Genomic DNA, 57671 nt, shown 5'->3' with positions numbered 1-57671 from the left:
GGCTCGCCTGCTGCCTGCGGCGCATGCGCCGGGCCCATGCGGGCTCGGCGGGCGGAGGGCTGGAATCGCCAGCATCCGATACCGAAGCCGCGGCAGCCGGCGCAGCGGCCTCGGAGACGAAGTCCGCCACGCGCTCCTTCATGGCCTTGGCACCGGACGAGACCCGCTGGCCTATGGCGTTTGCTCCGGTCTTGGCGACATTGGCCACGCCCGCACTGGCCGCGCGAAGTCCGCTGGCGCCCGATGCGGCGGCACCCGCCTGGTAGGCCGACTTCGCGCCGCTGGCGACGGCGCTGGCCGAACGTGCGGCGCCGGCACCACCGCCGATGGCAGCACGCGCCGCACCGGGCGCCATGCGCGCACCCGCGGCCACCGCGGAACCCGCGCCCGCCACGGCCGCGCCACCGGCAACGGCCAGGCCCGCGGCGCCCAGCGCCGTGCCCGCGGCCGCACCCGCTCCCAACTGCGGCGCCCCCGACACCAACCCGGTCGCGATACCCGGCCCGAAGATCCCCAGGCCCAGCATCGCGAGCGCCGCGAGCATGACCACCAGCGCATGGTCGATGCTCGGATCGGCACCCGGCGGCGTGCGGAACTCGGTGAACAACCCCGAGCCGATCCCCACGATCACGGCCAGCACCAGCACCTTGATGCCCGAGGACACCACATTGCCCAGCACCTTCTCGGCGAGGAACGACGTCTTGTTCCACAAGGCGAAGGGCACCAGCACAAAGCCCGCGAGCGTGGTCAGCTTGAACTCCAGCAGCGTCACGAACAGCTGCACCGCGAGCACGAAGAAAGCCACGATCAGCACCAGCCACGCGAGGAACAGCACGGCGATGGTGTCGAGGTTGGCGAACACGTCCGGGAAACCCACCAGCTCGCTGATCTGCGCCATGATCGGCCGCCCGGCCTCGATGCCTACCTGCGCGAGCCGGCCCGGCTGCAGCAGCTGGCCTTGCGAAAGGGCCGAGCCCGAGGCCGTCAACCCCAGTCCGGCAAAGGAGTTGAAGACGATCCCCGCCAGCCGGTTGAAGTTGCCCAGGATGTAGGCGAAGGCGCCCACGTAGAGCACCTTCTTGATGAGCTTGGCCATGACATCGTCGCCCTGCCCCGACGCATGGCTCATGGCCCAGAACAGGCCGGCCAAGGTCATGTCGATCACGACCAGCGTGGCCGTGAGGAAGCGCACCTCGCCCCCGAGCAGCCCGAAGCCCGAGTCGATGTAGCGCGAGAACACATCGAGGAAGCGGTCGATGACCGCCACGTCGTTCATGGCGGCCCGTCCTTCGCCGCTGGTGTCGACGCGGGCGGCGGCGGGGGACGCACGGGATCGTTCGCATACGGCGAAGGCGCAGCACGCATGAAGCGCTGGCGCGTGGCCTCGGCCACCGCGTTGCACTGCGCGTCGCCGACCTTGGCGTGGTCAGCCTTGCACTGCGCGCGCAGCTCCTTGAGCCGGTCCGGGTTCGCCACCAGCGATTCAACCGTTTCGACGGGCTGGGCGGGTTCCAGCTTGCCGCAGGCGGCCAGCACCAGTGCGGAACCCATGGCCAAGGCAAAGAGGATCCTGTTCATGGCGGCCTCACGGATTGCCGTAGAAGTTCACGGTGGCGGGCGTGTACGGCGTGCCGCTGCCCATGAAGCGCCGGCGCACCTCGCGGGCCCGCTCCTGCACCGCCACCTGGCGCGCCTGCTCCAGCGCCACGGCCCGGTCCTGGGTGATCTGCAGCTGCTGCGCCTGCATCGCCTGGCGCGACTGCAGGGCCAGCAACTGGTTCGTGGCCTGCATGGCCTGCAGGGCGCCCACGGCCGACTGGCTGCGGTTCACGAGGTCGGTCAACGTGCGCTCGTCGGCCGCGAAGTTCTGCACCGCCTGCGACTGCACCTGGGTCGCGGTGCGCAGTGCCTCCAGCGACTGCTTCCATCGCGCACGGGCGTCGGTCGCCATCTGCGTGCCCGAGATCGCAGCGGTATACGACTCGGGATAGAGGCGTTTGAACTCGCCTTCCATCCGCTGCACGTTGAAGGCCAGTCCCTGCGCCTGCTGGATCAGCTGGTTCGTGGCCGACAGCGCCGCCTTCAGTTCCGACAGCGCGCTGAAATCCAGCCCCGCCAGGTTCCTCGCCTGGTTCCTGAGCATCTGCGCCTCGTTCTGGAGCTGCTGGATCTGGTTGTTGATCTGCTCCAGCGTGTTGGCGGCCGTCATGATGTTCTGCGCGAGATTCGATGGATCGAACACGATGTCGCCGATGCCGAAGAGCGCATGCGCGGGCGGCGCGACACCGCACGCGATCGCGCCAGCGGCGACCAGCGCGGCCAGCCTGGGCTTGAACAATGAAGACTTGGGGTTCATGGCAGTGCTCCTTCAGGTGGTGGATGGAAACGGAGGAAACGAAGGGATGAGATCGGCCGCCCAATCCAGGCCACGGTGGCCCAGCCAGACGGCCGCGAAGTCGGAAGCTGGAACGGAAGCCAAGACCGCATCCATGGCCCGCTGGTCCTCGGGCGACGAAGCGCCCGCAAAGGCCAGCGCCACAGGCCCCAGCCCCAGGTCAAAGACCCGGTTGCCCAGCCGCGACTGGTAGTAGTAGTCACGCTTCGGCGTGGCCTGCGCGACGATCTCGATCTGCCGCCCGTTGAGCCCGAAGCCTTCGTAGATCACGCGGATCTGCGGCTCGGTCGCCTGCGGGTTGGGCAGGAAAATGCGGCTCGCACAGCTCTCCACGATGGCCGGCGCGATGGTCGAGTCCTGAATGTCCGCGAGTGACTGCGTGGCGAAGATCACCGAGACGTTCTTCTTGCGCAGCGTCTTGAGCCACTGGCGGATGCGCGCCGCGAACACCGGGTCATCCAGGAACAGCCACGCCTCGTCGAGGATCAACAGGGTCGGCGCGCCATCGAAGCGCTCGTCGAAGCGCGCGAACAGGTAAGACAGCACGGCCTGCGTCGCGGCCTTGCTGTGCATCAGCTCCTCCATCTCGAAACCCTGCACGTCGGCCGATCCCAGCCGGTCGCGGTCCGCATCGAGCAGGCGGCCGTGAGGACCGCCCAGCACGTAGGGCAGCAACGCCTGGCGCAGCGCATTGCTCTGCAGCAGCACCGACAGGCCCGTCATCGTGCGCTGCTCCACGGGGGCACTGGCCAGGCTGTTGAGCGCGGACCACACGGCATCCTTCTCGGGAGGACCAACGGCCACGCCTTCGTGCCGGAGCCGGCCTTCGATCCACTCGGACGCCCAGGCGCGGTAACCCTCCTGGTCGATCCAGGCGAGTGGCTGGAAAGCGATCTCCCCGCCCTCCTCCGCGCCCTTGCCCAGGTCGTAGTGTTCGCCACCCAGTCCGAAGATGGTGGCGCGGATCGAGCGCCCCATGTCGAACGCCAGGATGCGCGAACCGGCATACCGCCGGAACTGCATGGCCAAGGTGGCCAGCAGCACGGACTTGCCCATGCCGATCGGTCCAACCACCAGCGTGTTGCCCACGTCGCCGATGTGCGTGACCAACCGGAACGGCGTGGCGCCGTCGGTGCGCGTCACGATCATGGGCGGGCCGTCCAGGTGCACATTGCGCTCCTGCCCCGCCCAGACGGCCGACACCGGCATCATGTGGGCCAGGTTCAAGGTCGAGACGATGGGCTGGCGCACATTGGCATAGGCGTGGCCCGGGATCGACGACAGCCAGGCCTCGACGGCGTTCAGGGTCTCGGGGATGGTCACGAAGCCTCTTCCCTGAATGGTCCGCTCCACCGCCCGCAGCTTCTCGTCGGCCGCGGTCGCATCGGCATCGAGCACGGCCACCGTGGCGGTGACGTAACCGAACGCCACCTGGTCGCTGCCCAGTTCCTGCAAGGCGGCGTCGGCATCCGCCGCCTTGTTGGACGCATCCGAGTCCACCAGCGGGCTCTCGTGCTGGAAGATGGTCTCGCGCAGCAGCGCCACGATGTTCTTGCGCTTGGCAAACCACTGGCGGCGCAGGCGAATGAGTTCCTTCTCCGCCTCGGCCTTGTCCAGGCACAGGAAGCGCGTGCTCCAGCGGTAGGCAAAGCCCAGGCTGTTCAGGTCATCCAGAATTCCCGGCCAGGTCGAGGTCGGGAAACCGCGCACCGTGAGCACGCGCAGGTACCGCGTCCCGAGCATCGGCGCCAGCCCGCCCGTCAGCGGCTCGTCGGCCAGGAGGGCATCCAGGTGCATCGGCACCTCGGGCACGGCCACCGGATGCGGGCGCGTGGACACACAGGCATGCAGATAGGTCAGCGTCTGGCCATCGTCGAGCCAACCGACCTCTGGCATCACGCCTTCGAGCAGCCCGAGGAAGCGTTCCGACTCGGCCACGAAGGCGTCCAGTCGTTCGCGCCAGTCCACGCCGTCGGTGTCGCGGTTCTCGTACAGCAACCGGGAGGCCTGCGCCCGGGTCTCCTCCGGCGGCAGGTAGAGCAAGGTCAGGTGGTAGCTGCTCTCGAAGTGGCTGGCGTCCTCTTCGAACGCGGCACGGCGCTCCTCGTCGACCAGCCAGGACAGTGGTTCCGGAAACACCGACTCCGGATAGTCCGCAGCCCCGCGCCGCTCGGCCTCCACGAACAGTGCCCAGCCCGAACCCAGGCGCCGCAGCGCGTTGTTGAGCCGGGCCGACGTGGCGACCAACTCACCCTGGGCGGCACTGTCGAGGTCCGGCCCCCGGAACCGCGCCGTGCGCTGGAACGAACCATCCTTGTTCAGCACCACGCCCGGCGCGACCAACCCGGCCCACGGAAGCCAGTCGGCCAGCAAGGCCGGGCGCTGGCGGTATTCAGTGAGGGACATCATGGTGCGGTCCTCACACGTCCAGCAGCTGCCGCTGCTTGATGTGCCGCGCGAAGACCTGCATGAACTGCGCATCCATGCGCGCGCCCCAGACCGCGAGCGAGTGCCCAACGACCCACAGCACCAGGCCCGGAATCCACAGCTGCAGTCCGAGCCCGACCGCGGCGGCCAGCGTGCCATTGGCGATCGCCACGCTGCGCGGCGCGCCGCCCAGCAGGATGGGCTCCGTCAGCGACCGGTGCAGCGGCACCTCGAAACCTGGCATGGAGGACATCGCGGCCGTCATGCCAGCACCGCCCCGCCCGAGAACGAGAAGAACGACAGGAAGAAGCTCGACGCCGCGAACGCGATCGACAGCCCGAAGACGATCTGCACCAGCTTGCGGAACCCGCCCGAGGTGTCGCCGAACGCCAGCGTCAGGCCCGTGGCGATGATGATGATCACCGCGACGATGCGCGCGACCGGCCCCTGGATGGATTCGAGGATGGACTGCAGCGGCGCTTCCCACGGCATGTTGGAGCCGGCGGCCTGCGCGGGCATGGCGATGGCCACAAGCAGCGCCGCCACAGCAGCGGCGTGCAAGTACGGTTTTACGGAAAGACGGGGATGCGTCATGGCGGTTCTCCTGAGGTGGATGAAGGTGAAGGCGTTGGGGAAATCAACGGGAATGCAGGCCCGAGCGAGGTATCGAGCTGGTAGCCCTGGCCGTCGCAGCCGATGACGCGCGCGATCTCACGCACACGCCGAGCGCGACCCCGGCCGGCGATGAAGACGATGACGTGGACCGCTTCCGCGATCAGCGCGCGCGGCACGGTCACGGAGACTTCCTGCACCAGCTGTTCCAGGCGCGTGAGCGCGCCCGCGGCCGAACCCGCGTGCACGGTGGCGATGCCACCCGGGTGGCCCGTGCCCCAGGCCTTGAGCAGATCCAGCGCCTCCGCGCCGCGCACCTCGCCCACCACGATGCGGTCCGGCCGCAGGCGCAGGGTGGCGCGCACCAGGTCGGCCATGGTGGTGACGCCCGGTTCGCTGCGCATGCCCACGTGGTCGTCGCCGCGGCACTGCAGCTCCACGGTGTCTTCGAGGATCAGGACTCGGTCGCCGGTGTCCGCGATCTCGTCGAGCAGCGCATTGGCGAGCGTGGTCTTGCCGGTGCTGGTGCCGCCCGCCACCACGATGTTCAGGCGCTCGCGCACGGCGCGACGCAGGAACGCCGCCTGCGCCTCGGACATCACGCCATCTGCCACATAGTCAGCTAGCGTCAGGATGCGCAGCGCCCGCTTGCGGATCGCGAACGTGGGGGCACGCACCACGGGCGGCAGCACGCCCAGGAAGCGCTCGCCCGTCTCGGGCAGCTCGGCCGAAAGGATCGGCAGGCCCGCATGCACCTCGGCGCGCACATGGGCCGCCACCAGCCGGATGATGCGTTCGGCCACGGGCGCGGGCAGATAGTGGCCCGTGGGCGAGCGGCCCGCGCCGAGCCGGTCGACCCACAGCGAGCCGTCCGGATTGAGCAGCACCTCGACCACCTCGGGGTCTTCGAGCGCGGCCGCGATCTCCGGCCCCATGGCCGTGCGCAGCATGCGGATGCGCCGCGCCAGCGATGTATCCGCGGAACCGGGTTCAGGCTTTGGTCTCAAGGTCGGCCTCCTCGGGTTCGGCGACAGGCGCTGTGGAGTCGGTGGAGGCCTCGGGTGCAAGGTCGTCATGGACTTCGCGCACCAGGCTGCGCCCGCGCTGCAGATGGCGACCCAGCTGCTCAATGAACTGCGCATAGCGCGCCCGGCCCTGCGCGCGGGCCGCGTCCTGCTGCCCCTCGGGCACCGGGATCGAGACCGTGAGGAAATAACGGACGTAGAGCGCCACCGTCTCGATCAGCACGTTCTGGTCGCGCTCCAGCCGATCGAACTGGCGCGAGAGCCGGTCCAGCCGCTTGGCCATCGCCGCCTCGCGCTGGTCGCCTCCATCGGGCGACAGGAACGAGGCCAGCGCCGCCGCGATCACGGCCGACTTGGAGACCCCCTTGTGCACCGCCAATTGGTCCAACCGCTTGGCATGCTCCGGCTCGATGAAGATGTTCAACCGTGCCCGGCTCATAGCGCGATCCCATCATCAGGATCCAGCGCGGCCAGCCGCGCGGTGCGCATCAGTTGCCGGTCCACATCCTGCGGCCGCAGCGGTGCGTCGTCCTCGTCGTCCAGCACCAGCATGTCGCCCGCCTCCGAAGCTTCCAACTGCATCGGTGTGATCTCCAGTTCGGGCTTGAGCTGGTGCCCGCCCTCATCGGCAAAGCCGCCTGCATCGCCTGCTGCCTTGGCATCAGGAGCCGCCAAGGGCGCCAGCCCACTCCAATCGTCCGGCCGCGCTGCGGGCCGGTCGGCATACGCCCTGGCTCCCAGCACCGGCGCCTTCAGCACCCTGCCCGTGAAATTTCGGTCCTGGTAGTAGCGCAGCTTCTTGGCTCGTATCGGAGGATGCCCCGAGACCATCACCACCGCCTCCTGCGGCGGCAGTTGCATGACCTCGCCCGGCGTGAGCAGCGGCCGCGCCGTCTCCTGGCGCGAGACCATCAGGTGGCCGAGCCACGGTGACAGGCGATGGCCCGCGTAGTTGCGCTGCGCGCGCAGCTCGGTGGCCGTGCCCAGGGCCTCGGAAATCCGCTTGGCCGTGCGCTCGTCGTTGGTCGCGAAGGCGATGCGCACATGGCAGTTGTCGAGGATCGAGTGGTTGAGGCCGTAGGCCTTGTCGATCTGGTTGAGCGACTGCGCGATCAGGAAGGCGCGCAGCCCGTAGCCCGCCATGAAGGCCAGGGCCGATTCGAAGAAGTCCAGCCGGCCCAGGGCCGGGAACTCGTCGAGCATCAGCAGCAACTGGTGCCGGCGCGCAATGCCATCCGAGCCATCAAGCGATTCGGTGAGGCGCCGCCCGATCTGGTTGAGGATCAGGCGGATCAGCGGCTTGGTGCGGCTGATGTCCGAGGGCGGCACCACCAGGTACAGCGACACCGGGTGTTCCGCCGAAATGAGATCGGCAATGCGCCAGTCGCAGCGCGAGGTGACCTGGGCCACCGTGGGGTCGCGGTACAGACCCAGGAAGCTCATGGCCGTGGACAGCACGCCCGAGCGTTCGTTCTCGCTCTTGTTGAGCACCTCGCGCGCGGCCGATGCGACCACCGGGTGCGGTGCCCCGCTCTGCTCGCCAGTCAGGTGCCGCGTGGTCATCATGCGGTGCAGCGTGAGCTCGAACGGACAGGCCGGGTCCGAGAGGAAGTTGGCGACGCCGCGCAGGGTCTTGTCTTCGCCCGCATAGAGCACATGCAGGATGGCCCCGACCAGCAGCGCGTGGGAGGTCTTCTCCCAGTGATTGCGGCGCTCGAGCGCGCCCTCGGGGTCGACCAGGATGTCTGCGATGTTCTGCACGTCGCGCACCTCGTGAGCGCCTCGGCGCACTTCGAGCAGCGGGTTGTAGGCGGCCGAGCGCGCGTCCGTGGGATTGAACAGCAGGCAGTGACTGAAGCGGCTGCGCCAGCCGGCCGTGAGGCTCCAGTTTTCGCCCTTGATGTCGTGGACCACGGCGGAGCCGGGCCAGGACAGCAGCGTGGGTACGACCAAACCGACGCCCTTGCCCGAGCGGGTTGGCGCAAAGGCCATCACGTGCTCCGGGCCGTCATGGCGCAGGTAGGCGCTGTCCTTGTTGGAGGTCTTGCCGAGGAACACGCCTACCGGCGTCGTCAGCCCGGCCTTCGCGATCTCCGCGGGCTCGGCCCAGCGGGCGGAGCCATAGGTCGTGACGCGCTTGGCCAGGCGCGCGCGCCAGACCGCCATGGCGATGGCCGCACCCGTCGCCAGCATCCCGCTCGATGCGGCGATGATCCCTCCGTGCTCGAAGACTCGAGGCGCATACGCCTCGTAGAAGTACCACCACTCGAACAGCTTCCATGGCTCATAGACCGGCATGCCGGAGAGGTCGAACCAGGCAGGGCCGAGCCTGGGCTGGTAGCCCAGCGCACGTGCCGTCCACTGCGTGGCCGCCCACACGCCGCCCAAGGCGACGCCGAGCACAACAAAGATCTGTCCGAACAGGATGCCGGTCGCTGCCGTCGGCATAAGGGCCACCTCCTTGGCGTATGGGTTCCAGCGCGCAGGTGCCACTACGGCACGCAGGCATCGAGTCTGGAATCGAATCGCGGCGGGGCACACCCGTTGGGGCGTGGCGCGGCGTACGCTGGCGGGGTTGGCTGGCTCGCGACTCCTTATTTGCTTCTGAAGGCGCAAGCCTTCAGGCTGTCACGGCGGGGAGCATCGCGGACGGTGCTTTGCCGGTCCATGGCCGTTGACGCGACACGGCACGCGCTACAAACCGGGCACGTAACGTTCAGTGCGAAGCTGTGGCGTGGGTAAGAAACCGTTGCAGCGATGCCGGCAGGCCGTTGGGCTGGTGCTTGTGCAGCACGTAGGTTGTAAAGTGCACCGGCTCGGCGAGCCGCACGACCACAACGTCCGTGCGCTGCAGTGCTCGCATGTGATCGGCATCGGCCACGCCGACGCCCAGGCCGGCGGCCACGCGGGTGAGGTAGCCGGTCAATGAGCGCGCCTCGCCGGCAATCGTCGGATGCAATGCATAGCGCTCCAGTATCTCTTCCATCTGCCGGTACAAGCCGGGGTGGTAGGCCGCGTCGCAAGCGATGGCGGGGAAAGACAAAAGCTCGGCCAGCGAAATCATCTCGCGCCGGGCAAGCTCATGCGCCAGCGGTAGCAGCGCCACGATGGGGCTCGCCCAGGCCGGCTGCTGGGCAATGGCTTCGTCGTCCGGTAGGCCGAAGGAGAAGCCGACGTCTACCTCCTCGCTGCGCAGGGCGGCAAGCAATTCCGTCGTGCGCATTTCCGTGAGTTCCACCGGGATGTCGGGTGCAACCTCTTGCCATTGGGCTAGGCATTCGGCCAGCTTCGGCTGTGCGGTGCTGTCGTCCACACCAACGCGCAGTGGCTCACGGTGGCGGGCGTCGGTTTCACGCACGAGGCGCTTGGTGCGCTCCAGGCGGATGAAGAGTCTGCGCGCTTGTTCGAGCAGCTTGCCGCCGGCGGGGGTGAGTTGCAGCCTGCGCGGCATCCGCACAAAGAGCGTCACGCCCAAACGCTCCTCCAAGTCCCGAATGGTGCGCGACAGCGGGGTTTGGTCTATGTGGACACGCTCAGCAGCTCGGCGGAAGTTGAGTTCCTCGGCTACGGCAATGAAGTAGCGGAGGTGGCGCAGTTCGATCACAATTCACACAAGCGTCAAGCGATCAACGGCTGCACTCGCATGTGCACTCAAAATGCGGACACATTCCATTCGTAGTCGATGGCTACCTCGCCGAGCAATCTCAATCGCTTCTCCGGATTGGTCGCAAGCGCTTCGACGATCTCCGCGTTGAGTTTCACCAAGGTTGCCTTGGCGGCGTCTGCGAATTCGGTCGTAACTCCTTGGTCCTCATACATGCGAACAAAGGACTGTGCCGCAATACCGACGACGAAATACAGTCCCGCATTCTCGGGATCGATCTTCATCAGTTGAAAGGCATCCCGGTAAAAGACTTTGAACGCGTCGGACCCAGAACTCGCGTCGGCAAACTTGCTGCAAATTTCATGGAAGTTCATGCTTTTGCTCTCCTATGCACCAGCGCTGCCGTTGACCACCGGGCCAAGTCCGCCGTGAGTCTGAGACCAGGCGATGGGTGCTTCAAGAAACGCCTGGAATTCTTCAATGGCTGACTCAGAGAAGTCCCCCCGCTCGCGCGCAACGACCAGCACGTCCTGCCAAGTCGCCAGCGCATGCACCCTAACATTCGACGACTCCAATTCGGCTACCGCAGGGAAAGTTTCGTAGCGGAAAACAACCAAGACGTCCCGAACCTCGACTCCCGCCTCGTCTAGCGCCTTGCAGAAGCGCGCCTTTGACTGCCCTACCGCCATGACGTCATCGACCAAAATCACCTTGTCGGCGACTCCGATGACGCCTTCGACATGCCGATCACCGGCAGGCCGCTTGCGAACGTACTGCATGGGGAGATCAAGTGCATGCGCTAGCCAGGCCGCAAATGCAATGCCGCTCGACTCTCCGCCTGCCACACCAGCCAGCCCTGGCAGACAGCCGCTTTCCTGCAGCATGCCGATGGCCTGCGAAAGGACCTCGCGTCGTGCTGCGGGAAAGGAGATCAGGCGTCGGCAGTTCATGTACACCGGACTTGCCCAGCCGGAGGGAAGGCGAAACGGCTCATCCTTTCTGACCGAGACACATCCACTGTCAATCAGCGCAGCAGCGATCGAACGGCGCGAAGGGGATGCAGGATAGAGCGAGTTCAATGAAACCTCTGTATTCAGTGAATGCGGTCCAACAGCTTGCGAAGACTCTGCGCGCCGGTCTTGCCCTTGTAGGCGCCCCTCCAAAGCCGGGCGACCATGTCTTCATACATCCTCACGGCCTCCGGCGAAGCAGTGACGGTTGCAATCCCATTGCGGACGTTGGGCAGTTCGCCGAGCCGGAAGGGGCTGACGGCGAGCACAGAATGCTTCGGCCCCGAGAAGACCTGGAAGGTGGAAGCGGGCATGGCATCGTCAATTAGGCCGATCTGCACATGAATCGGCTCACTTTCCATCAAATCGGCAATCCGGGCCACTTCGCGCCGTGCTGCCTGAACGCGCTCCAGTCGGACTTTGTCGGGGAGGTCGACGCGTCCCACCAGGCCCGTGTGTACGAAACGCTCCAGTTCGCGAAGTCCAATCAAGCTCACGATGTGTGGCCTGCGCTTCTCGAAGAAGGCCTTGCGCTCGATCATGATTTTCAGCATCTTGTCGACGTCGGAAGCCTTGGGCCCCTTTCCGGCTCCGCGGGGCGATGCCTCGAGCAGCATCTCTCGAAGGTACGGAAGATAGTCGTCTGACGTCAGTAGCAGCGATATGGGCTCGAAATGCGCAAGAATCCGATCGGAAGACTCTTCCAATTGCCTCATGCGCTCGAACAAACCGAGCGCACTGGAGTAGTACTCCACCTCGACGCCAAGCAGCGATGCCACCGAAGTACCCAACAGGTGCGCCAGCCGCTCCAGAGTTTCAATCTTGACGATCTCGCCTTTTTCCAGGCGATAGACCACAGCACGTGAGATGCCCAGTTGCTCGGCGACGTCTTCGGCGAGTAGTGATGCGCCAATCCGATAGGCGCGAAGCCGGTCGCCAAGCGCGGCGTAGTCGATCGACGACCTGAATTCCTTGCTACTCGCATTCATCTCATTTTTCGCCATAAAAATCGAAAATGAGAATATAGGCGATGAAATGAATCCGATCATCGGCGCGGCCTCACGCATTGCGCAGGGCCGTTTCGTAAGTGCGCGGTTTCGAAACCACGATGTAGTTCGTCCGCAGGCGTCGCATCGCAGAGGCAAGCGGTCATCAATGGTTTGAACCGTACGCCGGGGTCGTCGCAACATGAATCCGACGCGGTACGCGCGTGCCGACATGACCGTCATCATGGGCGACTTCAGGCTGGGCATGACCAGGCGGCCGCGAACTGGTTCGTCGTATGACGCAACACGGTCTCCAGCAATTCACCATCGCGCAAGTACAAGTGCCGGTCGTCGGGGCGGCGCAGCGTGTTGGTCAGGCTCATGGCTTAGTCCAATCGGTCAAAAGCATCGCTCATCGCCTGCACACCGAGCATGAAATCGTCGATCTCCATGGCTTCGTGCGGATTGTGAGATCCGTTCTGATTGCGCACGAAGAGCATTCCGGTGGGGATCCCCGCATTCGCGAACAGCGAGGCGTCGTGCCCGGCACCGCTGGGAATGACCTCGAAGGCTGTTCCCAGATCTCTGCAGGCGCTTGAAAGGACATTGCAGATGCGCGTATCCATCGTGGCAGGGGCGCTCAACAGTCGGCGATCGAACTCAAAGCGCACACCTCGTTCTCGCTCGATGGCATTGCATTCGGCTCGCATCAGTTGGTAGAAGGTTTCCAGCGTGTCATCACTCTTGCTGCGTGCCTCAAAGCTGAAGTTCACATTGCCGGGGATCCGTGACACGGAATGTTCCGCAGGGTCGGTCGTGACAATGCCGGTGGTTACGACCAGGTCCGTGCCGCGCTCAAGCAGCACGCGCCAATGTTCGTCGATACGCATGATCAGGTCGGCCACCGCGAACATCGCGTCGTGGCGTAGCCAGCGCGGCACCACCCCCGAGTGCTGAGCATCGCCATGGCAAACAATGCGGTTGTGCCGCACATTGCCGCGAATTCCGGAAACCACAGCGAGCGGCAACTGACGAGCGACCATCACCGGTCCCTGCTCGATGTGCAATTCCAGGTAGGCCTTCACGCGCGATTTGTCGAAGAGCTGCTGCTGCATGCGGATCGCCTCGACATCAGCACCCGCCTTGCGCATGCACTCGGCCATGGTCTCGCCGGTGCAGCGCTGCTTCAGTTCGAGGTCGGCGTCGCTCACTTTGCCAAACAGTGCGCCGGACCCCATGTAGGCTTTTCCGAACCAGGCGCTTTCCTCACCGCGAAAGGCCAGGACTTCGAGCGGCAACTTGGCACGAAGCCCTTCACGCTGACGCCCCACTAGGCACAATAGGCCTGCGATCACACCGGCGAGACCGTCGAAGTTTCCACCTTGCGGGACGGAGTCGATGTGGCTTCCGGTCCAGACTACAGCTGTGTCCAGTGGGATCTCCGTTTGGCGAAACACGATGTTGGCCGCGCTGTCGGCCTCCACCGTCAGCCCTTCGGTTTGTGCGAACGTCCGCAGGTAATCGCCCGCAGCCGATTCGCCGTTGCCGTAGCCTTCACGCGTGACGCCGACGCCGTCAAAGGAAAGTTCGCGAACATCGGCGAAGAGCTTTTCTGCTACCGGGCGGAGCGCGGAGAGATTCATGATGAGCGTTCCGAAGAAGCAATAAACATGGACGATCGGCCGTTGTCAGTTCATTCCTTGATATCGGCCTCGGTCACGATCTTCCGGTAAGACTCTGTCTCCTTGGCGATGAACGCGGTGAACGCGGGTCCGTCTTTGGCATCGATGTCGACGCCCGAGTCGGTGAGCTTGCTCTTCACTTCGGGGGCGGCGATCGCGCGCGCCAGCGCTACGGACAATGTGTTGGCCACGTCCTTTGGGATGTCCTTCGGCGCGAACACGCCAAACCAGAGACGCATATCGATGCCTGCAAAAACCTTGTTCTCAGCCAGAGCAGGAATGTCAGGCGCAGCCTGCGAACGGGTGGCCGACGTCAAGCCAATCGCCTCCAATTTTCCAGAGCTGATGAACGGCATCGCCGTAGACAGGACCAGCACGCTCAGTTCGATCTGGTTGGCGACCAAGTCCGCAATCGCCGGTGCACCGCCCCTGTAAGGAACATGCGTCATGTTGATCTTGCCGGCACGACGGATGAGTTCACCCGACAGGTGAAGCGGCGTACCGATACCCGAGGTACCGTAGTTCGCGGCCTTCTTGCTCGAGGCCAGCGCCAGAAAACCCTCGATGCCCCTTATGCCGGATTGCGGACCTGTCACAAGAACCATGGGCTGCGCGCCGATCATGCGAAGGGGCACCAGATCGCGTTGGCCGTCGTACCGGATCGCCGGGTTGGTGAGCTTGGCGATCGAGATCTCGCTGTTGGAGCCGAGCAGCAGCGTGTAGCCGTCAGGCTTGGCATTGACGGTCTTCGCCGCACCGATGGTGCCGCTCGCGCCGGCCGCGTTTTCAACCACCACCGACACGCCCAGTTCCTTGCTGAGGCGTTGGCTGACGACACGCGCCACGAGATCATTGCTGCCGCCAGCGGCGTAGGGAACCACAATTGTGATGGGACGTTCCGGATAGCCCGCCGCAACGGCGGGCATCGCGACCATCGCGGAAGCGCAGAGTGTGACGGCAGCCGATAATGCTGTGGAAAATGACTTTCTCATTGGTTTTCCTGCTTGGTTAATTGGGAGTCATGGTGTATTGACGGACTGCTGCGCAAAGCGCAACCAACAATCCGACGGTTGGCGATCGAGATTGACTTGGGCCGTCGGGTCGCGAATGCTCTCCACGCCTATCTCCCAGCAGTAGGCATCGAGCCCGCAAACGATCTTCTGCATCACCGCTGATTCAAGAAGCGAAGCAGTGGCGAGCTGCACGGCAACTCGCCAAGCCAGCATGAATTCCACCGCGTCGTCGACACTGCCGATTCCGCCGCAACCAATGAACGGGATGCAGATGCTGCGAAAGCACTGGTGCACCATGCACAGCGCGATCCGTCAATAGCCGGAACCGAGAACCCCCCATCACATTGCCGATCAGCGGCTTTCGGGCAGACGCCATGCCAGCAAGGGCTTTCCACTCATGGCTTGTCTCCATGTCCTTCACGGCGAAGCTGTCCGTTGCACGAGTCACCGAGTTCACTCTTACATCCACGTGGCCTCCTTACGCTGCACACCTCAACAACGTTCGCATGAAACCGATGAGCCTTGGTAGGTTCGTCTGAAAATCATGTTTCGATACTAGTATCGTTTTTGATACCAGTCAAGACAGTCCTCAATCGGGAGAACCCTCAGATAGATCCGCAGTCCTGCACAACGAGTCCGTGCCCCCTCGCGGCAAACCGTATGCATGGCCTCATGTTTTCAATTACCCACAGCTTTCTTGGCAATCGCGGCACCCGCAGACGATCTCACCAGAAGCAGCCAAGGTGCGGATGGACGCATCGGCTTGTGCGAGGAATCACAAGGGATGGTCGTGGACGACGAGCCCAAGATGGCGCCGAGGGCAAGTCCACCCAGTCCACCCGACCATTCGTCGCGACAGCTTCCGTAGTCCCTCCTAGACCGACACGCCTTGCTGTCGACCCAAGCCCCACGTGACAGACGCCCCACGCACGATGGCTGATACATGCTGCCCCAATCGCTGCTCTATCACCGGCCGCCAGGGCACCAAGCTGAACCCCGTACCTTCGTCAAGCATGGCGAAGCGACCGCTGGCGAGTTGGATGGAACGACGGTAGACGCCGCTGGCGCGCCCGCCATCCTGCAGCGGCCGGTAGGTCTGGCCGGTCCGGTCTTGTAGAGATTTCCCGACAGTCGCCAGTTCGCGGTCACGCAAAGTGGACAGCAGGTTGCGCGCGAGCACCAGGCGCACACCCGGTCGCTCAGCCAAGCCCTGCTCCACCAGGAAGTCTGCGCGGTCGCACATCGCATCGCGTACCTGCGCGCCAAAGCCTTGCGCTGCCAGCCTGCTGCCCTCCCCGATCAATTGCCTGTCCAGCCAGGTCGCGCCGATGGCGCGCACCTGCCGGTCGATAGGAAGGTGCGAGCGCAATTCGACGGCCGGACCCGTGCCCTTCTGTGCTTCATGCTGCAGGGCCTTCTCCACCAGATCCGGCGGCACCTGCCAGATGCCTTCGGCCACGCGCGACACGACACCGCTGCGGCGCAGCGCCTCGAGCCGGCGCACATGGACATCGACCGTGGCCTGCGGATCGCGGTCTGCTGCCTGCTCCAGTCGGGCCAGATGATCGGCGGTCTTGTAGATGCCGTCCTGGGCGACAGCCGCGATGGTGTGGTCCACGGTGCGCTCGCGCCCCGGCGGCTTCGCCTCCACGATGCCGTCCACCGGTAGCACCGACAGATCTGCACCGACCGGCAGTCTCAGGTAGTGCGCCCGGCCATCAATGCCATCGACCACAAGGTAGCCCCGATCGTGGAGCTCGTCGGCCAAGCCCTTGCCCACGATGCGGCCGATGACAGGTGTGGTCGACGCGCCATCCAGCACGCATTCGCGCTGCTGGCCCTTCAGCGCCCGACGCATGGTTTCCAGGGTATCCTCGCGCTCGCCCATCGCGGTCAATGTGCTCGCCATGTCCGGCGCCAGCCGCCAACGGTTGGCAGCGACCCGCTCGGCCAGCGTCATGGCCTCAAGTCGCTGCAGCCGCGCCCGCAACACGTTCTGGCGTTGCTGGTCTTCGGTCCGGCCGGTCAGGTCCACGGTATTCACCACAGCTTGGCGCAACAATGCCCGGTCCAGGCCGCTGAGCCGCTGCAGCGCGACCTCGCGCTGCAGGCTCTTGCGGATCTCGGTCTCGGTGCGCGGGCCCAGCCATTCGGTGGCGATCTCGCTGGCGCGCAGGCGCATGCCCTGGGCGATGTAGTCCGGCGCGATGATGAGGTCTTCCTGGCCGGCGGTCCGGCCGTTCAGCACGACGTGGGTATGCGGGTTGTCAGTGTCCCAGTGATCGACGGCCACCCAGTCCAATGGCGTTTCCAGATCGACCGCCATGCGCTGCATCAGTTGCCGGGTGAAGCCGCGCAGATCGTCCAGGTCGAGCGCATCCTCGGCCGAGACGATGAAGCGGAACTGGTGGCGATCGCCACGGCCGCGTTCTTCAAAGGCCTTGAGGTCGGCGGTATCGGTTTCGGGCCCATAGGCCTGGCCTCGCTGCCCGTCGCGCTTCACCCCGTCGCGCTCGATGTAGCGCAGGTGGGTGGACACCGAGTTCGCACCGGCTTTCCTGAGCACCACGAAGCGGGCCTTGATGACCACACGCCGGGCGTTCGCGCCCAGGCGGCCGCCGGCCATGCCAGCCGCGACGCGGCCCCGGCCAAAGGTCGATGCGGGGCGCCCTGCCCGCTTGCCGGACGCCTTGGCGCCGGCCTTCGAGACTTCCTTGAGAACCTGGGACACGAAGCGCTCCGGGCGCGGTCCCGCGCGGGACCTCGGGGCCGCGGGCCGAACACGGAAGCAGTCGCCATCCGATTCCTTACGCGTGGCCATGGAGAACCCTCCAGCGCAATGGAGCGCAAAGGATCGAAAGCGGCACGCGCGAAATGCCCCAGTGATGCGGCATTGCGCACTGGCGCGGCACGGGCAGCCACAGGTGCCGTGCCGCGCCCACCCCACGTGCAGACGGGCTTTGCGGGTGGCGGCGTGCCGCCCCCTTTATCTGGCCCTCCGTCTTCGCCTTCCGCATCCGCTCCCGGCTTCGACCTGCCGCCAGCCGCGCACGGGGTGCGCAACGCTGCCCGCGAGGCAGCGGCGGCGCAGCGCGCGCTGCACGCTGGCGGTGGACTCTCTGCACGATGGGATGCAGCGCGGACGCAGGTCCGGCTGCGGTTCGGCCGCATGCCCGGCGACAGAATGATGAGAAGTTCATGGCGCGCTCCATGTCCACAAGGGCAGCGCGACGCCGAGCACGGCCGACACGGCAATGGGCCCGAAGTAGCGGCTGTCGAACGACGCTGGATTCGTGTCGCTGAGCAGGAACAGTTCGCCCACCGCGAGGGTGCGGCATTGCGACCAGGCGTGCAGCGGGCGCTGCACACCGTCGTGCGTGCGCGCGTTCGCCACCACGACGCCATCGATGCGCACCACCTGCTCCCGAACACACACCGATTGCGGCGCGAGCGCGCCGATGCGCTTGAGGATCGGCACGCCGTTCGGCAGGTAGCCGCGCTGCCCCGCGAACGCAGCCACGTCAGCAGGAAGCCGGGCCAGCACGATGCTGCCGACGTACAGCGAGGCTGCGCCCTCGATGCGATCGATGCGGTACCAACCGCGCGGCACGCTGTCGCTCGGGTTGTAGACCACGAGCACGCGGTCGCGCGCACCTCCCTGCATGACGGCCGGTGCGCACAGCGCCGCCAGGCCGACACCCATGCAGGCAAAAAGCAGGCGGCGGGTCATTGCAGCGCCTCGCGGGCAAGGTGCGCTGCATGCCGCTCGCCCGTGTACGCCGGCAGCGACTGGCGTGCGGCAAGCCGGTTGCCGACCGTGCGCCAGTACGTGACGGCCACCGCGCACGGATCGATGCCCAAGACTTCGATGGCGTCGATCACCGCAAGCACGGCCTTGACCTGCGGCTCGCCATCGGCGCGCAGCAGGATGCGCGCGCCCGGCAGCACGCCGGCCACGCGCTGAGCGTCGTCACATGGCGTCGGCGCCTGCAGCACCATGAGCTGCCAAAGCGCCGCACCGTAGTCATTGCCGATCCACTTCACGCGGCAGCAGACGGCGCCTGGTGCGAACACCGCGACACGCCGCCAGCGGTCCAGTACGGATTCGCGAACCGGTTGCCCGAACCGCAGGTACACGTTCACCCGATGCTCGACGAAGGCGAGCGAGACCCGCATGGGCGTGGGCCGCGGCGGCGGCATAGCCTGCAGCGAAGTCTTCAGGACGGCTGGCGCCAGATGCGAAGCCGGCGCTGTCATGCCGCGTCCTCCGGGTACTCGCGCTCCAGCAGCTCGCGCAGCATGTCCGCCGCCGTGAGGCCGCGCCGAAACGCGATGACCTTGATGCGCCCGCGCTGCGCGGGCGTCACGTCGATGGTCAGGCGCGCGGTGTAGACGGATACCTTGGCCGGCGTCTCGGGCGTGTCCGCCCGCCGCACCCAGGTCGATGCCGGATCGGCACCGGGCCTGCGGCCGATCGGTGCCCGGCGCGGCTTTGCCGGTGGCTGGGGTCTTGTCATCGCAGCATCTCCCGCACCGCCCGTGAGAATGCGGCGATCTCGCGCGCGGCCGCGCACTGCGGGGCCACTTCGCACGCGAGCCGCCCCGCGGCCACGCTGTCAGCAAACACGATGCGCTGCGAGACCTCGGCATGCAGCGCGGCGAACGGCTGATCGGCGAGCGCCGCGCGCGCCTCGCGCCCGATCACGGTGCCGACCACGCGCCGGTTGATCACGAAGGCCGCGCGCAGTTGCGGCCGAAACACCTTCGCTTCGGCAATGAGCTGCACCATCTCATGGCTGGCCCACACGTCGTAGGCGCTGGGCTGCACCGGGATCAGCACCAGGTCGGCGGCCAGCAGCGCGGAGCGCGCGAGGGCCGCGACTCGCGGCGGCCCGTCGATCACCACGAAATCCGCCTGCAAGGCGATCTGGGGCGCCTCCTGGTGCAGCGAGTCCCTAGCCAACCCGAGGACCCCGTAAAGCCTCCCCTGGCCGCTCTGGAGCCGCCGCTGCGCCCAGTCAAGGGCCGAGCCCTGGGGGTCGGCATCGAGCAGCGTGACGCGGCCTCCCTGCAGGGCCAGTTCGCCGGCCAGGTGCGTAGCGAGCGTGGTCTTGCCGGCACCGCCCTTCTGGTTGAGCAGCGCGATCACCTTGCCGGGCCGTTGGCCTGCCCTTCCTGACGAACTGGTTTCCGATGCTGGACCTGCCTGATTTGCAGTCGCTGAACCATTGCCCATTTTTTGAGCAGCATCTGCTCGCGCGCGCGTGAGTTCCATTTATGTATTCCTTTAGATGTTTAGGGCACCTCGAAACCGTTGCTGGGCGCGGTCTCCCGGCCGATCGGTGCGGGCAATCCACCGATACTTCTGCGGGTGATCCACCGAGGGTCGTGCGGGTGATCCACCGAGTCCATCCCCACGTCATCCACAACTTCTTCAACAGAAGATGTGGATAAGTCACCTGGAGAGCGATTGGTCGGATCGGGCCAGAAGGCCAGCCACTCGATGCCGCCGCTTCGCTCCACGGACAGTCGGTAGCCGGGCAGCGCCTGGCGCCGCGCGAGCTGGCGCACCTGGATCGCGAAGTCGGAGGGGCGCTGCAGGCTGCCGGACTTCAGGTACAGGTGGCGCATGTCGAAGCGCCAGCCAGCGGGCTGCCGTCCACCGTGCTTGCGCACCAGCCGGTACAGCCAGCGCTCGATGCCGCCGGAAAGCCGGAAATACGTCGGATCGAGCGTGAGCACCAGGGCCTCGTCCATCACCCCCGAGAAGAACCAGTCGGCCAGGATCAGTTCGATGCCGTCGGAGCGGCCATCGGGCCGGATGTACTCCTTCCACTCGTTGATCCAGGAGAAGCGGTGCGTGCGCTTTGCGCCGTTCGGGCGCTCCCGCTGGCGCAAGGTCGTGGCGACGGTGGTGGCCTGCAGACGGTCCAGCGCGGCGCGCAGCGCCAGGTAGTCGCTGCGGCCTGTGCCTCGTTGCGCGAAGCGCAGGATCTCGTAGGGCGTGGCCACCATCAGGCGCGAAGGGACGATGCCCTCCTTCTTGGCCTGGACGATCTGGCTCGCGGCCCAGATCAGCACGTCGGCATCCCAGATCGTGGCGATGCCGTGCTCGGGCACGCCCTCGACGGTGAGCGAGACGCCGCCGGCCTCGAAGCGGATCGGCACGGTGCGCGGCGACTTGGCCAGCGAGAAGAAGGGGTAGGCCATCAGGTCCTGCGCATCGCGCAGCGCCATGTCGCCGCCCGGCAGCGCGCGGAACAGCGACAGCTGTTCGCGTTCGCTTGGGCGCTTCGACATGGATGGAGCCTTCCTGCCCTGCATCCATCAGCGGACGGAGTCGCGCTGCACGTAGCCGGGATCGGAGGTCATGCTGTAGGCACGGCTGTCAGCCCAGGCGCGCAGGTCCTCGATCGCATAGACCACGCGCGCGCCGAACTTGCGGAACCGCGGCCCGCCGCCCAGCACGCGCTGCTTCTCCAGCGTGCGCGGGGACAGGCGCAGGAAGGCGCCGGCCTCGTCGGTGGTCAGGAACTCGGGGTTGGCCGGCGCGGCGGGTACCGCAAGGGGCTGCAGCGCAAGCGCCCGTGCGCGGCTGGGGTACAGGGAACTGGCACTTGCCATGACGGCCTCCATCGTTGTCGAAGGGCCGCGAACCATTCGCAGCCCGATGGAGGCAGTCTCGGGAGTAAGGGCCTTCTTGCGCAGGGAGAGATTCAGCGCATCGGTTCGTCTCCGGGGGACTGCGATGCGGTACGCAAGACACCCGCCAGGACCAGATAGCCGCCCTTCATGTACGCCTCGGCACGCCGCAGCAGGTGCCGGACCTGGGCGCGCAGTTCGCTGTCGTCGTGCCAGCGCAGCGCCACGGCTTCGAGACCGAACAGGGCCTGGGCGATGTCGCGATGCGAGGCGCCGGCCTGCGCGCCATCGAGCGCCTGCAGGGCGCGAAGGTGCAGCAGCGCGCCGCGCGTAGCGGCATGCGCGGGCGCCGTGGCCGGCGCATGCCCCTCAAGAATCTGTGCGTGCGTGGTGAATGCATCGAGTTGGCCGCGCAGGCCGGGGCCGAGCGGCACAGTACAGGTGTAGGTCGCACCGTCTGCGAGATCGTCGGCCAGTGTCACGCGCAAGCGCTGCGCGGACACGTCTGCCCGCAGCGTCAGGCCTGCGCCACCGAGCGCCAGGCGCTTGCGGCCCGGCACGCGCCAGAGGTCGAAGGTTGGCCCAGTCGACGCACTGTGCGCCTGCGAGGCGCGCACGTGCAGCAGTTCATCAGTGGTGGCAATCCAGAGCGGATGCGCGTCGCGCGCATCGAGACGCGGGTCCTCGGCGCTGTCGCAACCCCACCGCTCGAACGATGCGCCGCGCCGCTGCGCCCAGTCCGCGCAGTACTGCGGATGGCGGCGCAGGTACTCCCACGCGAGCGCGGGACCGTCCAGGTCCAGCGTGTAGAGGTAGGCGGCCGACAAGCCCCAGGGTGCGCTTGGCAAGTCCTCGACATTGCAGTCGGTCATGGCGAAACCCCTTCTTGTTGGTTGGGAGAACGCTGCCACAGAGAAGGCCGGCCTGGCTAGCTTTTGGCGCGAGGGTGCGGCGTGCCAGGAGCGAGGCAACACCGTGATCCGATGCACCGCGGTTTGCTAAGATATCCGTGTGCCGCCTAACGTCGGCCCGCCCGCCCACGCTGGCGAAGCTGGTTCAGCAACGTGGTCCGCAAGTCATTGCGGACGAGAGGCCGACTTTCATGAGTCTGCCGCAGGACTCGATGTGTGGGCGCATCGAATGTCCGCGGCACAACTTATGGAATGCACATGCCTGAAAACTATTCCGCAGCTCAAATCGAGCACTTCAAGCGCGAGGCCAAACGGCTGGGCCGCGCGTCAGCAATCCCTCACAGCCAAGCGCTTGACCAAGTGGCGGCCGCGAACGGCCATCGCAACTGGTCGCTCCTGATGAAGAATGCGGCCGAATCGCCGGCCGGGCCTCCGCCCTATCGCTTCTCGCGAACAAGCGACGAAATGCGTCTGGCGCTGCACAAGGTGCAACTTCCCGCCTACAGCCGAACACCAAGGGTTGACGCGGCGCGCCAGATGGTCGAAGACCTGTCCCACAAGTTCATCTCTGCGCAGAACGCGGTCGATTTCGCGATCGACTACATGCGCTGCCTGCTCACCGTGCCGCGCTTCAAGGTCTACGCGGCCACCCGGGTGAACTGGGAACTGCGCTGCTGGTTGCCGTATGCGGCCAAGCCGCTCGGCGACGACACTGCAATCCTGGTCAATCGACGATACAAGCCGGTTGGGCAGAGCACCGACGAATGGGCAGCCTACGAGACGTTCTCGCACCTGCTCCTGCGACTCGACGGTGAACGCCTGCAGGCGTTCTCGCACCGCCCCGAAAGCGAAGGCTATCTGTACAACGACGGCTGCATGCCATGGACTTCGCGCAAGGACGCCGAAGCCTACCTGGAGCGACTGCTTCGGCTCAAGGCGGTCACGCGCGGCTGACGGGGAGCAGCGTCAGTCACTGACCGAGCCATCGCGCTGCGCATCAGCGAGGTAGCCCGACAGCGGCTGGCGCGCCCTGAAATGCGGATCGGCCACGATGCGCATGCCCCTGGGACCGCGCACACCGTCGAGCGCCGACAGGCTCACATGCCCGAGTTCGGGGAAGCCCGTACCGGCATCGGTCAACCCATAGGCGCGATCACCATCGGCTTCGAGCTCGGTCAACAGCCAGCAGGCCGGCGCGTCCAGCGTGTACAGCTTGACGACGGGATAGGGGTCAATGGCCTGACCCGTGGCGCGGGCCGCGCCATTGGCCAGCATATGGGTGCGCTGCTGCTCGGTGAGGAAGGTCATGGAGTCCTCGGAAGAGGTGATGGAATGCTAGTGCCGCGGGGACGATTGCGGAAGGGGATCAACACGCTCCCCAGATATCGAAATGGAATACTTGAGTTAAAGATAACGTGGTTTAAATTGTGCTGAACCGGGACGCTTCTGTCCATGCAGAAGCGAACCATTCAGCGCGGACGGCCGACCGGCGCGACGACCTTCGAGGTCGCGCCCGCGCTGGCGTTCGGCGCGGCGGTGCGCGCACTGCGCACCGAGGATGGCATCGCCCAGGAAACGCTGGCACACCTGGCCGGCATCGAGCGCTCCCACATGGGCAAGATCGAGCGCGGCGAGCACATGCCCACGCTGGTCCTGATTCTGAAGATCGCCCGGGCGCTGGACCGCAGCGCCGGCGAACTGCTGCTGGAAACGGAAGCCAGGCTTCCGAAGGAATGGCACCGGCCGCCAGCCGGACAAGCCAGCGACTGATGCCTGCGGCTCCTACGCCACGATGCGCCCCGCCAGCCGGGCTTCGCGCGCGTAGGCGCTGATGGGCTTGTCACCCCGGAAGTACAGGTCCCGTTCGATGGGCAGACCCCAACGCCCCCGCAAGCTTTCCAGCTCCTGCAGGCTCACATAGCCCAACTCGGGAAAGCCTTGACCCAGATCGCACAGCCCGAAAGCGCGGTCCATGTCATCCGAGTCGATTTCGGTGAGCAGCCAGGTCGCGCCCGCGTTGGGCGTGAACAGCTTGACGACCGGTGGAGGATCGAAATCCTCGCTCGCCTGGGACATCCGGCCGTTGGCCAGCAGTTGCGCGCGTTGTTCGTCGGTGATGAGCTTCGTCATGGTCTTTCTCCTTGGAAGGATTCCGGGCGGAATTGCCCGAGACCAGACGCAGCACGGCGCAGCGCAGCCGTCACAGGTTCGAAGACGGCCGACAGGACGCCAGCGTGCCAGGCACGCGCAGACCTTGACGGCAAGACCGGCGTGCAACGATGAAGGGAACAGCAAGACAGCCCCAACCACTACACACGCACCCGCACCGCAAGCGCAGCGCGCAGCACCACAGGTGCGAAGGCGTCAGCGATGGAAGCCCGAGAGGGGCGAGACGCCATGGGCGACTCGATGCGCAGCACGAGAGCGCGGTCCGGCATCGCCGGAGACGCACGGAACCGCAAAGACCCGGAAGCGGAAGTGCTGAAATCCGTGGAACCGCCACCCCGCTTCCCCACATCACCGCAAAGCCGCAGATCAGCACAGGCACGGAATCGGCTCGACGACAAAGCACGAACACGGAACTGCGCCTTCACGTGCATCCGCACATGCACAAGGAAGACAACACGCGAACACGAACGCCCACACGACAAGGTCCGCGAACCTTCGCGGACCGTCGTTGCACTCGGGGAAGAAAGCGCCCCCCGAAGCGGGGCGCCGAGGGCGACGCTCAGTCGCCCTTGCTGCGCGACCAGATCAGGTTGTGCACGCCGTCCTCGCCCTCGACCAGGCGGGCGTAGATCGTCGCCGGGAACGATGGGTCATCCAAGGTCACCGACAGGTAGGGCCGGTCCGCCTTGCTGACCTTCTTCCACGCCGCGCCGATCTCCAGGCCGTTGCCGGCGATGACGCGATAGTCCGGGGCGTTCTCGCTCGTCTTCTCGCTGGCGGCGATCTTGACCTTGACGTTCAAGGTCAGGGTGCGAACCGTGCCGGTGTAGCCGTTGCCCGAAGCGGTGAAGTTGCCGATAGTGCTCATGATGATTCCTTTCGAGGTTTCCAGGTCCGCGCCCATCGCGGCCTTGGAGTGATCCGGACGGCGCGGGTCCGGGCGCGCCGCACCGCAGGCCGCAGCAATGCGGAGGACCGGCAGGCCCGAGAAATTTGCCGCGCGAGGAATCCGCGCAGCGGAGGGGAAATTTGTCGGGCAGGCCGGTTGCGGCGATGAAGCCCGAGGCGCACCGAACGCAGAGAGCGTGCGCCGTGCCCGCGCCAGGATTCACGGCAAATACAAGGCCGTGGGAGCGACCTGTCATCGCAAAGGACGCATGCGCGCAGGCGCCACCGCGACAACAGCCTTCCGGCACGGATTCGGCCGCAGCCGAATGCCAAGCCCATCGACCAGCGACAACGAGAAAGAACGCCCCGCCGCATCATTGCAACTCGCAAGATCGTCATCAGCGGCGTGGAAGTCGAAGGGCATGGCGAATGGCCTGTCGGTGCCTCCGTCGTTCACGACGGCTGCCGCCAGCGTCGGGGACGGCGCTGCATTCCGGAACCCAGCGCAGCCCAGCCTGTCGTGAACTCGCCCCGCTCTCCGGCGGGGCGCATTTCCTGGCGTCATCGGCGCAGCCGCTGGATGTCAAAGCGCGCGCGGCACACCTGCCGCGCGCGTCGCGCCAATCCCAAAAGCCCCGGCCCGAGGGCCGGGGCTTCATGCTCACGCGACTGCGTGGTCGTCCTCGTGGAGCACTGCCTCGGCATCGATACCGGCCTCACTCTCCGGCATGGCCTGCGTTTCGACTTCGACAGCGGCTGCATACCCCCTGAACATCACAGGCAACCAACCCGTTCCCACTGCCAGCCGCTCGGCCTCGCTCGCGATCTCGGCCTTCTTGAGCTTGCCCAGCCGGTTCACCTGATCGGGCGCGAACACCTGCACAGCTTCCAGCGCCTTGGCTTTCGAGACATGCTCGAAGTAGCCCGCAGCGGTCGGCGTCCACCAGTCGTGCATGTCGAGGTTCACCGCCCGCGCCAGCGCGGCGGCGGGCACTTCCTCTTCATGCGACGCCAGCACGCTGACCGTGGAGGCCACGCACACCGCCAGCAGCGACAGCAGTTCCTGCTGCGGGAAGGCCAGCAACTCGTTGAACAGCGCCTCCGGGTCCTCGGGCAGGCGGTCGGCCCACGCCTGCCGAACCTTGCGCATGCCCACTGCCGCCGCGGCCTCGCCCATGTCGGGCGCATGCAGCCCGAGCCCATCCTGCGGTGTGGCGCTGATATCGACAGGCGAGCCGCCCGAGCCATAGCAGTCCACGATCACGTGCAGCGCAAGGCGGTGCACCAAGGCCACCAGCGCGACCTCTGGATGCCGCGCCACTTCGGCCTGCAAGGCCGCCGTGCGGTGCGCGCTCAGGCGCTTCGCCAGCTTTTCCGAGATACCGGGCTTGGCCGGCTCGTCGGCCCCGACATCCGGGTTGCTGCCCGCCCCGCCGTCCTCCTGCCGCGCCGGTTCCCGCAGCGCCTTCGCCTGTTCCTCGCACAGCAGGCCGCGATGCACGACCACGCCGCCCATCGGGTCGAGCGACACCACGGCGCCGGCCAGCGCCACCACGGCGGGCGCGTACTCGACCAACTTCTGCTCGATGGCGTCCAACTCGTTGCCGAGTGCGTCCACCTCGTCCTGCAGCGCCTGCGCCTGCTCGTCGCTCATGTCCTCGTTCTCGTCGTCCATGCGCTCCTGCAGCTTCGCCTGCTGGTCTTCCAGTTTGGCGATGCGCTTGACCTCGGTCTTGTTGGGTACACGGCGCGTGCTGCGTGCCCGCTGGAACTGGTACAGGTCGGAAAACGTGGCGCGCGGCGCGGCATCCACCCAGGCCCAGCCCTCGGCCCGCACCGTCTCGACCATCGGCGCGAGCTTGTCCCGCGCCAGCGCGTCCAGCAGCGCACCATCGGTTAGGAAGACGCCGTTCTGCTCGTCCGCGAACAGGTCGCGGCGCACACCTCCGCCCGCCTGCTCGTAAGCGTCCAGCCCGACGAAGCGCGCCACCGCATCGCGGCCGGCGTCGACTTCTTCGCTGGTCAGGTGATCGCGCAGCGCCTCCGGGCCGCGCTGCCATTGCGGCGATTCGTAGAACGCCGCTTCCTGCGCCGCATGGTCGTCGGTGATGGCCAGCGCCATCAACTGCTCCAGCGTCACGGCCTGCGTTTCAAAGTCCGCCAGTAGGCGGGGCGAGACGTTGGCGAGCTTCAGGCGCCGCTGCACCACGAGAGGCGTCACGCCGAAGTCAGCCGCAATGTCCTCCACCGGACGGCCCTCGGCCACAAGGTCTTTCCAAGCGAACAGTTCCTCGATGGGCGACATGGCCTCGCGCTGCACGTTCTCGGTCAGGCTGACAGTTCGGGCCGCGTCGTCCAGCACGAGCAGGCAGTGCACCTCGTGATCCTTCGCGAGCTTGCGGCGCTTGACCAACAGCTTCAGCGCGGCCAGACGGCGCCGACCGGCCACCACGTCGTAGTGCTCGCCATCGGGCGCGGCCACCACGGTGAGGTTTTGCAGCAGCCCGACGCGGGCGATGCTCGATGCGAGTTCGGGAATCGAGGTGCAGCCGCTCTTGCGCACGTTGCGACTCGAAGGCCGCAGTTTGGACAGCGGGATCAGCAGCAGCTGCTGCGAGGCCGCGACGGCGGTAGCGCCGCCCGTGGCGATGGGTGCGGCGATGGATGCGGCTGCATCAACGGCATTGGTTTCTTGAAAGGCAGCGGTGTTCATGGTGTAGCTCCAATCGGAAAAACGAAAAGACGTAAAACTGGGGAATGCATGGAGGAGCTGCACGCCCCTCCGGGCTCGGGGCTCAGGCCTTGAGCTGGCGCATGCCATCGGCCAGCAGCCACAGGGCGCGGTTCAGCCGCAGGTTCTGGTCGATGCCCTGCACGGGCCGCGTGCTCTGGCGGCGACCGTTCGCGGCGCGGGCGCGCAGGCCACCCTTGATGAGGTTTTCCTGCGTGCGGTTGAACACGCTCCACAGGTCGCGGCGGTCATCGTCCGTGCGGCGCGGCATCAGGATCTGGGCTTCCGTGATGGGCGCGGGCTTGGCAGGGTCGTCGTACTTGAGGGTCAGCGCGGCACGGGCGAACACCTCCGCCTCCCCGGCGTCCAGCGTGATCGCCTGCATTGATTCACGCGAGGCTTGCGCCTGTCCGAAGCCCTCCAGCACGGCATAGGCGCCTTCGATCACATGGCCCGCCACATCGCCCTTGTGGGGCACGCGCACGTCCGCCACGGTGTCGCCGCACACCAGTCCGTTCTGGCAGACGAAGCGGAACATGCCCGCCAGCATCTGGTAGCTGCTGGTCCCGTCATGGGAGTTCAGCAGGATGATTTCGTTGGCCTCCTGGCCATTGATCTGGCTGGCATGGCGCAGCCGCAGCATGTGCTTGGTGAAGTCGCGCCTCCCTTCCTGCCGCACGCGGGTCTGGCACACCATGAAGGGCTCGAAGCCCTCGCTTCTGAGTTCCCGCAGCACGGTGGCCGTGGGGATGTAGCTGTAGCGCTCCGAACGGCTGCCGTGCGGGGCCTGCGCGAAGATGGACGGGGCCACGGTCCGTATCTGGTCATCCGACAAGGGATGTTCCGAGCGCAGCACCGGCGAGTGGTTGGCGAAACGGGATGCAAGTTGCATGGTATTTCTCCTGACAAGATTGGCTGTTGAAGAAGCCTCACCGGATTCCTAGATTCGGAGCCCTCTTCGGGTCTTCCGGTGGGGTCGGCACGAAGAACCCGGTAGGCCTCGTTGCCACCGTCTTTCCTGAGTTCATCGCCCGCGGCCCAAGGAGCGCGCGCCGGGGCGCCGTCAAGGAAGAAGCGCCAGGGGTGGTGCGGCCCGCAGCCGAAGGCGAGGACACGGCCTGGCGCGCCTTGACGGCGCCCCGGCACGGGCTACGGTCGCGAACAAGGTGATGAGGGAAGGAAAGACGGCTGAACAGGCAAGGGCCCGTCAGTCACGCAGACCCCACGCAAGCGAAGCGCGCAGCGCCGCAGGCGCGAAGGCCGATCCGGTGCAGCCGGTTCGGTGGCATCAAAGGGGCGCCAAGCGCAGCGCGGCGGGGATGGGCTGCACCGCCGATCCCCTGGAGGCAAGCGCAGCGCGCAGGCCCGGATCAGCGAGCCGGGCCGAAGGCGTCAGCTGAGCGGAGCGAGGGAACGATGGAAGCCCCAAGGGGCGAGACGCCAAGGGTGGCTCGATGCGCAAGCACGACAGCGCGCCCGGCCATCACCGCCATGGCCGGAGACGCCCGCAATCGGCTACCGTGGGGGACAGATCAACCCGGCAACACAGAACCTCGGGATGAGCGCCAGCCCGGCGACAACCGACGCAAGCGCGGACGTCGACCAGTGCCGCTTGCTTGAGCGTACCCGTCAAATGCTTGTGCGCCCGCGATGGCTCGGTGCACCCGCCCAGGTGGCAATGCCCCTGCAGGAGCGCACAGTTGTTGAGCGTCAACGCATCCTTGATCACCTCGCGCGGATATATACCGAGGTCCGCGTGACCGTGCCCCGGAACCATCTCGACGTAGTCCAGGGCCGCATGCTGAGCATTCAGTGAACGATGGCGAAGGGGGCCTCATGCTGCACATTGCAATTATTGGCCTCCCTTGCCGTAGGATGCCGTAGTCGAAGCGGATGGGCGATGAGGAGTTCCATGGCAGAACAAGACGAGAAATCCGAGAAGAAGACGATCAAACTGAGCGATGTGGAGACCCGCAAGGGCACCCCGCGACAAAGCTTCTCTGATGGTCGCTACGTCACGACGCGCAGTGCCCCGCGCAGCGGCGGTCTCTCCACCGTTTACCAAGCGACCGACATCGAGACGACGAGCAGGGTCGCGGTGAAAGCGTTCCGCAGTGAAGGCTGCACCGATGAAGTGATCGAAGAGTCGTTCCGGCGCGAAGTGCAGGCACTCTCCGATCTGAGTCACCCGCACATCGTGCGCATCCTGGACTCCGGCCGTGACCACGACAACGGCGCGCACTTCATTGTGATGGAGTGGGTGGAACAGGACCTGGGCGTCGTGATGACGCCTGGCAAGTACCCCGACTGGGCGAGCTACTACGCGAGTGTCGGCAAGGGTGTACTGGACGCGCTCGCCTTCGCGCACACGCGCTCCACAGCGCACCGCGACGTGAAGCCGTCCAATGTGTTGATCACGGAACAGGGGGTGGTGAAGCTTTGCGATTTCGGAATCTCCAAGATTCGCAACTTCCTGGCCCCAGGCGTCACCTTGGCTCGGTTCGCTTCGGCGCCGTATTCGCCGCCGGAGACGGACGACGGCAGCTACAGCTACAGCCGCGACGTGTTCGGCTTCGCGGCCTTGAGCGTCGCGGTACTGACGGGGAAGAAGCCCGTGGAGTACGCCGACCTTGGCGTGCTGCTCGAAGAGGCAACCATCGACGAACCGATTCGCCGCATCCTGTGGCGCTGCCTGGACCTGGAGCGCCCAGAACTGCGGCCCGCCAACGCGGGCTTGCTGCAGGCCGAACTTGAGCAGGCGGCGCCGGCGCCCGCGAGCCAAGCCTTGCCTGTTGTGCTGCTGGCGTTGACGAACAAGGTGCGCAGCACCGTGGAATACGACAAGGCGCTGCGGGGGGCGTTGGCGGAGCGCTTCATCGAACGCGATCTGGAGGGTGCGCGGCTGGAGGAGATTCCCGCCACCGCCGATAAACCAGGTCGCAGTTTCCGCTTGTATGGCAGCACCTACGGCTACATTGCCGCGCGCGAAGACGCGGGCAACCGCTTGCTGCTGATTTCGGCGCTGGAGTATCAGTTGTCGGACTTGGAGCGCCGGCGCGGTAACGCAGCGGACCCCGAGGTGAGGTTCGCACTGTCGGGCGCGTCCCACCAGGCTTCCAGCGGCGCACTCGACGGCTTGCTAGACCGCCTACTGAGCTTCACTGCCGACCAGAAGGAACGACTGTTGGAGCAGCGGGGGCAGGAGCTGTACCGAAAGTGGGTGGATCTGCTGAGCGCAAAGACAGAGCTCGAACGCGGGCGCCGCCTGCGCTTGCCCTACGCGGACAGGGGGCCGGCCGGTGAGTTCGTGCGCCTGAAGATGAAGCCGGGTTTCGATCTTTCGATCCTGCTTAACCAAGACGTGCTCATTCAGACCAGCAAGGGCGGCGAGTTCCGCGGTACGGTCGTTTCCCGCACGGAGGACGGCGTGCTCTTGCGGCCCAGCGTGCGCAACCGCATCGACGCGGGGGCGACCCCGGAAGAAGGAATTGTGGAGACCGACTCCACGAAGACTGACGTGGCGTTGGACAAGCAAAAGGCAGCCGTGGATGCCGTGCGCTACGGCCGCTCGGTGAACTCCAGTCTCGGCGGCTACATCGTGAGTCCCGAGACCGTTCCCGTGCCATCGCCAACGGCAGTGGACTTCATCAATACGCGAATCGACGAAGACAAGCAGGACGCCGTGCTCGCCGCACTTTCCGAGCCACCGCTGTTATTGGTGGAGGGTCCGCCCGGCACAGGGAAGACCACCTTCATCACGGAGTTGGTGTTGCAAACGCTGAAGGCGAACCCGAACGCGCGGGTGCTGTTGACCTCGCAGACACACGTTGCGCTGGACAACTCGCTGGAACGGATTGTTGGGCAGACTGCCATTCCCGTAGATGCCGTCCGCATCGGCCAGGATGATGACGATCGCATTGCAGCCTCCGGCCGGAAGCTGATGCTGGACGTCAGGCTGCCAGAGATGCGCAAGCGCGCGCTGGCCGCCGGTCGCGCTTTCATGGAGCGCTGGGCACAAGAACATGGACTGAACGTGAAGGACGTTCGGCGTGCCATGGCGATGGAGCGCCACGCCAAGCTGAAAACTCGCCTGGAAGCCGCGGAACAAGGCATGAAGGAATTGGAGCCGAGACTGGCCGAGGCCGCGCGCGCCGCCTTGAGCGCCGAAGAACGCACTGAGTTGGAGGAGTGGTTCAAGGGCCTCAGCGCGGATCGCGATCTGCTCGAAGGTCTGCTCAAGGAGTCGTGGAAGGACCTGGCCAGTCACATCGAGTCAAAGGAAGAGTTGAAGGAATTTGCCGAATGTTCCGCAGCCGATCTGCACGGGTGGGCTGAGGCATATTCGGACGGAACACAGGCTGGCGGGCAGCTGAAGCAGTTGCTCCAAGTGCATACCGACTGGGAAACCGCTTTTGGCCGCAGTCGCGATTTCCATGCTGCGGTCATCGCCGCCAGCCAGGTGGTCGCAGGAACCTGTCTCGGCGTGATGAGCATACCGGGGCGCTCGGAGATCACCTACGACTTGTGCATCGTGGACGAGGCGTCCATCGCCACACCCACCGAAGTGTTGGTGCCAATGTCGCGGGCGCGACGCACGGTTCTGGTCGGCGACAGCAAGCAGCTTTCGCCCTTTCAGGACCCGGACCTTCGGACGCTGGGTTTTCTGGAGCGCTACGACCTCAAGTCGGAGGACCAAAAGGCGACGCTATTCAACCACCTGGGCGCCAACCTTCCCGCCGCCCTGAAGAAGACACTCACGTCGCAGCATCGCATGCTGCCTGCGATTGGCAACCTGATTTCGGAGTGCTTCTATCGCAGCGAACTGCGCAGCATCGATCGCGAGCCGGCGCCGCATTTGGTGGGCGTGATGCCACGGCCGGTGACTTGGTATTCGACTGCGCGCAGGCCGAATCGCGCGTCAAGGCCGCTGGGCACGTCGTACTATAACGACGCAGAGATCGAGATCGTCATGGGACTGCTTTCGCGCATCGATGCTTGGATGCAGCGCGGACGCTACAAGGACAGGCGCGTGACTGTGGCGGTGCTCACCGGATACGACCCGCAGCGAGCGCGTTTACAAACCGCAGTGCAGACCAAGGGGCGCCAGTGGAAGAGCTTCTCCGAAGTATTCGTCAACGTCGTGGACGCGTTCCAGGGACGTGAGGCCGACATTGTGGTGTTCTCAGTCACGCGTTCGGAAGTGAAGGGACTGGGCTTCCTCAAGGAGATGGAGCGCATCAACGTCGCGCTGTCGCGCGGCAAAGAGTTGCTGGCAATCGTGGGTGACCACAGCTTTTGTCAAGCGGCGCAAGGAGCGACGAATCCCCTGAGGGACGTCATCGACTACATCCGACGCAACCCGCAGACCTGCGCCCTTGAGGAGGTGAAGCCGTGAGCCTGGAACGTGTTCTCGAGGAAGCCGCGCGCGCCAGGTCGGGCTATGACCTCGTGTCGTTCAAAGAAGCGGGGCTGCCGGTCTTCGTGCTGAGGCTACGGATCCTGGTCCTGGAACGTAAGCCGATCAGCCCCATCGAAGAAGCCGTGCTGAAGGCAGTGAGGGCCGGCCTGGACGCGCCGGGGAGCATCTACGAGTTTTTAGGCCTGCCCAAGGCCGTGCTCACGCCGGTGCTTGTGGCACTGAACACCGCGGAACTGATCAACTATTCGCGCGGCGTTGCCGACGCCGATGCCAAGGTGACGCTGTCGACCAAGGGCCGCAATGTACTGGTGGAAGCCTCCATCATCAAACCGCGAGAGCGCGCGATCGAAGTGTGCTTCGATGCGCTCACCAAGCGCTTGCTCGTGCTGCCTCCGGAGCAATTGTTCCGGGGACGAGACATGCGAGACCTGGAGCGCTTCGAGGTGCCGATCGGAACGTCCAAGCGTCCGGAGGTGGGGGACATTCCGCTCCAAGACTTCGACAAGGTACTCGAGCGGCACGCCTCGCTGTCGCCGGACTGGAGTGGCTCGTTGCTCGCCATCCGTCGAATCGAGCGGCGGGAACTGCGGTATCTGGGGTGCACGATGCTCTTCTACAAGAGTCTGGCTCAGTCGCATGACGTGCAGGTGGGATTCTGGCGCGAAGACGGGCAGTCCATACAGCATGAAGTGGCGTTTGCCGCGGCCGGCGGACCCGACCTTGTCGGTGCGCGCACACTGTCGGAAGATGTCCAGATACCCCCCGTGGTGACCTTGCTCGAGACTCCTGGAACCGATCAGGGTGCTGGCACCGTGACTGACGAAGCTACGCCAACGCAGGAGCAACCGAAAGTCAGTCGACCGCAGCAGCCTGCGGAGCCCGAAACGATGCAAACATTGCTCTGCCACGAACACCCAGGGCACCTAAGGAAGGCACTCTTGTCTGCCCAAAAGAGACTGGTGATCGTCTCGCCCTGGATTCGAGACTCTGTCATCGACTGGGGATTTGTCTCATCGCTTGAGGCATTGCTGCGCAAAGGGGTCGATGTCTACATAGGCTTCGGCATCGAAAAGGCTGACGGGCCAAAGAAGAACGCTGCCAACGAGAAAGCGGACATCACGCCGGGCGCAAAGCGCGATCTTGGAAATCTCGCGGACAGGTTCAAGAACTTTCACTTTATCTACGTCGGCAATACGCACCGCAAGTCACTGATTTGTGATGATGAGTTCGCTGTAGTCACGAGCTTTAATTGGCTTTCGTATAAAGGTAGTTCCAAGGGCAAGCCGAGGGACGAACGTGGGTTGATGCTTCGCAAGAAGCACCATGTGGACAGGTTGGCAGCCGAAGAACTAGAGCTTCTCGCCAAAGGCACGCGCCTCAATCGTGGAAATGCGGGCGCGGGTGCGCGGTGAGCGAGCCGGCGGTCTACGTGTAGAAGGCAAGTTGGTCAAGCGTGAGGATCGCTTGCAATGCACGAGCCATCGTGTAGCTCTCTTGCGTCGCCGCTCCGTGCCCAACAGCATGGCGTGACCCCGCCGTGCCGTTCCGAGCCACAGGATCAAAATCTGCGAAGATGTATGCCGCGAGATAGCGGCCAAAGGCAACAGGGAAGAACAGCGTATCTGGACCTCCCGCACGCTGCTCGGCAGAGGTCTGAGCGAAGGCGAGGAGCGCTTTGAGCTTCGCGCCTTGCCCACTATGTGCTGCCTTGTGGGCGTCGTTCAGGACACCTTCGATCTCGGTCAGAATGATCTTGATGACCGACGCGGGCCTCTGCGCCGTGAAAGCTTCGACAGCCTCCTTGAGCAACACAGCCTTCACCGCGAAATGCGGCTTTGCGGACCAGCGCTCGAACAGGCGACTCAGTCGCTCCGCATCGAACGCCGCCACGATCCTTGCCTCGATTTCAGCAATGTCGAACCCGGCTTCGGTGTGCCGAGCAAGGTCGCCAAATTCGGACGTGATGATTTCGACAAATGGGAACCAGCCCGCCACCTGTAGGGGGCCCGAGATCGCGGGGTCGTTCACAGCCGCGTAGAGATGCCGGTAGCGAAGCGTGCGGTGTAAAGAACCGAGTGCCGTCGAAAACCAGTCCAAATCGAGCTTGCCATCCGGATTGAAGTCGAACGCAAGCCCGAAGCTCCAGCCTTCGCGAAACAGGCACAGGACCTTGTCTTTTTTGTCGAATGATACGCATGGAAAACTCATGCCCGTCACGTCGGCAATGTCGCTCTCGAAGATCATCGAACCTGCGGCGACCGAGCGCTTGACTCTGCATTGCAACGACACAGCCGCCGTGTCCACCCAAAGCTCGGCAGTGTTGTCAGGCTTAAGGATCAGCAGAACCGTGTCAGCCCGGCGCAAGTTGACTGCGGTGGCCGCTTTCTGGGCTATATGCCGGACAACGTCGTCCAGACTCTCAACCAGTCGGTGGAAAAGCGGCTCGTCAGAACTCACCGCCAGCCGCGTACAAACCTTGACGTGCTGCCCTGGCTTGCCCGATTCGAGCGTGAATCCGGCCAAGGGTTCTACGTCCTTGAATCGCAGCGGCTCGCCGATGTTGCGAGTCCCAATGCGGTTGCTCGGTACCGTCATGGTCACAGCCTGTTTTGCGTTCTCCACCATGGTCTCCATTTTTTCAGACGTAATTCTGACCAAAAGCACAGGCGGCCTATGCGCCCCCCTACGCCACGCTTCGCAGCGGTAAGTTCCTCAAGCGGCATGCATGGAGCAACCTTGCGGTACCAGGAACGCCCAGGAAGGTGCAGCCATGCCACATGCCGAGGACACCACGAGTGCTTCGCGAAATCCAGAGCCTGCTTTCTACCGGCTCAGCGACGTGATCCGCATCACCGCACTGAGCCGGTCCAGCATCTACAGGCGCATCGCCGCCGGCGAGTTCCCGCCTCAGATCTCGCTCGGCGGAAGAGCAACGGGTTGGCGCCGAGAAGCCCTGCAGGCGTGGATTAGCGATCCCACGGGTTTCCGCCCCTTGGCGCGCTGCCAAGTTCAGCAGAGCTCATCGGGCGCCCGGGTCAGGCGCGTCGCAGCTGCCTGAACGAAGACACCAGTGTTTGGGCAATGCCTTGCCGCCCATTGGGCGGGTGAACCATGGACGTTCCTTTTTCTTATTGACGCCCTATATCCGGCGAAACTCGGAACGCCGAGGCCCCAGCCGAAAGCCCCGAATCCATCGAGCCGCGGATCACTGCCGCGGATGGACAAATGTGAAGGGCCCCACCGCCTCTCACGCAGGTGGCAGCAGGCCTCGTTTAAGCAAAGACCGGGGATGACCTAGACGTCAAGAGCGCAACTAGTCTAGAAGCTGCACCAGTCATCAAACGCCCAGACGCCAGCGAAGGGCGCATTGTTTGGCATGTACAAGCGCCACGGGATGTCTATTCCTCTGACTCTCAACCAACGGGGATGGTCGATCTCGACCACTATTCGCGGATACCACTCGGAGCTCTCTTGCGTACCTTGTCGGGAGTGAAATTCGAGCGATTGCTGCGGGTGCAGAATCTTCGTGTGCATGGTTGGATGAGGATCCCCAAATCCCACACGGCAAATGTCCCGGTTGCCAACGCACAGTTCTGTGACGTGGAACTCGTAGTCCAGCTGCGTTTGCGCCTCGTCTGAGGTATCCGTCACCACCGGGTGTGGGATATCCAGCTCAAGCCGCCATTTCTCCAAGCTAACCATACCAACATTGGTGATCTTCACCTCCAACAGATAGCGATGGAAGTCGTCTCGACGCACGAGGTGCTTCATTCGCGGCTCGACAAGCACTTCCGGCTTTGAGCGCCGGTTCATCACGTCCCGAATCTGGAAATCGGTCATCGGCTGTGTCGTACTGCCCGACCTTTGGTAGTAACGATGATCGATCAGATTCTGGTGTGCAGTTCCTGCGGCGCCAATTTCTATGGCGACAACGCGCCCGACACCGCCGGGAAGTTGCAACTCGACAATCTCGTAGGAGTTGATGGGCGGGCTGGTATTGGATCGAAGGATCTCGCTGATGCGAGCTGAATTCGCCCCATCCGCCGGAACTGCGTCAAGCGCAGCAGCAACGTCGACGTGATCGATGTTCTCTTCGGCGATCCCGTATACAAGCAATCCCCCTGCAGCGTTGGCAAACCCGGTGCAGTCCTTCACAAGTTCGCGGCGGGCATCCCCCGCAAGACGCAACGCAAGACCTCGCTTGAACTCCAAGTAGAGACCCTCTTGTGCACGGTTTGCAATCAGCGCATCAAGTTGCTCTAGTGAAAACGTCATGGCGCAGTCTATGACAATCGCGGCGCCAGTCAGGACGTAGCACCGGGCCCCTCGGCCAGATTACTTTGTCATGCCTCCTGGATGAATCCAGTACCGTCAGAGGTCAGATACTTGGCGGGCCGCTCGGGCCGAAGCTGCGTGAAGCGCAACAAACTATTCGCTTCATCGGGCATCTTCCCCGCTTCCAGGCCATCCAGAAAATCGGCCCACTCCTGCACCATCGTCTTGCGCTGCGCCAGGAAAGTCGCGCGGTCGTAGCTGCCGCCCAGTTCTTCGTCGGACACGTGCGCCAGGTGACGCTCGATGACATCCGGGTCCCATCCAAGGTATTCCCGGATCATGGTCCGGGCGGTGGCCCGGAAGCCGTGGCCGGTGATCTGCTCCTTGGTGTCGTAGCCCATCGTGCGCAGGGCCGCGTTGATGGTGTTGTCGCTGATGTAGCGGCTCTTCTCTGAGCGGCGCGACATGCTGCGAAAGATCGGCCCGGCCGGGCCGGTCAACGGATGCAGGTCCCGAAGAATGTCCATCGCCTGCCGCGGCAGCGGCACCAGATGTGCCGGCGTGCGGCTGTCCCGCTTCTGCCATTCGCGCAGCTTCATCTTCTCGGGCGGGCAGCGCCACAGTTCATCATCGAGATGGATGTCCTCCCATTCAGCAAGGCGCAACTGGCCTGGGCGCTGGAAGATCACCGGCGCCAGCCGCAGCGCGCAGCGTGTGATGAAGGCGCCGTTGTAGTCGCGGATGTCACGCAGCAACTGCCCGAGCTGCGCGGGATCGGTGATGGCGGCGTAATGCCGACTGCGCGGCGCCGGCAGGCCGCCGGTGTTCTTGTTGACGAAGTTCCTGGACGGCTCCAGGGCGCCGACGTCCACCGCGTGCTGATACACGTGCTGCACCGCCTCGCGCACGCGCTGGGCCGTCTCCAGGTTGCCGCGGTCCTTGATCCGGTGGAGGCATCGCACGATCTCGGTCGGGGCGATCTTCTCGATGGCGCGGTCGCCGACCCAGGGGAAGACGTGGATCTCCAAGTGTCGGATGACCTTGCCGGCGTAGCCGCTCGACCATTGCCGGTCCTTCCTGGCATTGGCGACCCAGGCGCGCGCCAGCAGCTCGAAAGTGTTCAGCGCAGCGACGCGGTCCTTCTCTTCTCTTTGCCGGCGGACCTCCTTGAGGTCCAGTCCGCCAGCGCGCAGGCTGCTGGCCTCATAGGCCTTGGCGCGCGCCTGCGCCAGCGTCACCGCGGGGTACGGCCCCAGCCCAAGCTTGATGGTCTTGCCGTCCTTCTCGTAGCGATAGATCCAGGCCTTCCCACTGCTGCGCACGCGCAGGAACAGGTTGTCGCCATCGTTGAAGAAGAACTCTTTCGGCCCAGGCTTGGCCGCCTTGATTTGCGTCTCGCTCAGCAGTCCCATTTCGTACCCCGTACCCCTGAAGGGCGTTTTTCATGGGATCACTCTAGGGGACGGTGCGGGGTACGGGCAAACGCGGGATGTAACGGAACGACCTGGGACGTTGTGAGCGACGTTTCGAAGCTAAGTCCTTGTCGCACAAATGAAAACGCCTAGTCTGGAGGGACTAGGCGTAGGGAGACTGGTGGCCTGGGGCGGAATCGAACCACCGACACAAGGATTTTCAATCCTCTGCTCTACCGACTGAGCTACCGGGCCTGAGCCTCAAATTATAACCAGAAAAATCGAGGCTTCTGAAGAACCTGAAGGAATTTATTGCGGTGCTGCTAGGTGCGCTTGCCTCGCCCCAGGTCCACGCCCAACTGGCGCAACTTGCGGTACAGGTGGGTGCGCTCCAGGCCGGTTTTTTCGGCTACCCGCGTCATCGAGCCGCCCTCGCGGGCAAGGTGGAATTCGAAATAGGCTTTCTCGAAGCCATCACGCGCTTCGCGCAGGGGGCGGTCCAGATCAAACCCCTGGTGGGCGTGCGGACCGGCGTCCACGCTGGCCATCACGGCCGATACGGCCGGCAGTTGCGAGAACGTGGGGTCGGCGGGAGCGTGAACGGGCGCCTGGGTGGCGGCCGCCGGGGCCGATTGGTGGGCGGCATTGCGCGCCAGGCCCTGCTCCACCGCCTTGAGCAGCTTTTGCAGGGTGATGGGCTTTTCAAGGAAAGAGAACGCGCCGATGCGCGTGGCCTCCACGGCGGTGTCGATGGTGGCGTGGCCGCTCATCATGATCACGGGCATGGTGAGCACGCCGGCCGTTGCCCATTCCTTGAGCAGCGAGACACCGTCGGTATCGGGCATCCAGATATCGAGCAGCACCAGGTCGTAAGTATTGCCCGACCGGGCAGCACGCGCCTGGGTTGCGTTTTCTGCGAGGTCTACGCTGTGACCTTCGTCGTTCAGGATTTCCGACAACAGATCACGAATGCCGAGCTCATCGTCGACCACCAGAATGTTTGCCATGTGTGTTGAAGCGCCTTGGGTACTGCGGGGCGGTGTTGTTATGACGCCACCGCTGGTTCAGGGGCGAATGATAACGACACTTGGGCTCCCCGCACCACGCCATCTTCGATGCGATTCGACAAGTCGATGCGTGCACCGTGCTCGTCGGCAATCTTTTTGACCACGGCCAGCCCCAGGCCGGTACCCCGCGGCTTGGTGGTGACGTAGGGTTCGAAGGCCCGCTGAAGGATGTGCGCGGGGAAGCCGGCGCCGCTGTCCGATACCGTGAGCCGCACGCGCCGCGAGGACTCGCTCCAGCGCGTGCTGATGCGCACCGCGGGCACGGGCTCGGAGGTGCTGGCACGGGCCTGTTCGGTGGAATCCTGCGCGTTTTGCAGCAGGTTGTGCACGACCTGGCGCAGTTGCTGCGCGTCGCCCGCGATGCTGGGGCAGCGCGGGTCCAGTTCGGCTTCCACACGCACGGTGGCGTTCTCTTCCCCATACAGGTGGAGCACATCCGCGACCAGCGCATTGAGGTCCAGCGCATGCAGTTCTGCGGCGGGCAACCGTGCGTAGTCACGGAATTCGTTGACCAGCCGCTTCATGGCGTCCACCTGGTCCACGATGGTCTTGACGGACTTGGCCAGGATGGCTTGCTCTGGATCGGGCAGCTTGCCCGAGAGCTTCATTTCCAGCCGCTCGGCGGACAGCTGGATGGGCGTCAGCGGATTCTTGATTTCATGCGCCAGGCGCCGTGCCACCTCGCCCCAGGCCTGCGCACGCTGTGCTGAAACAATTTCCGAAATGTCGTCAAAAACCAACAATCGGGCCGAATCAGGCAGTTCGGCCCCCCGGGCCACGAGGCTGGTGGCGTGCTGCCCCACGCCGCCGGACGACGCATGCAGTTCAAACGGTTGCTGCCAGTGGTCCAGCCCATGGCGTTCGGTGTCCCCCAGGAAGGCGTCGAAATGGCCCTGGATCGATGCCGCAAACTCGGCAAGGCCGGGCACCTCGGACAGCGGACGCCCTTCGTACACCGCCATGGGTGCGCGCAGGATCCGCGTGGCGCCGGGGTTGGACGACCGGATCAGCCCCTGCGCATCCAGGACGATGACCCCCGCTGTCAGGTTGTCCAGAATGGTCTGGAGATTGGCGCGGGCGGCATCGACCTCACCCATGCTCTGTTCCACGGCCTGCCGGGCATCCGCCAGTTGCTGGGTCATCAAGGCGAAGGACCGCGTGAGGCCGCCCAGTTCGTCCTTGCCCTGCAGCACGGCCTTGGGGCTGAGGTTGCCCGCCGCCACCTCGCGCACCCCTTCGGCCAGCACGAGCAGGGGGCGTGCCAGCTGATTGCCCAGCAGCACCGCCAGCAGCACGGCTCCAAATACCGCCAGGAAAAGGCTCAGCGTGAGCGTGCCCACGTACATGCGCCGCAGGCCTCCCCGCGCCAGCGCGCGCTCCTGGTATTCACGGTTGGCCTCCTGCACGGCGATGGCGTTCGCCACCAGCGCGGGCGGCAGCGGGAGCGTGGCTTGCAGGTACCGGGGCTCCACGAGCAAGCCCACACTGGGACTGCTCACCAGGGCAAGCACCTTGACCCGCGCGTTCTGCGCGGCGGCAGGGTCCGATATATCGTCCAGCCCCTCGATCTGCGCGGTGGCGCGCTGCTGGCGCACGGTGCGCAGCAGGGGCACCCCGGGCCGGTCGGGGTTCAGGCTGAAGCGCGACTGGCCGGCGCTGGCCACCGCCTGCCCTGCAGCGTTCCAGAGCACGACATCGGTGGCGCCCAACTGCTCGCGGATGCGTTCGAGCACCAGCCCGGCGGCGGCATCGGGCACCTGGGCCACCTGCGCACCCGCGTTGCGCGTCTTGGCGGCCATGTCGGTGGCCAGCGAGTCGAGTGAAACCCGGGCCAAATTCACCCCCGCCGACAGGGCCCCTTCCACCTTCACGTCGAACCAGCTCTCGATGGAGCGGGTGACGAACTGGTAGGACACCACGTAGATCAGCAGCCCCGGCATCAGGCCCACCAGCGCGAAAATGGCCGCCAGCTTGACGAGCAGCCTGCTGCCAAAGCGCCCCTTGCGCAGGCGCATGCCCAGGCGCACCGCCACCCAGACCAGCACGGCCAGCAGCAACAGCGCCACCAGCACGTTCACGCCAAAGAGCCAGGCGTAGTTGCGCTCGTACAGCGCGCGGTTGTTGGTCGCCAGGGTGAGCAGGAACATCAGCACCAAGCCGATGGCAGACATGGCGGCGGCGCCCACCCCCACCGCCCAGCGCACGGCGCGCGACTGGCGTGCGGCGGCGTGGGCCGACGCGGAGGCCGCCGCCGGCCGGGGAGCGCCGGGGTGGCTCACTTCGCAGGCTCCGCTGCCAGGCGCTGGCTGCGCGAAACCAGCAGATTCCATCCGGATCGCCCCACGGCCCCAATCTGAAACGGGCGGGGCAGCTGGGACATGTCGAGCCTGAACCGGAAGTTGACCGTGTGCACGACATCTGCCTCGATCACCTCGTTTTCAGCGATCTTCCAACGCGAAATCCGCTGAATAGCAGACAACGCATCGGCATAGTCGTCAAAGTTCTGCCCCAGCACCACGCCCAGGCCGCTGTTGGTGAACGGTACGGGGGAGATGTTCAATCGCCATCTTCGCGTCAATGGCTGATAACTTAGGCGCAGATAGCGGGTGGTTTCCGCCACTTGGCGGTCAGACCAGTACCAACGGTCGCGCATCACCTGGGCCTCCGCCACGAAGAACATGGGAATGCCTTTGTTCAATGCGTCTTCTGCGAGTTCCGGCAGCATGAACTGCAGGTTGGTGCTGAGGTACAGGCCGTCTTCGGCCCGCTCGAGCCGCAGTTCGCCCACCTCGGGCGCGGCGGCTTGCCCTGCCGCAACCAGCCCCGGCAGCAGGGCGGCACATCCCATGAGCACAAAAATTGCGCAAACCACCATCCACCGAGCCATCACGGACTCATTGCGGCGATTTTTGCAACAGTGCGTAAAAAAATCCGTCGTGGTCACCCGGTTGATTGTCCGGGACAGCCCCGGGCTTGTCCCCGTTGCCGGGAATTAAATGCCCCGGCGACGGCAGCAATTGCGCATCGGTGTTGTGTGCAAGAAACGTTTGCACCTGGTCGTCGCCTTCGGCGCGGAACACGGAACAGGTGCAATACAGCAGCCGCCCGCCTGGGCGCAGAAGGGGCCAGAGCGTCTTCAGCAGGCGGGCCTGCAGGGCGGCCAACTGGGCAATGTCGCTCTCGCGGCGCAGCCAGCGCACGTCGGGGTGGCGCCGCACGATGCCCGAGGCGGTGCATGGCGCATCGAGCAAGATGGCATCGAACAGTTCACCCCCGCAGTGCTGCTGCCACCAGTCCTGGGGGCGTGCGGCGTCGGCCACGACCACCTGCGCACGAAGCCCCAGGCGCTGCATGGTGTCACCGATGCGGGCGCTGCGGGCGGCGTCGATCTCCAGCGCGGTGACCTGTACAGGGGCGCCAGCACCGGCCAGCTCCAGAAGGTGGGCCGTCTTGCCCCCCGGTGCGGCGCAGGCGTCGAGCACACGCAGGGGCTGTGCGAGGTCCAGGCCGTCCAGCAGCAGGGGCGCCGCCATCTGCGCGGCGGCATCCTGCACCGACACCCAGCCCTGGTCAAAGCCCGGCAGGGATTGCACAGGCACGGGATGCCGCAGCACCAGCCCGGCATCGCCCCACGAAGACGCTTCCAAATCAATAGCACCTAGCGCTTGCTGGTATTGCGCCGGAGTGCATTTTTGCTTGTTAACCCGCAACGTCATTGGCGCGTGGGCGTTGTTGGCCTGAAGGATCTGCTCCCAATGCTGGGGATGGTCCTTGCGCAGCCGTGCGATCCACCACTGGGGATGGTTCCAGCGTGCCAGCGGATCGTCGCCGGTGCGGGCGACCAGCGCATCGCGCTCGCGCAGAAAGCGGCGCAAGCACCCGTTGATGAACGAGGCCTGCGCGCGGGTGGATGCGCTCCGCTTGGCCGCCTCCACCGCCTGATTCACCAGCGTGAAGGCCTCATACGGCGATTCGTCCGGGTTCCAGCACAGCGCCAGCGCCGTGCACAGCAAGGCATCCGCCGCCGGCGGCGGCGTGCGGGCGACCATCTGGCGGCGCAATGCCTCGGCGCGCCCGGCCTGGCGCAGCACCTGGAACAGCAGAGACTGCACGCCCGGGCGCAGACCCACGTCCACCGCCCCCATGGCGGCGGTTCCGGACTGGCCCCCGCGAATGGCAAGCAAGGCGCCGGCCACGGCATCCAGCTGCTGCCACAGCGCCACCGGCTGTCCGCCCCCGGACGGCGGGTGGGCGGGGCGGCGGGGCGAAGGAGGTTGCCCCCCGGAAGAAGACGTGGGGCGCGCAGGGGGTTGGGTCATGGTGGTCCTGAAAACGGTCTACAGGCCCCGGGCGGCCTTGAATCCGAACACCCAGGCCAGCAGGTTCGCGGGAAACTGGGCAATGGCGGCGTTGTAGTGCAACACCGCATCGTTGAAGACGCGAATGGCCTGGTCGTTCTGCTGGACATGTTCATCCCACCGGATTTGCCAGGGCGACGGCAAGGCGTCCCGCGCGTCAGCCGCTGTGGGCGGTGGGTCGCCCTGCCCTTCCCTGCGCCCCGCCTTCTGCCAGCAAGCCTGCAGCACATCGCGTGCGGCCGTCAGAGCGGCGATTGCATCTGCCTGCAGGGGACGGGCACGCGCCATTGCGAGCGACGCACTCAATTGGGTGGTGGCGCCCTGCAGTGCTGCCATCTCCTGTTCCGGGGCACTCAAGGTGGAGGGCTGGACAGCATGCGCGGCTCCAAACTCTCCCAGCAGCGCCACCAGCCGCACCATGTGCGCGTCAAAACTGCCGAACGCCTGCACGACGGCAGAGCGCAGCCGCATCAGGCGGTTGTAGGCGCCCAGGGCCCAGAAGACGGCGATGGCAAAAACAATCCAGAAAAGAGGCGATGACCACATGCACAGCTGCCGTCTCCGCGTGCACCACGCGTTCCGGCCCGAAAAGTAAATGGAGAAAGGAAAAGAAGAAAGGTGCGCAGACGATGTCCAAAAAAAAGCTCCCGGCCTGCCAGGGACAGGGCGGGAGCTCTTCAGTGACAGCCCTCGGGCTTAGTCAGCAGCTGCGTCGGTGGCCGTGGAGGCACTACTGCCCTCGACTTCGGTGGCATCCGCCTGGGCTTCCATCTCGGCCGCTTCGGCTTCGGCGATGGCGCGGCGCTCGGCGTCGTCCATGGCATCCTTGGCCTTGCGTGCCTGGTGGTAAGCCAGACCCGTACCGGCCGGGATCAGGCGGCCCACGATCACGTTTTCCTTCAGGCCGCGCAGCTCGTCGCGCTTGCCCATGATGGCAGCCTCGGTGAGCACGCGGGTGGTTTCCTGGAAGGAAGCCGCCGAGATGAAGGAGTCGGTCGACAGCGAAGCCTTCGTGATACCCAAGAGCAGGTTGCTGTAGGTCGCGGGAATCTTGCCCTCGGCCTGCAGCGCCTCGTTGGTGTTGAGGATCTCGGAGCGCTCGACCTGTTCACCGGCAATGTAGTTCGACTCGCCGACGTTCTCGACCACGACGCGGCGAAGCATCTGGCGAACGATCACCTCGATGTGCTTGTCGTTGATCTTCACGCCCTGCAAGCGGTACACGTCCTGCACTTCGTCCACGATGTAGCGCGACAGTTCCTCGATGCCCAAGAGGCGCAGGATGTCCTGCGGATCGGCGGGGCCGTCCACAATCGACTCGCCCTTGTTCACCACCTGGCCTTCGTGCACCAGGATGTTCTTTTCCTTGGGCACGAGTTCTTCGAACACGTGGCCTTCAGGATCGGTGATCTGCAGGCGGACCTTGCCCTTGGTTTCCTTGCCGAACGACACGGTACCGGTCATCTCGGCCAGCGTGCCCTTGTCCTTCGGAGTGCGGGCTTCGAACAGCTCGGCCACGCGGGGCAGACCACCGGTAATGTCGCGGGTCTTCTGGCCTTCGACCGGAATACGCGCCAGCACTTCGCCGGGGCCCACGTCCTGGCCGTCGCGCACCTGGATCAGCGCGCCGACCTGGAAGCCGATGGTCACCGAGTGGTCGGTGCCAGGGATCTTCACTTCGTTGCCCTGCGCGTCGATCAGCTTCACCTGTGGACGAACGACCTTGGCAGCGCCGCGGCGCTTCGGATCGATCACCACCAGCGTGGACAGGCCGGTCACTTCGTCGACCTGCTTGGCCACCGTGAGACCTTCTTCGACGTTCTCGAACTTGGTCTGGCCGGCGAACTCGGTGATGATGGGGCGCGTCAGCGGATCCCAGTTGGCCAGGATGGTGCCGGCCTTGATCTGCTGGTCGGCCTTGACCGTCAGCGTCGCGCCGTAAGGCACCTTGTGGCGCTCGCGCTCGCGGCCATGCTCGTCGTGGATGATGATCTCACCCGAACGCGCAATCACCACCAGCTCGCCCTTGGTGTTGCTCACGTAGCGCATCGTGGCATTGAAGCCGATCACGCCGTTGGACTTGGCTTCCACGCTCGATGCGATGGCGGCGCGCGAAGCGGCACCCCCGATGTGGAACGTGCGCATGGTCAGCTGCGTGCCGGGTTCGCCGATGGACTGGGCAGCGATCACGCCCACGGCTTCGCCGAGGTTGATCAGGCCGCCACGGCCCAGGTCGCGGCCGTAGCACTTGGCGCACAGGCCATAGCGGGTCTCGCAGGTCAGCGCCGTGCGCACCTTCACTTCGTCGACGCCAGCGGCTTCGAGTTCCTCGATGAGGTCTTCCTCGAGCATGACGCCCGCCTGGACCAGCACCGCCCGGGTTTCCGGATGCAGCACGTCTTCTGCGGCCGTGCGGCCCAGGATACGGTCGCGCAGCGATTCGATCACTTCGCCGCCTTCGACGATGGCGCGCATCAGCGAACCATTGGAGGTTTCGCAATCCTCCTCGGTCACGACCAGATCCTGCGTCACGTCCACCAGGCGGCGGGTCAGGTAACCGGAGTTGGCGGTCTTGAGCGCCGTGTCGGCCAGACCCTTACGGGCACCGTGGGTGGAGATGAAGTACTCCAGCACGTTCAGGCCTTCGCGGAAGTTCGCGGTGATGGGCGTTTCGATGATCGAGCCATCAGGCTTGGCCATCAGGCCCCGCATGCCGGCCACCTGGCGGATCTGGGCGGCGGAACCGCGGGCACCGGAGTCGGCCATCATGTAGATGGAGTTGAACGACTCCTGGTCCACTTCCTTGCCGTGGCGGTCCATGACCTTCTCTTTGGAGAGCCGGGCCATCATCACCTTGGACACTTCGTCGCCGGCCTTGCCCCAGATGTCCACCACCTTGTTGTAGCGTTCGCCAGAGGTGACCAGACCGGACACGTACTGCTGTTCGATCTCCTTCACTTCCTTCTCGGAGCGCTCGATGATGCCGGCCTTCTGTGGAGGCACCAGCATGTCGTCGATGGCGATCGAGATACCGGCGCGCGTGGCCAGACGGAAGCCGTTTTGCAGCAGCTTGTCGGCGAACACGACCGTTTCCTTCAGGCCGCACTTGCGGAAGGACACGTTGATCAGGCGCGAGATTTCCTTCTTCTTGAGCGCCTTGTTCATGTTGGAGAACGGCAGGCCCTTGGGAAGGATCTCGGACAGCAGTGCGCGGCCAGCGGTGGTTTCCACGAGCGAGGTGGACGGAACGAAGTCGCCCGTTTCCTTGTTCTTGGTCCACTCGGTCATGCGCACCGTGATCCTGGCGGCGAGTTCGACTTCGCCGGCGTCCAGAGCACGTTGCACTTCACCGGTGTCGGCGAACACCAGGCCTTCGCCCTTGCCGTTGATGCGGTCACGGGTGGCGTAGTACAGGCCCAGCACCACGTCCTGCGAAGGAACGATGGAGGGTTCGCCCGATGCGGGGAACAGCACGTTGTTGGAGGCCAGCATCAGCGTGCGGGCTTCCATCTGCGCTTCCACCGACAGCGGTACGTGAACAGCCATCTGGTCACCGTCGAAGTCGGCGTTGAAGGCCGCGCAGACGAGTGGGTGCAGCTGGATGGCCTTGCCTTCGATCAGGATGGGCTCGAAGGCCTGGATACCCAGACGGTGCAGCGTAGGCGCACGGTTGAGCATCACGGGGTGTTCCTTGATGACCTCTTCCAGGATGTCCCACACCACCGGCGTGCCGGATTCGACTTCCTTCTTGGCGGCCTTGATCGTCGTCGCGATGCCCATGGCTTCCAGGCGCGAGAAGATGAAGGGCTTGAACAGTTCCAGGGCCATCAGCTTGGGCAGGCCGCACTGGTGCAGCTTGAGCGTTGGGCCCACGGTGATCACGGAACGGCCCGAGTAGTCCACCCGCTTGCCCAGCAAGTTCTGGCGGAAACGGCCCGACTTGCCCTTGATCATGTCGGCCAGCGACTTCAGGGCGCGCTTGTTGGCACCCGTCATGGCCTTGCCGCGGCGGCCGTTGTCCAGCAGCGAGTCGACGGCTTCCTGCAGCATCCGCTTTTCGTTGCGGGCGATGATTTCAGGGGCCTTCAGCTCCAGCAGGCGGCGCAGGCGCGAGTTGCGGTTGATGACGCGGCGGTACAGGTCGTTCAGGTCGGAGGTCGCGAAGCGGCCGCCGTCCAGCGGCACCAGCGGACGCAGGTCCGGTGGCAGCACGGGCAGCACTTCGAGCACCATCCACTCGGGCTTGATGCCCGACTTCTTGAACGCTTCGAGCACCTTCAGGCGCTTGGCGTTCTTCTTGACCTTGACTTCGGAGCCGGTCAGGTCGCCGCGCAGGCGTTCGATCGACAGGTCGATGTCGATGGATTCCAGCAGGTCCTTGATACCTTCAGCGCCCATCTTGGCGATGAATTCGTCGCCGTATTCCTTGCGCTTGGCGTCGTAGTCGTCCTCGGACATGATGCTGAACTTCTTCAGCGGGGTCATGCCGGGGTCGGTCACCACATAGGCTTCAAAATACAGCACGCGTTCGATGTCGCGCAGCGTCATGTCCAGCACCAGGCCCAGGCGCGATGGCAGCGACTTCAGGAACCAGATGTGCGCGCAGGGCGCGGCCAGGTCGATGTGGCCCATGCGCTCGCGGCGCACCTTGGTCTGCGTGACTTCAACGCCGCACTTCTCGCAGATCACGCCGCGGTGCTTGAGGCGCTTGTACTTACCGCACAGGCACTCGTAATCCTTGATGGGGCCGAAGATCTTGGCGCAGAACAGGCCGTCGCGCTCGGGCTTGAACGTGCGGTAGTTGATGGTCTCGGGCTTCTTCACTTCGCCGAAAGACCACGAGCGGATCTTTTCGGGCGAAGCCATGCCGATGCGGATGGCATCGAAATGCTCATCCGGCGTGAATTGCTTGAACAGGTCGAGTAGCGATTTCATAGTGACTCTTTCCTTTTCTGCTTAGGAGCGTTCCAGCTCGATGTCCAGGCCCAGCGAACGGATTTCCTTGACCAGCACGTTGAACGATTCCGGCATGCCGGCTTCGATGGCGTGTTCGCCCTTGACGATGGATTCGTACACCTTGGTACGGCCCACCACGTCGTCGGACTTCACCGTCAGCATTTCCTGCAGCACGTAGGCGGCGCCGTAAGCTTCCAGCGCCCACACTTCCATTTCCCCGAAACGCTGGCCGCCGAACTGCGCCTTGCCGCCCAGCGGCTGCTGCGTGACGAGCGAGTAAGGACCGGTCGAACGGGCATGCATCTTGTCGTCCACCAAGTGGTGCAGCTTCAGGTAGTGCATGTAGCCGATGGTCGTCGGACGCTCGAAACGCTCGCCGGTGCGGCCGTCGAACAGGTATGCCTGAGTGCGGGTGGGCGTGAGGCCCTTGCGCTCGGCAATGTCGTCCGGGTAGGCGATCTTCAGCATGTCCTTGATTTCTTCTTCCGAAGCACCATCGAACACCGGAGTGGCATAAGGCACGCCGCTGGTGAGGTTGGCCGCCATGTTCAGCACATCCTCATCGCTCAGTTGCGAGAGGTCTTCGGTACGGCCGCGGGAGTTGTACACCTCTTCCAGGAACTTGCGCAGCTCGGAGGCCTTGGCCTGCTGCTGCAGCATGTCGCCAATGCGCTGGCCGATGCCCTTGCCGGCCCAGCCCAGATGGACTTCGAGCACCTGCCCGATGTTCATCCGCGAGGGCACGCCCAGGGGGTTCAGCACGATGTCGGCAGGGGTGCCGTCGGCCATGTAGGGCATGTCTTCGACCGGAACGATCTTGGAGACCACACCCTTGTTGCCGTGGCGGCCGGCCATCTTGTCGCCGGGCTGCAGGCGGCGCTTGACGGCCAGGTAGACCTTGACCATCTTGAGCACGCCCGCTGGCAGCTCGTCGCCTTGCGTGAGCTTCTTGCGCTTTTCTTCAAAGGCCAGGTCGAAGCTGTGGCGCGTCTGCTCCAGAGCGTTCTTGATGGACTCGAGTTGCGTGGCGACTTCGTCTTCGGTGGGGCGGATGTCGAACCAGTGGAACTTCTCCACCGAGGCCAGGTAGGCCTTGTCGATCTTCGTGCCCTTGGCGAGCTTCTGCGGGCCGCCATTGGCCACGCGGCCGTTGAGCAGCTTTTCGATACGGTCAAAGGCGTCGGCCTCGACGATGCGCAGCTGGTCGTTCAGGTCCAGGCGGAAGCGCTTGAGTTCATCGTCGATGATCTGCTGGGCGCGCTTGTCGCGCTGGATGCCTTCGCGGGTGAACACCTGCACGTCGATCACGGTGCCTTGCGAGCCCTGGTCCACGCGCAGCGAGGTGTCCTTCACGTCGGAAGCCTTCTCGCCGAAGATGGCGCGCAGGAGCTTCTCTTCGGGCGTGAGGGTGGTCTCGCCCTTGGGCGTGACCTTGCCGACCAGCGTATCGCCGGGCTGCACTTCGGCACCCACGTAGATGATGCCGGACTCGTCCAGACGGTTCAGCTGCTGTTCCGACAGGTTCGGAATGTCGCGCGTGATTTCTTCGGCGCCCAGCTTCGTGTCGCGCGCCATCACCACCAGTTCCTCGATGTGGATCGAGGTGTAGCGGTCTTCGGCCACCACGCGTTCGGAGATCAGGATCGAGTCTTCGAAGTTGTAGCCGTTCCAGGGCATGAAGGCGATCAGCATGTTCTGGCCGATGGCGATCTCGCCGAAGTCCGTCGATGCGCCGTCGGCGATCACGTCACCCTTGACCAGCTTGTCACCCTTCTGGACGATGGGGCGCTGGTGGATGTTGGTGTTCTGGTTGGAACGCTGGTACTTGATGAGGTTGTAGATGTCCACGCCCACTTCACCGGCCACGGCCTCGTCGTCGTTCACGCGCACCACGATGCGGGTGGCATCGACATAGTCGACGATACCGCCACGGGTCGCGGTGACCACGGTGCCCGAGTCCACGGCGGCCACACGCTCGATGCCCGTGCCCACCAGGGGCTTCTCGGGACGCAGCACGGGCACGGCCTGGCGCGACATGTTGGCGCCCATCAATGCGCGGTTCGCATCGTCATGCTCCAGGAATGGAACCAGCGAGGCGGCCACCGACACGATCTGCGCGGGCGACACGTCCATGTACTGCACACGGTCTGCACCGCACAGGATGGATTCACCCTTTTCGCGGGCAGAGACCAGTTCGCCCGTCAAGCGGCCGTCCTTGTCGAGCACGGCGTTGGCCTGCGCGATCACGTACTTGCCTTCCTCGATGGCCGACAGGTAGTCGATCTCGTTGGTGACCTTGCCTTCCACCACGCGGCGGTACGGGGTTTCGATGAAACCGTATTCGTTCAGGCGTGCGTACAGGGCCAGCGAGTTGATCAGGCCGATGTTCGGGCCTTCAGGCGTTTCGATAGGGCAGACGCGGCCGTAATGGGTCACGTGCACGTCGCGCACTTCGAAGCCTGCGCGTTCGCGGGTCAGACCGCCCGGGCCCAGTGCGGAAACACGGCGCTTGTGCGTGATTTCAGCCAGGGGGTTGGTCTGGTCCATGAACTGCGACAGCTGCGAGGCGCCGAAGAATTCCTTCAGCGCAGCCGAGATCGGCTTGCTGTTGATCAGGTCGTGGGGCATCAGCGGCTCTTGCTCGGCCTGGCCCAGACGCTCCTTCACGGCCTTCTCGATACGTGCCAGGCCGGTGCGGTACTGGTTCTCGGCCAGTTCGCCCACGCAGCGCACGCGGCGGTTGCCCAGGTGATCGATGTCATCGACTTCGCCGTTGCCGTTGCGCAGGTCCACCAGGATCTTGACCACGGCCAGGATGTCCTCGTTGGACAACACCATGGGGCCGGTGGATTCGTCGCGGCCGATCTTGGCGTTGAACTTCATGCGGCCCACGCGCGACAGGTCGTAGGTGTCGGGGTTGTAGAACAGGCGCTGGAACAGGGCCTGCACGGCGTCTTCCGTGGGCGGCTCGCCGGGGCGCATCATGCGGTAGATGGCGACGCGCGCTGCGAACTCGTCCACCGTTTCGTCGATGCGCAGGGTCTGCGACATGTACGCGCCCTGGTCGAGTTCATTGGTGTAGATGCACTGCACGTCCTGCACGCCGGCACTGCGCAGCTTCTTGAGCAGTGCCTCGGTCAGTTCGTCATTGGCCTTGGCGATGATCTCACCGGTGTCCGCATCCACGATGTTGCGGGCCACCACGCGGCCGATCAGGAAGTCTTCGGGCACGCTGATGTGCGTGGTGCCGGACTGCTCCAGTTCGCGGGTGTGGCGCGCGGTCACGCGCTTGTCCTTGGCCACGACGACCTTGCCGGACTTGTCGGTGATGTCGAAGCGCGCCACTTCGCCGCGCAGGCGCTCGGAGACGAACTCCATCTGCGCGCCGCTGTCCATCAGGCGGAAATTGTCGTTGACGAAGAAGTTCGCCAGGATGGATTCCGGGTTCAGGCCGATGGCCTTGAGCAGGATCGTGACCGGCATCTTGCGGCGGCGGTCCACACGGAAATACAGGATGTCCTTCGGGTCGAACTCGAAGTCGAGCCAGGAACCGCGGTAGGGAATGATGCGCGCCGAGAACAGCAGCTTGCCCGAGCTGTGCGTCTTGCCCTTGTCGTGCTCGAAGAACACGCCGGGCGAGCGGTGCAGCTGGGACACGATCACGCGCTCGGTGCCGTTGATGATGAACGAGCCCTTGTCGGTCATGAGCGGCACTTCGCCCATGTAGACCTCTTGCTCCTTCACTTCCTTGACCACCTTGGACTGCGACGTCGAGGACTCGCGGTCATAGATGATCAGCTGCACCTTGGCCCGCACGGCCGACGCGAACGTCAGGCCACGCGTCTGGCACTCGCGCACGTCGAAGGCGGGCTTGGCCAGGTTGTACTCGATGAATTTCATCTCCACGAAACCGTTGTGGGAGACGATAGGAAAGGCAGCGTCGAATGCAGCCTGAAGGCCTTCGATGGTTCTTTTCTGGGGTGCTTTATCAGCCTGCAGGAAAGCGGTGTATGCGTCCTTCTGCATCTGCAGCAGATAAGGAACTTCGAGCACGCTATCGCGGGTGCCGAAGCTTTTGCGAATTCGCTTGCGTTCGGTGTAGGAATAGGCCATGAGATCTCCGGGCAAAGACATGAGTCCTGGGTCTTCGACGACTGACCCGCAAGGAGAGGTGTCCTTGCGGGCTTGGCGGTTGGCCACTACCAACCATGGCGGACGGTGATGCATTGCACATCACCCGAACCAAGGCGTCTTCTGCTGTCGGGGTTGTCAGAAGACACTCGAAAGACTCGTGGAAAACGAGGCTTGCGGGTGCGCTCTGAAAGCACCAAAGGCTGGAGGCCCTTTGAGGAGCACTCCAGCCCTTGAACGAGACCGAATTACTTGAGTTCGGCCTTGGCGCCGGCTTCCACCAGCTTCTTGACGGCAGCTTCGGCGTCGGCCTTGGCAATGCCTTCCTTGACGTTCTTGGGAGCGCCGTCCACCAGGTCCTTGGCTTCCTTGAGGCCCAGGCCGGTGATTTCGCGCACTGCCTTGATGACGGACACCTTGTTGGCGCCGGCTTCCGTCAGCACCACGTTGAATTCCGTCTTTTCTTCAGCAGCAGCAGCGCCAGCACCGCCACCAGCGGCAGCAGGAGCAGCCATGGCTGCAGCGCTCACGCCAAACTTCTCTTCAATGGCCTTCACCAGGTCATTGAGTTCCAGGACCGTCATGCTGTCCAGCGCGGTCAAGAATGCGTCTTTATCGAATGCCATTTTGATTTCCTAACAATTGTGTTGGTTGACTGCCCGGCTATCAAGCCGCGGCAGGTTCGGCGGCCGGTGCGGCTGCGCCTTCGCCTTTTTTCGCCGCCAGTGCGCCCAGCACAACGGCCGTACGCGACATGGGGGACATAAGCAAGCCACAAATCTGAGCCAGCAGCACTTCCTTGGAAGGAATGTTGGCCAGTTGCTTAACGCCGTTGACATCCAGGGCCTTGCCACCGAAAGCGCCACCACGAATCACCAGCTTGTCGTTGGTTTTCGCGAAATCGGCCACCACCTTGGCGGCGGCCACAGCGTCTTCGGAGAAGCCATAGATCAGCGGACCGGTCATCTGGTCAGCCACCACGTCAAACGCGCTGCCAGCTACAGCACGGCGAGCCAGGGTGTTCTTCAGAACACTCAGGTTCACGCCCTTGCTGCGAGCTTCCACACGCAGTTTGGTCATGTCGGCGACCGTGATGCCGCGGTACTCCGCGATCACAAGCGTTTGAGCTTTAGCGGCGAGGCTGGTCACTTCACTGATGACCGCTTCTTTCTCACTGCGATTAAGACTCAAGGTCTACTCCTTAAATTGCACATTCAGGCTTGCACCCTCCTGCGCGCTCTTGTTGCAGCGACCAACTGTTTTGGAACGGATTCCATCTGCAGCGGGATCGCCATCTGCGTTGGCCCCAGGGGGATTAAGTGCGAATTTGCACACCAACGGTCTTGGATGGCCTGAAGGCAGCTTGAATGCCAGCTTCAGCCCACCACATCGGACCCTTTGACAGGTCCGAAGATTTCTTTTCGCAATTACGCTGCGATGGATTGCGTATCCACGCGGACGCCCAGGCCCATCGTGGAAGACACGGCGACCTTACGCAGGTACAGACCCTTGCTCGAAGCAGGCTTGGCCTTGTTCAGTGCATCGATCAGCGCAGCCAGATTGCCTTGCAGCTTCTCGTTGTCGAACGAACGGCGGCCAATCGTGCTGTGCACGATACCGGCCTTGTCCACGCGGAACTGCACTTGACCAGCCTTGGCATTCTTCACGGCCGTGGCAACGTCAGGCGTCACTGTGCCCACCTTGGGGTTGGGCATCAGGCCACGCGGGCCCAGGATCTGGCCCAGCGTACCCACGACGCGCATCGCGTCAGGGGCAGCAATCACCACGTCGAAAGGCATGTCGCCAGCCTTGACCATGGCGGCCAGGTCGTCCATGCCGACGATGTCGGCACCCGCGGCCTTGGCTTCTTCAGCCTTGGCACCCTGGGCGAACACGGCGACGCGCGTCGTCTTGCCGGTACCGTTGGGCAGCACCACGGCGCCACGCACCACTTGGTCGGACTTCTTGGCATCAATGCCGAGCTGCACGGCCACGTCGATGGATTCATCGAACTTGGCGGTGGCGGCTTCCTTCACCAGAGCCACTGCATCCGCAAAGGCGTACAACTTCGTGCTGTCAACCTTGCCCTGCAGGGCTTTTTGCTTTTTCGTCAACTTGGCCATTTACAAACCCTCCACCGTCACGCCCATCGAGCGTGCGGAACCAGCCAGCGTACGGACAGCAGCGTCAACATTCGCGGCATTCATGTCCTTCATCTTGGTCTTGGCGATTTCTTCGAGCTGTTCGCGCGTGATCTTGCCGACCTTGATCTTCAGCGCATTGGCCGAACCCTTTTCGAGCTTGATGGCCTTCTTGATCAGAGTCGTCGCAGGCGGCGTCTTGATGATGAAGGTAAAGCTCTTGTCTGCGAAAGCCGTGATGACCACGGGCAATGGCAGGCCTGGCTCCACACCTTGGGTCTGCGCATTGAATGCCTTGCAGAACTCCATGATGTTGAGGCCACGCTGACCCAGTGCCGGGCCGATGGGTGGGGATGGATTGGCCTTACCAGCTGGGACTTGCAGCTTGATAAAACCGACGATTTTTTTCGCCATGTTTTACTCCTTACGGGTCATAACGCCTGCGCTGCACCATGCAGCAACCGGCTCCCCGGGGTTAACGACTCGCTATCACGATGTTCGCACCGAGCCGAAAAGCGCGACATCCAATTGCTTGCCCTGGCGTGCCAGGGCGATCAGGGTTTTTATCGAAGACGTTCTTACGTCTTTTCGACCTGACCAAATTCCAGCTCGACCGGCGTGGAGCGGCCGAAGATCATCACGGAGACGCGCACGCGGCTCTTTTCGTAATTGACTTCTTCGACGGAGCCATTGAAATCCGTGAACGGACCTTCCTTGACGCGAACCAGCTCGCCCACCATGAATTCGATCTTGTGGCGCGGCTTGTCCGTGCCTTCCTGCATCTGGCTGACGATCTTCTGGACTTCCTCTTCGGAAATAGGGGCGGGGCGGTTCTTGGCCCCCCCCACGAAACCGGTCACCTTGTTGGTGTGCTTCACCAAGTGCCAGGTATCGTCGTCCATCACCATCTCGACGAATACATAGCCAGGGAACAAGCGACGCTCCGTCGTCTTGCGCTGGCCGTTTTTCATCTCCACCACTTCTTCGGTCGGCACCAGAATGCGACCGAACTTGTCTTGCATGCCAGAGCGACCAATGCGTTCCTGGATATTGCGCTCCACCGCCTTTTCCATGCCCGAATAGGCATGGACGATGTACCAGCGCAGATCCGGATTTGCCGAAGCAGAAGCGCCTGCAGGAGCTTCTGCTCCAGTGATTTCCGCAGCGGTCGTCATGACTTTCTCCAACCCAAAACCAAGTCGTACAAGACCCATTCCAGCGTCTTGTCCGTGAACCACAGGAAAAGCGCCATGATCACCACGAAGGCAAACACATACGCCGTCATCTGCAAGGTTTCCTTGCGGGTAGGCCAGACGACCTTTTTCACCTCGCGCCATGCATCCTTTGCGAAGGCAACGAACTGACGGCCAGACTCCGACACCAGGAACACGCCCGCAGCCGCCACCAGACCGACGATCAGCGCAGCCCATTGGACGAGAGCACCCTGCTTGCTCAGCAAATAAAAGCCCGCCACCGAGGCGATGACCAAAGCCACCACCGCTGCGAGCTTGGCCTTGTCTGCGCCTGTATTGACAGTTTCAACCTGTGAAGTGGCCATCTTTGAGTATTTCCTGCTTCCGATTCACGGCATCACTTAAGACACCGAAGCCCGCCAGGGCCTGGCGGGCTTGTTCTGGGCCACATTCAAGTGGCAGGGGCAGTAGGAATCGAACCTACAACCTTCGGTTTTGGAGACCGACGCTCTGCCAATTGAGCTATACCCCTGTATACCTTTGCCAGTTAAGCAATGATCTTGGCCACGACGCCAGCGCCGACCGTACGGCCGCCTTCGCGGATGGCGAAGCGCAGGCCTTCTT

53 protein-coding genes, 2 tRNA genes and 1 pseudogene (1 of these 56 running past the window's edge) are annotated in these 57671 nt (G+C 64.5%); 5 read left to right on the top strand and 51 right to left on the bottom strand.

The window, feature by feature from the left end:
* From trbL to AC07OD_RS19465, 25 genes and pseudogenes are all read right to left on the bottom strand, one after another.
* Positions 1-1276 carry the 5' portion of a P-type conjugative transfer protein TrbL gene (trbL, locus tag AC07OD_RS19585; protein ID WP_494597814.1) on the bottom strand. The gene continues 92 nt to the left of window position 1, outside the view, so only the first 1276 of its 1368 coding nucleotides appear in the window; the start codon lies at positions 1274-1276; its stop codon lies beyond the left edge, outside the window.
* The gene (locus AC07OD_RS19580; RefSeq protein ID WP_494597813.1) at positions 1273-1578 is read right to left on the bottom strand and encodes an EexN family lipoprotein; all 306 of its coding nucleotides are present in this window, start codon (positions 1576-1578) and stop codon (positions 1273-1275) included. The genes trbL and AC07OD_RS19580 overlap by 4 nt, the downstream gene beginning before the upstream one ends.
* Positions 1579-1585: 7 nt before the next feature.
* Entirely contained in the window at positions 1586-2356 is a 771-nt protein-coding gene (gene trbJ / locus AC07OD_RS19575; protein ID WP_494597812.1) for a P-type conjugative transfer protein TrbJ, read from the bottom strand.
* 12 nt (positions 2357-2368) lie between these two features.
* Positions 2369-4804, bottom strand: a complete 2436-nt coding sequence (gene trbE, locus AC07OD_RS19570) for a conjugal transfer protein TrbE (protein WP_494597811.1) — start codon at positions 4802-4804, stop codon at positions 2369-2371.
* Positions 4805-4814: 10 nt separating this feature from the next.
* Positions 4815-5075: a VirB3 family type IV secretion system protein gene (locus tag AC07OD_RS19565; RefSeq protein ID WP_494597810.1), complete on the bottom strand. Its 261-nt coding sequence runs from the start codon at positions 5073-5075 to the stop codon at positions 4815-4817.
* An 8-nt stretch (positions 5076-5083) separates the two neighbouring features.
* Positions 5084-5416: a TrbC/VirB2 family type IV secretion system protein gene (locus tag AC07OD_RS19560; RefSeq protein ID WP_494597809.1), complete on the bottom strand. Its 333-nt coding sequence runs from the start codon at positions 5414-5416 to the stop codon at positions 5084-5086.
* Complete coding sequence (gene trbB / locus AC07OD_RS19555) at positions 5413-6441, bottom strand: P-type conjugative transfer ATPase TrbB (RefSeq protein ID WP_494597808.1); 1029 nt, start codon at positions 6439-6441, stop codon at positions 5413-5415. The genes AC07OD_RS19560 and trbB overlap by 4 nt, the downstream gene beginning before the upstream one ends.
* A complete protein-coding gene (locus AC07OD_RS19550) occupies positions 6425-6898 on the bottom strand; it encodes a CopG family transcriptional regulator (protein WP_494597807.1) in 474 nt (157 codons plus the stop codon). Before AC07OD_RS19550 ends, trbB begins: the two co-directional genes overlap by 17 nt.
* Positions 6895-8907: a conjugal transfer protein TraG gene (locus AC07OD_RS19545; protein ID WP_494597806.1), complete on the bottom strand. Its 2013-nt coding sequence runs from the start codon at positions 8905-8907 to the stop codon at positions 6895-6897. Before AC07OD_RS19545 ends, AC07OD_RS19550 begins: the two co-directional genes overlap by 4 nt.
* 268 nt (positions 8908-9175) lie before the next feature.
* On the bottom strand, positions 9176-10063 hold the full coding sequence (locus AC07OD_RS19540) for a LysR family transcriptional regulator (protein WP_494597805.1): 888 nt from the start codon (positions 10061-10063) through the stop codon (positions 9176-9178).
* 47 nt (positions 10064-10110) lie between these two features.
* A complete protein-coding gene (locus AC07OD_RS19535) occupies positions 10111-10437 on the bottom strand; it encodes a hypothetical protein (RefSeq protein ID WP_494597804.1) in 327 nt (108 codons plus the stop codon).
* A 12-nt stretch (positions 10438-10449) separates the two neighbouring features.
* On the bottom strand, positions 10450-11142 hold the full coding sequence (locus tag AC07OD_RS19530) for an orotate phosphoribosyltransferase (RefSeq protein WP_494597803.1): 693 nt from the start codon (positions 11140-11142) through the stop codon (positions 10450-10452).
* Positions 11143-11156: 14 nt separating this feature from the next.
* Positions 11157-12140, bottom strand: a complete 984-nt coding sequence (locus AC07OD_RS19525; protein ID WP_494597802.1) for a helix-turn-helix domain-containing protein — start codon at positions 12138-12140, stop codon at positions 11157-11159.
* 173 nt (positions 12141-12313) lie between these two features.
* Positions 12314-12442 (bottom strand): hypothetical protein, encoded by a 129-nt coding sequence (locus AC07OD_RS19520; protein WP_494597801.1) that lies wholly within the window; start codon positions 12440-12442, stop codon positions 12314-12316.
* A 3-nt stretch (positions 12443-12445) separates the two neighbouring features.
* Complete coding sequence (locus AC07OD_RS19515) at positions 12446-13702, bottom strand: Zn-dependent hydrolase (RefSeq protein WP_494597800.1); 1257 nt, start codon at positions 13700-13702, stop codon at positions 12446-12448.
* Between the two features lie 50 nt (positions 13703-13752).
* Complete coding sequence (locus tag AC07OD_RS19510) at positions 13753-14733, bottom strand: Bug family tripartite tricarboxylate transporter substrate binding protein (RefSeq protein WP_494597799.1); 981 nt, start codon at positions 14731-14733, stop codon at positions 13753-13755.
* Positions 14734-14760: 27 nt separating this feature from the next.
* Positions 14761-15051 (bottom strand): hypothetical protein, encoded by a 291-nt coding sequence (locus AC07OD_RS19505; protein WP_494597798.1) that lies wholly within the window; start codon positions 15049-15051, stop codon positions 14761-14763.
* Between the two features lie 577 nt (positions 15052-15628).
* Positions 15629-17485 (bottom strand): DUF3363 domain-containing protein, encoded by a 1857-nt coding sequence (locus tag AC07OD_RS19500; RefSeq protein WP_494597797.1) that lies wholly within the window; start codon positions 17483-17485, stop codon positions 15629-15631.
* A gap of 465 nt (positions 17486-17950) precedes the next feature.
* Complete coding sequence (locus AC07OD_RS19495) at positions 17951-18484, bottom strand: S26 family signal peptidase (RefSeq protein ID WP_494597796.1); 534 nt, start codon at positions 18482-18484, stop codon at positions 17951-17953.
* The gene (locus AC07OD_RS19490; protein WP_494597795.1) at positions 18481-19011 is read right to left on the bottom strand and encodes a DUF2840 domain-containing protein; all 531 of its coding nucleotides are present in this window, start codon (positions 19009-19011) and stop codon (positions 18481-18483) included. The genes AC07OD_RS19495 and AC07OD_RS19490 overlap by 4 nt, the downstream gene beginning before the upstream one ends.
* Positions 19008-19271, bottom strand: coding sequence for a ribbon-helix-helix protein (locus AC07OD_RS19485; protein WP_494597794.1), 264 nt, complete (start codon positions 19269-19271; stop codon positions 19008-19010). Before AC07OD_RS19485 ends, AC07OD_RS19490 begins: the two co-directional genes overlap by 4 nt.
* Positions 19268-20029: a ParA family partition ATPase gene (gene parA / locus AC07OD_RS19480; RefSeq protein WP_494597793.1), complete on the bottom strand. Its 762-nt coding sequence runs from the start codon at positions 20027-20029 to the stop codon at positions 19268-19270. The genes AC07OD_RS19485 and parA overlap by 4 nt, the downstream gene beginning before the upstream one ends.
* Positions 20030-20229: 200 nt before the next feature.
* Positions 20230-21078, bottom strand: a pseudogene (locus AC07OD_RS19475) (replication initiator protein A); the annotation flags it as partial.
* 3 nt (positions 21079-21081) lie between these two features.
* Positions 21082-21378: a helix-turn-helix transcriptional regulator gene (locus AC07OD_RS19470; protein WP_494597792.1), complete on the bottom strand. Its 297-nt coding sequence runs from the start codon at positions 21376-21378 to the stop codon at positions 21082-21084.
* A gap of 92 nt (positions 21379-21470) precedes the next feature.
* Entirely contained in the window at positions 21471-22268 is a 798-nt protein-coding gene (locus tag AC07OD_RS19465; protein ID WP_494597791.1) for a DUF2285 domain-containing protein, read from the bottom strand.
* Positions 22269-22565: 297 nt separating this feature from the next.
* Here AC07OD_RS19465 and AC07OD_RS19460 point away from each other — a divergent pair, with 297 nt between their 5' ends.
* Positions 22566-23261 (top strand): hypothetical protein, encoded by a 696-nt coding sequence (locus AC07OD_RS19460; RefSeq protein ID WP_494597790.1) that lies wholly within the window; start codon positions 22566-22568, stop codon positions 23259-23261.
* A gap of 12 nt (positions 23262-23273) precedes the next feature.
* Here AC07OD_RS19460 and AC07OD_RS19455 read toward each other — a convergent pair whose 3' ends face one another.
* Positions 23274-23615 (bottom strand): DUF2958 domain-containing protein, encoded by a 342-nt coding sequence (locus AC07OD_RS19455; protein WP_494597789.1) that lies wholly within the window; start codon positions 23613-23615, stop codon positions 23274-23276.
* Positions 23616-23759: 144 nt separating this feature from the next.
* Here AC07OD_RS19455 and AC07OD_RS19450 point away from each other — a divergent pair, with 144 nt between their 5' ends.
* Complete coding sequence (locus AC07OD_RS19450) at positions 23760-24077, top strand: helix-turn-helix domain-containing protein (protein ID WP_494597788.1); 318 nt, start codon at positions 23760-23762, stop codon at positions 24075-24077.
* A 12-nt stretch (positions 24078-24089) separates the two neighbouring features.
* Here AC07OD_RS19450 and AC07OD_RS19445 read toward each other — a convergent pair whose 3' ends face one another.
* The 6 genes from AC07OD_RS19445 to AC07OD_RS19420 form a co-directional block, all read right to left on the bottom strand.
* A complete protein-coding gene (locus tag AC07OD_RS19445; protein WP_494597787.1) occupies positions 24090-24437 on the bottom strand; it encodes a DUF2958 domain-containing protein in 348 nt (115 codons plus the stop codon).
* 598 nt (positions 24438-25035) lie between these two features.
* The gene (locus AC07OD_RS19440) at positions 25036-25344 is read right to left on the bottom strand and encodes a DUF736 domain-containing protein (RefSeq protein ID WP_494597786.1); all 309 of its coding nucleotides are present in this window, start codon (positions 25342-25344) and stop codon (positions 25036-25038) included.
* Positions 25345-25617: 273 nt separating this feature from the next.
* Positions 25618-25788: a hypothetical protein gene (locus AC07OD_RS19435; protein ID WP_494597785.1), complete on the bottom strand. Its 171-nt coding sequence runs from the start codon at positions 25786-25788 to the stop codon at positions 25618-25620.
* Positions 25789-26025: 237 nt separating this feature from the next.
* Positions 26026-28077 carry a ParB/RepB/Spo0J family partition protein gene (locus AC07OD_RS19430; protein ID WP_494597784.1) on the bottom strand — a complete coding sequence of 684 codons (2052 nt, stop codon included), beginning with the start codon at positions 28075-28077 and terminating at the stop codon, positions 26026-26028.
* Between the two features lie 82 nt (positions 28078-28159).
* Entirely contained in the window at positions 28160-28987 is an 828-nt protein-coding gene (locus AC07OD_RS19425; protein ID WP_494597783.1) for a DUF932 domain-containing protein, read from the bottom strand.
* A 591-nt stretch (positions 28988-29578) separates the two neighbouring features.
* Positions 29579-29908: a JAB domain-containing protein gene (locus AC07OD_RS19420; protein ID WP_494597905.1), complete on the bottom strand. Its 330-nt coding sequence runs from the start codon at positions 29906-29908 to the stop codon at positions 29579-29581.
* A gap of 99 nt (positions 29909-30007) precedes the next feature.
* Between AC07OD_RS19420 and AC07OD_RS19415 the strand changes: the two genes are divergently transcribed.
* Together AC07OD_RS19415 and AC07OD_RS19410 are read left to right on the top strand one after the other, a co-directional pair.
* Positions 30008-33490, top strand: a complete 3483-nt coding sequence (locus tag AC07OD_RS19415; RefSeq protein ID WP_494597782.1) for an AAA domain-containing protein — start codon at positions 30008-30010, stop codon at positions 33488-33490.
* A complete protein-coding gene (locus tag AC07OD_RS19410) occupies positions 33487-34926 on the top strand; it encodes a phospholipase D-like domain-containing protein (RefSeq protein WP_494597781.1) in 1440 nt (479 codons plus the stop codon). Before AC07OD_RS19415 ends, AC07OD_RS19410 begins: the two co-directional genes overlap by 4 nt.
* A 13-nt stretch (positions 34927-34939) precedes the next feature.
* Here AC07OD_RS19410 and AC07OD_RS19405 read toward each other — a convergent pair whose 3' ends face one another.
* Entirely contained in the window at positions 34940-36139 is a 1200-nt protein-coding gene (locus AC07OD_RS19405) for a hypothetical protein (RefSeq protein ID WP_494597780.1), read from the bottom strand.
* Positions 36140-36239: 100 nt separating this feature from the next.
* On the opposite strand from AC07OD_RS19405, the gene AC07OD_RS19400 reads away from it, so the two are divergent.
* On the top strand, positions 36240-36572 hold the full coding sequence (locus AC07OD_RS19400) for a helix-turn-helix transcriptional regulator (RefSeq protein ID WP_494597779.1): 333 nt from the start codon (positions 36240-36242) through the stop codon (positions 36570-36572).
* Between the two features lie 260 nt (positions 36573-36832).
* Here the strand turns inward: AC07OD_RS19400 and AC07OD_RS19395 are convergent, their stop codons facing one another.
* From AC07OD_RS19395 to AC07OD_RS19310, 18 genes are all read right to left on the bottom strand, one after another.
* Positions 36833-37789 (bottom strand): AlbA family DNA-binding domain-containing protein, encoded by a 957-nt coding sequence (locus AC07OD_RS19395; protein WP_494597778.1) that lies wholly within the window; start codon positions 37787-37789, stop codon positions 36833-36835.
* A 68-nt stretch (positions 37790-37857) separates the two neighbouring features.
* Positions 37858-39201: a tyrosine-type recombinase/integrase gene (locus AC07OD_RS19390; protein WP_494597777.1), complete on the bottom strand. Its 1344-nt coding sequence runs from the start codon at positions 39199-39201 to the stop codon at positions 37858-37860.
* Between the two features lie 179 nt (positions 39202-39380).
* A tRNA-Phe gene (locus AC07OD_RS19385) sits at positions 39381-39456 on the bottom strand.
* 68 nt (positions 39457-39524) lie between these two features.
* Complete coding sequence (locus tag AC07OD_RS19380; RefSeq protein ID WP_218297382.1) at positions 39525-40208, bottom strand: response regulator; 684 nt, start codon at positions 40206-40208, stop codon at positions 39525-39527.
* Between the two features lie 38 nt (positions 40209-40246).
* Positions 40247-42547 (bottom strand): sensor histidine kinase, encoded by a 2301-nt coding sequence (locus tag AC07OD_RS19375; protein WP_218297383.1) that lies wholly within the window; start codon positions 42545-42547, stop codon positions 40247-40249.
* Positions 42544-43116: a DUF4390 domain-containing protein gene (locus AC07OD_RS19370; RefSeq protein WP_494597904.1), complete on the bottom strand. Its 573-nt coding sequence runs from the start codon at positions 43114-43116 to the stop codon at positions 42544-42546. Before AC07OD_RS19370 ends, AC07OD_RS19375 begins: the two co-directional genes overlap by 4 nt.
* 46 nt (positions 43117-43162) lie before the next feature.
* Positions 43163-44587 (bottom strand): 16S rRNA (cytosine(967)-C(5))-methyltransferase RsmB, encoded by a 1425-nt coding sequence (gene rsmB / locus AC07OD_RS19365; RefSeq protein WP_494597776.1) that lies wholly within the window; start codon positions 44585-44587, stop codon positions 43163-43165.
* An 18-nt stretch (positions 44588-44605) separates the two neighbouring features.
* Positions 44606-45172, bottom strand: a complete 567-nt coding sequence (locus AC07OD_RS19360) for a LemA family protein (protein ID WP_218341323.1) — start codon at positions 45170-45172, stop codon at positions 44606-44608.
* Positions 45173-45322: 150 nt separating this feature from the next.
* Complete coding sequence (rpoC, locus tag AC07OD_RS19355) at positions 45323-49561, bottom strand: DNA-directed RNA polymerase subunit beta' (RefSeq protein WP_369641169.1); 4239 nt, start codon at positions 49559-49561, stop codon at positions 45323-45325.
* 21 nt (positions 49562-49582) lie between these two features.
* The gene (gene rpoB / locus AC07OD_RS19350; protein WP_494597775.1) at positions 49583-53695 is read right to left on the bottom strand and encodes a DNA-directed RNA polymerase subunit beta; all 4113 of its coding nucleotides are present in this window, start codon (positions 53693-53695) and stop codon (positions 49583-49585) included.
* A gap of 266 nt (positions 53696-53961) precedes the next feature.
* Positions 53962-54339, bottom strand: a complete 378-nt coding sequence (gene rplL / locus AC07OD_RS19345; protein ID WP_008907085.1) for a 50S ribosomal protein L7/L12 — start codon at positions 54337-54339, stop codon at positions 53962-53964.
* A 40-nt stretch (positions 54340-54379) separates the two neighbouring features.
* Complete coding sequence (rplJ, locus tag AC07OD_RS19340) at positions 54380-54904, bottom strand: 50S ribosomal protein L10 (protein WP_218297387.1); 525 nt, start codon at positions 54902-54904, stop codon at positions 54380-54382.
* A 236-nt stretch (positions 54905-55140) separates the two neighbouring features.
* On the bottom strand, positions 55141-55836 hold the full coding sequence (gene rplA, locus AC07OD_RS19335) for a 50S ribosomal protein L1 (RefSeq protein ID WP_218297388.1): 696 nt from the start codon (positions 55834-55836) through the stop codon (positions 55141-55143).
* The gene (rplK, locus tag AC07OD_RS19330; RefSeq protein WP_063459212.1) at positions 55837-56268 is read right to left on the bottom strand and encodes a 50S ribosomal protein L11; all 432 of its coding nucleotides are present in this window, start codon (positions 56266-56268) and stop codon (positions 55837-55839) included. It abuts the gene before it with no gap.
* Positions 56269-56432: 164 nt separating this feature from the next.
* On the bottom strand, positions 56433-57029 hold the full coding sequence (nusG, locus tag AC07OD_RS19325) for a transcription termination/antitermination protein NusG (protein ID WP_082437456.1): 597 nt from the start codon (positions 57027-57029) through the stop codon (positions 56433-56435).
* Positions 57026-57412, bottom strand: a complete 387-nt coding sequence (secE, locus tag AC07OD_RS19320) for a preprotein translocase subunit SecE (protein ID WP_218297389.1) — start codon at positions 57410-57412, stop codon at positions 57026-57028. The genes nusG and secE overlap by 4 nt, the downstream gene beginning before the upstream one ends.
* 91 nt (positions 57413-57503) lie before the next feature.
* Positions 57504-57579: transfer RNA gene (locus AC07OD_RS19315), tRNA-Trp, on the bottom strand.
* A gap of 15 nt (positions 57580-57594) precedes the next feature.
* A partial coding sequence (locus AC07OD_RS19310) for an EF-Tu C-terminal domain-related protein (RefSeq protein WP_198556962.1) occupies positions 57595-57671 on the bottom strand: 77 nt, incomplete at its 5' end.

The organism is Acidovorax sp. GW821-FHT10E03, from assembly GCF_059415205.1.
The sequence above is the reverse complement of the archived record's forward strand: the minus strand, read 5'-3'. Positions and strand labels throughout refer to the sequence as shown.

Excerpts from the sequence above, each read along its gene's own strand:
- AC07OD_RS19580 (WP_494597813.1), bottom strand. The coding sequence starts at position 1,578 with ATGAACAGGATCCTCTTTGCCTTGGCCATGGGTTCCGCACTGGTGCTG.
- trbJ (WP_494597812.1), bottom strand. The coding sequence starts at position 2,356 with ATGAACCCCAAGTCTTCATTGTTCAAGCCCAGGCTGGCCGCGCTGGTC.
- trbE (WP_494597811.1), bottom strand. The coding sequence starts at position 4,804 with ATGATGTCCCTCACTGAATACCGCCAGCGCCCGGCCTTGCTGGCCGAC.
- AC07OD_RS19565 (WP_494597810.1), bottom strand. The coding sequence starts at position 5,075 with ATGTCCTCCATGCCAGGTTTCGAGGTGCCGCTGCACCGGTCGCTGACG.
- AC07OD_RS19560 (WP_494597809.1), bottom strand. The coding sequence starts at position 5,416 with ATGACGCATCCCCGTCTTTCCGTAAAACCGTACTTGCACGCCGCTGCT.
- AC07OD_RS19550 (WP_494597807.1), bottom strand. The coding sequence starts at position 6,898 with ATGAGCCGGGCACGGTTGAACATCTTCATCGAGCCGGAGCATGCCAAG.
- AC07OD_RS19545 (WP_494597806.1), bottom strand. The coding sequence starts at position 8,907 with ATGCCGACGGCAGCGACCGGCATCCTGTTCGGACAGATCTTTGTTGTG.
- AC07OD_RS19535 (WP_494597804.1), bottom strand. The coding sequence starts at position 10,437 with ATGAACTTCCATGAAATTTGCAGCAAGTTTGCCGACGCGAGTTCTGGG.
- AC07OD_RS19525 (WP_494597802.1), bottom strand. The coding sequence starts at position 12,140 with ATGCGTGAGGCCGCGCCGATGATCGGATTCATTTCATCGCCTATATTC.
- AC07OD_RS19520 (WP_494597801.1), bottom strand. The coding sequence starts at position 12,442 with ATGAGCCTGACCAACACGCTGCGCCGCCCCGACGACCGGCACTTGTAC.
- AC07OD_RS19515 (WP_494597800.1), bottom strand. The coding sequence starts at position 13,702 with ATGAATCTCTCCGCGCTCCGCCCGGTAGCAGAAAAGCTCTTCGCCGAT.
- AC07OD_RS19510 (WP_494597799.1), bottom strand. The coding sequence starts at position 14,733 with ATGAGAAAGTCATTTTCCACAGCATTATCGGCTGCCGTCACACTCTGC.
- AC07OD_RS19505 (WP_494597798.1), bottom strand. The coding sequence starts at position 15,051 with ATGGTGCACCAGTGCTTTCGCAGCATCTGCATCCCGTTCATTGGTTGC.
- AC07OD_RS19495 (WP_494597796.1), bottom strand. The coding sequence starts at position 18,484 with ATGACCCGCCGCCTGCTTTTTGCCTGCATGGGTGTCGGCCTGGCGGCG.
- AC07OD_RS19490 (WP_494597795.1), bottom strand. The coding sequence starts at position 19,011 with ATGACAGCGCCGGCTTCGCATCTGGCGCCAGCCGTCCTGAAGACTTCG.
- AC07OD_RS19485 (WP_494597794.1), bottom strand. The coding sequence starts at position 19,271 with ATGACAAGACCCCAGCCACCGGCAAAGCCGCGCCGGGCACCGATCGGC.
- parA (WP_494597793.1), bottom strand. The coding sequence starts at position 20,029 with ATGGAACTCACGCGCGCGCGAGCAGATGCTGCTCAAAAAATGGGCAAT.
- AC07OD_RS19470 (WP_494597792.1), bottom strand. The coding sequence starts at position 21,378 with ATGGCAAGTGCCAGTTCCCTGTACCCCAGCCGCGCACGGGCGCTTGCG.
- AC07OD_RS19465 (WP_494597791.1), bottom strand. The coding sequence starts at position 22,268 with ATGACCGACTGCAATGTCGAGGACTTGCCAAGCGCACCCTGGGGCTTG.
- AC07OD_RS19460 (WP_494597790.1), top strand. The coding sequence starts at position 22,566 with ATGCCTGAAAACTATTCCGCAGCTCAAATCGAGCACTTCAAGCGCGAG.
- AC07OD_RS19455 (WP_494597789.1), bottom strand. The coding sequence starts at position 23,615 with ATGACCTTCCTCACCGAGCAGCAGCGCACCCATATGCTGGCCAATGGC.
- AC07OD_RS19450 (WP_494597788.1), top strand. The coding sequence starts at position 23,760 with ATGCAGAAGCGAACCATTCAGCGCGGACGGCCGACCGGCGCGACGACC.
- AC07OD_RS19445 (WP_494597787.1), bottom strand. The coding sequence starts at position 24,437 with ATGACGAAGCTCATCACCGACGAACAACGCGCGCAACTGCTGGCCAAC.
- AC07OD_RS19440 (WP_494597786.1), bottom strand. The coding sequence starts at position 25,344 with ATGAGCACTATCGGCAACTTCACCGCTTCGGGCAACGGCTACACCGGC.
- AC07OD_RS19435 (WP_494597785.1), bottom strand. The coding sequence starts at position 25,788 with ATGCCCTTCGACTTCCACGCCGCTGATGACGATCTTGCGAGTTGCAAT.
- AC07OD_RS19430 (WP_494597784.1), bottom strand. The coding sequence starts at position 28,077 with ATGAACACCGCTGCCTTTCAAGAAACCAATGCCGTTGATGCAGCCGCA.
- AC07OD_RS19425 (WP_494597783.1), bottom strand. The coding sequence starts at position 28,987 with ATGCAACTTGCATCCCGTTTCGCCAACCACTCGCCGGTGCTGCGCTCG.
- AC07OD_RS19415 (WP_494597782.1), top strand. The coding sequence starts at position 30,008 with ATGGCAGAACAAGACGAGAAATCCGAGAAGAAGACGATCAAACTGAGC.
- AC07OD_RS19405 (WP_494597780.1), bottom strand. The coding sequence starts at position 36,139 with ATGGTGGAGAACGCAAAACAGGCTGTGACCATGACGGTACCGAGCAAC.
- AC07OD_RS19400 (WP_494597779.1), top strand. The coding sequence starts at position 36,240 with ATGGAGCAACCTTGCGGTACCAGGAACGCCCAGGAAGGTGCAGCCATG.
- AC07OD_RS19395 (WP_494597778.1), bottom strand. The coding sequence starts at position 37,789 with ATGACGTTTTCACTAGAGCAACTTGATGCGCTGATTGCAAACCGTGCA.
- AC07OD_RS19390 (WP_494597777.1), bottom strand. The coding sequence starts at position 39,201 with ATGGGACTGCTGAGCGAGACGCAAATCAAGGCGGCCAAGCCTGGGCCG.
- AC07OD_RS19380 (WP_218297382.1), bottom strand. The coding sequence starts at position 40,208 with ATGGCAAACATTCTGGTGGTCGACGATGAGCTCGGCATTCGTGATCTG.
- AC07OD_RS19370 (WP_494597904.1), bottom strand. The coding sequence starts at position 43,116 with ATGGGATGTGCCGCCCTGCTGCCGGGGCTGGTTGCGGCAGGGCAAGCC.
- rsmB (WP_494597776.1), bottom strand. The coding sequence starts at position 44,587 with ATGACCCAACCCCCTGCGCGCCCCACGTCTTCTTCCGGGGGGCAACCT.
- AC07OD_RS19360 (WP_218341323.1), bottom strand. The coding sequence starts at position 45,172 with ATGTGGTCATCGCCTCTTTTCTGGATTGTTTTTGCCATCGCCGTCTTC.
- rpoC (WP_369641169.1), bottom strand. The coding sequence starts at position 49,561 with ATGAAATCGCTACTCGACCTGTTCAAGCAATTCACGCCGGATGAGCAT.
- rpoB (WP_494597775.1), bottom strand. The coding sequence starts at position 53,695 with ATGGCCTATTCCTACACCGAACGCAAGCGAATTCGCAAAAGCTTCGGC.
- rplL (WP_008907085.1), bottom strand. The coding sequence starts at position 54,339 with ATGGCATTCGATAAAGACGCATTCTTGACCGCGCTGGACAGCATGACG.
- rplA (WP_218297388.1), bottom strand. The coding sequence starts at position 55,836 with ATGGCCAAGTTGACGAAAAAGCAAAAAGCCCTGCAGGGCAAGGTTGAC.
- rplK (WP_063459212.1), bottom strand. The coding sequence starts at position 56,268 with ATGGCGAAAAAAATCGTCGGTTTTATCAAGCTGCAAGTCCCAGCTGGT.
- nusG (WP_082437456.1), bottom strand. The coding sequence starts at position 57,029 with ATGACGACCGCTGCGGAAATCACTGGAGCAGAAGCTCCTGCAGGCGCT.
- secE (WP_218297389.1), bottom strand. The coding sequence starts at position 57,412 with ATGGCCACTTCACAGGTTGAAACTGTCAATACAGGCGCAGACAAGGCC.